Genomic DNA, 53,205 nt, shown 5'->3' with positions numbered 1-53,205 from the left:
ACGAGTTCGCCGAACTCGACGGCCTCTCCCGGTCCGAGAGCTCCACGCTGAAGGCCTTCCTCTCTCGCGCAGTCGACCGCTATCGACCACACTACGGCAAGGTCACCCAGGATGTGCCGCGCCGCTCCGTGTTCGCGGGCACCTGCAACGAGGGCAGCTTCCTCCAGGACGGGACCGGGGCGCGCCGCTACTGGCCGCTGACCGTGACCGGCGAGGTCGACGTGGAGGCCATCAGCCGCGACCGCGACCAGCTCTGGGCCGAGGCCGACGCGGCCTTCAAGGCCGGCGAGGCCTGGTCGCTCCCGCCGGAGCTGTGGGGCGAGGCTGCAGAGCGCCAAGCCGATGAGACGGCGGCGGACCCCTGGGCAGACGAGATCCTGGCGTTCCTCGAACACAGGCAGGACGTGCTGGAGGGCGAGGAGGCGCCGAGCCCCCACCGGGTGCTGACGCGCGAGCTGCTGGGGCACCTCGTGGTCAACGTCTCGCAGAGGAACCGGAACCACGAGAGGCGGCTTCGCTCGGTCATGGAGTCCCTAGGATGGGAGCACTCGAAGTCCGTCAGGGTCCGGATCGACGGGGCAGACGTCATCAAGGCGGGCTACAAAAAGGTCGGCACGTAGACCTTGTAGACCTCGTAGACCAAAAAGACCTAGGTTCATAAAAGCCCTGGGAGCGTGACCACTGTGCGCAGCACCCACCCTAGGTCACTGATACCAGACTTAATAGAAATAAGGTCTACAAGGTCTACAAGGTCTACATCGGAGCCCAAGGCACTGGAAACGCTCGCCTTTCCACGTAGACCTTCTGGGACCGTCAAGGTCTACGAGGTCTACGTACCGGCAGAGGACTGGGAGATCCCGACGGGTACCAAGTCAGAGGCCACGTTGGGCATTGAGCTCGAGGGTTCGAACCGCTTTGCCGGGACGCCATTCTGTTGACCGAAGAGGCACGCACGCCTCGACCGGAAAACGCAACATGTCATCTCTCCTCCCAAGGCTGAAGGCCGACCCCGCCCCCAAGTCGCAGTACGCCTCGCCCGTCCAGATCCCCGCAGACCTCAACGAGCGCTTCCTCCGCCTGCTGTCGGTCAGCGGCCAGGTGAACTGGTCGGCCCAGCAGCTCGGCGTCTCGAAGGGCACGATGTACGCGAGGCGCAACCGGGACGCCCGGTTCGCACGCGACTGGGACCTGGCCGTCAAGCAGGCGACCGAGGACAGGGCCGCGGCGATCCTGGCGGGCGTCGACGACCACATCGTCAGCCACCTGAGGACCCAGCTGGTCCCGCTCCTGGACGCCGAGGGCAACCCGGTCGTCGACGAGGACTTCGAGCCGGTGTACGTGTCCACCCTGTCGTTCAGGGACCTGGCCTCCATGCGCAGGGCCGTCGCCTCTGCCGCCCCGGGCGTCCAGGTGAACCTGCAGCAGAACTTCGCCGGCGACACCGTGCCCCGGCTGAGCGCCGACCCGGTCGACGTGGACGCGCTGATCGCGGAGATCGACGCCGATGACTGAGCCGACGGGCCGGGTGCTGGTCCTGGAACGCGACGGCACCGCCACCGTGCCCCTGTCGCCCGACGAGCTCGCCCTGTACGACGGGCCGACGCGCAGCAGGTGCGCCCTGTTCCGGGTGCAGACGGTGTCGGCGGCCGACCTAGAGGCGGAGCTGGCCGGGATCGCCGACGTGCTTCCCTGGCTGCGCGACGTCGACCGCGAGCGTGCCGTGCGTGACCTGCACGCCCAGGGTGCGCCGAGGACGCTCCTGGACCACGTGGCGCGCACGCCGGTCGCCGCCTTCGGGCCGACGAACTGGATCACGGTCGAGGTCGTCAGGGGACGCTGGGAGACCGACATGCCCTTCCGGTCCGACCGGCTCTGCGCCGGAGGCGGGATGGTGTTCGACGCCGCCCTGCCCATCGGGATGGGGCCGGAGGACGTGAGGGCCACAGCGGCCGCTGTGCCGAGGGGAGACCCGAGGCGACGGGAACGCCTGGCGGTGCTGCTCGGCCAGCACGACGACGGGCTGTCCGCCGACTGACGGTCTGTCGCCCTGCCCCGCCTAACCCCCTGATACGGCTGGGGAAGCGTCCTCCGGGGGCGTGCCCTGGCCATCCGCCAGGCCATCGATGCCACGATGATAACCGACAAGCCCGTCTCCACGGTCGACAACGAGCGACCCAGGCCCTCCACGGTCGATGCCGTCCGAGAGGCCGCGGCCGACTGCGCCTTCGACCCCAGGGGGACGCCCCGCTCCAACCAGGCGAGGCTCCTGTTCAGCCTCTACAACTGCGTCGGCCTGCCGTTCCCCTACGGCTGGCGTGAGGCCTGCGTTGCCGTCTTGGCCGCGAGGTCCGTGCCGGCGACCATCCTCCAGCTGGACCAGCTGCACACGGCCATGATCAGCGACGCCGCGGCCGACTTCGAGGGCTGGCCGGGGATCGACCGCCAGCTCGTCGCCGACCTGCTCGACAGGCTGGACCACGTCAGGGCACCCGCTGCCTGGTCGAGGCGCTGAGCCTCTGCGCCATCGTTTCCGCTCCGGGGGTCCGCTTCCCGGCCGACCGGCGTCAACGTCCGACCGACGCGCCCGCATGCACGCACGACAGAGGAGGAGACGACATGGCGGACACAGACAAGCTGAGGCGGAACCTGGCCGCGGCCGAGGCCGAGCTGGCCGAGGTGCAGTCGGCAATCGCGGCGGCCCTGGCCGACGACGCCGACGCCCGGCACCTGCAGGCACGCAGGGACAAGCTGGAGGCGAAGGTGCGCGACCTCGCGCCGGCGATCACGCTGGCGGAGGCCCGACAGGCCGACCTGGCCCAGCGCGCACGCGCCGAGGAGGCCGCGAGGCTGACCGGCGAGGCCCTGGAGGCCGACCGTGCCATGCTGGCTGCGGCCGACGGCGTCGACGCCGCCCTCGCCGCCCTGGGCGAGGCCTACTCCGTGTACTCGCTGGCCATGCTGGACGCGAAGCGCGCCCGGCAGCGCGCCGGCTCCGACCTCAACGCCGTGGTCCGGGCCACCGAGCACTCGCTCCGCTGGGCGATGGCGTCCGGCGCCCGCCACTTCATGGAGGCGATGGGCGCCGCCCGCGTCCCCGTCCACCGCGAGACCCCGTTCGGCGCCTCAGTGCGCCGCGTGCTCCCCAAGCTGAAGGATACCGACCGATGACCCCCACCGAACGACTGGCCGAGCTCGAGACTCTCTCGAAGGCCGCAGGCGCCGCGCCCCCGCAGAGACGCTGGCGAAGTGCAACGCCCTGCTGGAGGAGCGCGTCCAGGAGCGCATCGCCAAGGGCGAGGCCGAGCTGGCCGCACGAGACTTCGTGCTCAGCGCCCGCGACCCGATCGGCTCCCGGCTCTACGCGCTCTCCTGCGACCTCGCAGAGACGGTCGCCCACAACCGCGACGCCCTGCGCGACACGAACTGAGAAAGGCCCGCCCGGGGTTTCGGATGTTTACCCGGGCAGGTCAGGCGCCGTCCGTTCGTTCCTTAGCGGACGGCGCCAACACCCATCGGCGATGACCGACGCCGACCGGCGACGGGCCGGGGCCGCCGGACAGGACCGCTCCGCCGGTCCGGCGGCCAATCCGTTCAGCTACGTCCCTCGTCCTGCATCTTCCGTACCCTGACGGCCTCGGCGTGCAGCATGGCGCGGTAGTACATGAAGCGTTGGTCGTAGACCTGGTTCAGGACGTCCAGGTATGCCGGGTCCACGCCCGGGAAGGTCCGCACCCTGCTGGGGTTGTCGAGGTAGGCCTCCACGAAGGCGACCGGGTCCTCGATCACGCCCTTCTGCATCAGCGTCGACCACAGGTGCTGGGTCGTCGTGACCAGCACGTTGATGAGGGCGAGGTGGTTGATCCGGTCCTCCTCCAGTGAAGCGATCCGGCGCTGCAGGTCGAGCATTTCGATGGCCAACGCTTTCTCCATTTCATTGGCAGCAGAAGATTTACCGTCTGGCTACTCAACGCTGAGGCCTTCTTACCGGCCTACTATCCAAGTCGGCGCTTAGCTTCAAAACCGAAGAAAGGTGTTCTGTTTTCATTTGGTTTGTTTGCTTAACTTTGATCTTGGATCGGGACTATGCTTTCGAACGCTGGTCGAACAAACATAAACGATACAGGGAGCTCCGAGGAAAGACGATCTCTACTCTCGTGGTACACTTGGGCCCTCACGTCTAAACACTCTTCTTCAAACTCAGCGAATCTGCCGGAGATTTCGAAACTCGAGTAAAGGGTGTTTGTTACTTGGTGTACCTTGCTTTCTATATGGTTGGAGGTGAGCTGATAGCCAGTATAGCCAAAGCCAAAGATGACCGCGATACTGAAAAGAAACGCTCGCAGAGAGAATTTTCTGCTGCTCGGGGAGAGCAAAGACACGACTGATGCCAATATAAGAACGGCTGTAAGTGATTTCGCAACGCCAAAGTAGACAAACCCCACATGCTCTACTTCGTTGAGTGGGTAGTTCAAGGACTCCTGAGAGTAAGCAATCAGCCTACTGACTTGAAAGAGGCTAAAATCTTCTGACATTGCGCAGGACAACTTGGCCACGCGATTTATGTCCGACCACTGAAAAAATGCCCACTCATTCGAGTAAACCAACGTGAACGGAATCAAGTTCCCGAACGTTGTAAAGAACGGCGGCCAGACCAAAAACAGGAATAGCAAGAACGTAAGCCGATATACGGGATGGAGTTCTTCCATTTTGGAATCGCCAAAAGCGACTCGATTGACCAATTGAAATGATGAATCGATTAAATTGCCTACCTTAAGGTGACTTGAGGCGACAATCACCGAAAGCAACACTATCCCCGCTGAAGAGTAGAGTGCCTCTGCCAGGCCTCCGATGTCTGAAACCGACGGCATTTTCTCCTCCCACAACGAGAAAAGCCTACAGAGATATTCCTTGGCTTGCAACCTTTGCGTCTAAATGGAGCAGGCGCAGTCCTTATCGTTAGTCAACTACGTTGAACCAAAAAGGCGGGCACCCATAAACTCGTGGAGGTCCGTGGTGCGGTACTTCACCAGCCGCCCCAGCTTCACGTAGGGCGGACCCTCCCCGTCGACGCGCCAGCGCTCCAGCGTAACCGTCGCGATGCCGGTCAGCTCGCTCGCCTGCCGGGTGTCCAGGTAACGGGGCTGCGCCGCCTGCTCCGCAAGCAGCCGCTCGATGCGCTCAAGTCTCTCGATCACGTCGTCCATGCACGGAGGGTAATGCCGTGCCGGGCCGTCGTAACCCGCTGAACCGGAACCGAGGGTCAGCCCCGGTAGGACAGCAGCCGCCCCGCCACGGTCTCTACCGCCTCCCGCATGTGGCCGGTGAGGTGGGCCCTGGTCACGTAGCCGAACGTGACGTCGGTACTGGCGTGGTTCAGCAGCAGCTTCAGCGTGGCGTGGTCGACGCCCGCCTCCATCGCGTGGGTGCTGTAGTTGTGACGGAGGGCGTGCGGGTTGAACGGGAACGTCTTCGTGCGCTTGACGTCCCTCAGCGGCTTCGACAGGTCGCGCGGCGAGGGCAGTACGAACTCCGCCCCGAGCTCGCGCAGCTCCTCCAACTCGGACAGCAGGTGGGAGCAGAGCGGCAGGCGGAAGGGCCGCCCGCCCTTCGGGTGCGGGACGAACAGCACCCCATCCTCTATGTGCTCCCACCGCATCCGCTTCACGTCACCGCAGCGGAGGCCGGTCAGCAGCAGCGTGAGCCAGGCCCTCCGCATGATCGGGCAGTCGACCGAGTCCAGCCGCCTCCACAGCTCCGGCATGTCCGATGGCGGGACCGCGTCGTCCCTCCTCTGCTCCCTGTTGAACCTGACCGCCCTGGTGACGGGGTTCGGCGGCAGGTCGTGGGTGCGGGCGGCGTCGTTGTGCAGGGCGCGAAGCGTCCGCATGGCCCCGTTGGCACGGTAGGGCCCGCACTCCCTCGTGACCCTCTCGTGGAGGGCCCGCAGCTCCTCCCTGTCCAGCTCGTCCATCGGCACCCTCCTCAGCGGGCGCAGCGGTCCCTCGACGCTCTTGCGGTAGAACTCCTTGGTGCGCTCGGTCAGGTCGTCGCGCAGCAGGTAACGCTCGAGCGCCTCCTGCACGTTCGGCACGGAGGTCACGGGCCTCCTTGGGTCCTCGCCACGCTTTAGCGCCAGCCGGAGCTCTGCCGAGCGCGTCCTGGCCTCCCTGAGCGTGACCTCGTCGGCCCTTCCGACGTTGACGGTGACGTAGCCTCCCCCACGCCTGTTGATCCGGCCGACGTGGCGGTACGAGCCGCCCGTCGAACCGATCACGAGCCTGAGGCCCTTCGCCTCAGCGTCGTAGAACTGCTGGCCCGGCTCGGCCTCCCTCAGCCACCTGGTGACCGACGCCTGCGTGAACTTCTCTGCCATCTCTCCAGACCCTATCTCAGGCCATGCGGCAGAAACGGCCCCGCACGGCTCCAGACGGTAAGATGGCGATAAAACAAGGGCTTGCGAACCGCTAAAGCGGCTCGGCAAGGCATCATATAGTCCGTATACGGCACTTAGGAATCTGTCGCTCTATCCTGCTGAGCTACGGGACCAGCCGATGCCTCCTCTATCCGAAAATGCGGGCGCGTTGAAGCGGAAAAGCGCGGGTCACGCATGCTCCAGCGCCTGTTTCAGGTCTGCCAGAAGGTCATCCGGGGCCTCGATCCCCACGGAAAAGCGGATGAGGCCGTCGGTAAAGCCGATCCGGGCGCGCACATCGGCAGGCACCGCCGAATGCGTGGTCGAGCCGGGATGGCACATCAGGCTCTCCGTGCCGCCCAGGCTCACCGCCAGCTTGATCAGCTTCAGATTGTCCAGAAGCCGGAAGGCCGCCGCCTTGCCGCCCTTCACATCGAAGGAAAAGGTCGCCCCGGCGGCCTCGCACTGCTCATCGAACACCCGCTTCTGGGGGTCGCCCGCCTCCAGGAAGCCCGGATACATCACCTGGGAGACCTTCGCATGACCCTTCAGATATTCGGCGCAAATCCGGGCATTGGTGAAGGCCCGCTCCATCCGCAGCTGCACCGTCTCCAGAGACCGCGTCAGCAGCCAGCAGGTATGGGCGTCCAGCATCGTGCCAAGATAGTTCCGCATACGGCGGATCTTCGTCAGCATCTCCTCATTGCCGACAATCCCGCCGGCGATGAGATCGGAATGCCCGCCGACATATTTCGTCAGCGAATAGAGCGCGAGATCGGCCCCATGCTTCAGCGGCTTGTGCCCGATCGGCCCCATCATGGTATTGTCGCACATCAGGATCGGGCGGCGGCCGGTCTCCGCTTGGAGGATATCCGCCACGCGGGCGCAGGCGGCAATGTCCACAAGCGCATTGGTGGGGTTGGCCGGAGACTCGGTGAAGATCACCGAGACCGGGCCATGGCGGCCTGCAGCCTCCCGCGCCGCCGCCAGGATCTGCTCCTGCGTCGACCAGGCATCAAACTCTGCCGATTGCACGCCCCAGCCCGGCATGAAACTCCGCACAAAGACTTCCGAAGCGCCGTAAAGCGGGCTGGAATGCAGGATCGTGGTTCCCGGCTCAGCGCAGGCAAACAGCGCCGTGGTGATGGCCGACATGCCGGAGGAAAAGGACAGCGCCGCCTCCCCGCCATCATAGAGGGTCAGCCGGTCCTCCAGCACTTCCATATTGGGGTTGTTGAAGCGGGTGTAGATGAGATCGGCCTCCTCCGGATCCCCCTCTTCCCAGCGCCCGGCGAGCCGGCGGAACAGCGCCTCCCCATCCCGGGCGGATTTGAAGGCGAAGGTCGAGGTCATGAAGATCGGCGGCTTGATCGAACCTTCAGACATGAAGGGATCATAGCCAAACCCCATCACCAGCGATTCCGGGCTCAGCGTATGGCCCGCGATTTCCCGCTTGCGATAGGACTTCAGGGGTTTTGACATGGGGGTCCTCCCGTATACTTATCGTAAGGGAAAGCTTACCGGCCAAAAGACTGCCTTAGCAAGGCGAAGTCACTTGCCTCCCGCCTGCCTGCCGGGTGATAGTTGCGCGATGGACGAGGCAGGGCGCCGGGCGCCGATCCGCAAATTCGTGATCTTCGCCGCCGCGCTGATCGTGGCGGCTTGCGGCCGCGCGCCGTCTGATCCCCTCGAAGGTCTGGCGGTGGGCGAGCGAGGCCGGGTCGTGCGGGTAATCGATGGCGACGCGCTGGTGCTGTCGACCGGGCAGAGCGTCCGCCTCATCGGCATCGAGGCGCCCGCCGGACCCAGCCGGGGCCGCGAGGGCGAGGCAGGCTTTGAAGAGTCCAAACGGGCTCTGGAAGACATGGCCCTCGGCCGGGAAGTAGAGCTGCGCTATGGCGGCCTCACGCGCGACCGGTATGACCGCGCGCTCGCCCATGTCGTCACGACAGATACGCTGGGCCCGAAATACTGGCTGAATGCGGAAATGGTGAAGCGCGGCGCTGCGCGGGTGCGGGTCTATCCGGATACGGCGGCCGCAAATGATCTGCTCCTGCCCCTGGAGGTGGCCGCGCGCGAGGAGAAAGCCGGACTCTGGAAAGGGCGCCTCTGGGCCATCACTGAGGCAGACGCCTTGCCCGATACATTCCAGGGCTTCCAGGTGGTGGAAGCGGTCACCAGCGGCATGCAGGGCTCAGACTTCCGGGGGGTGTCCTGCGACGTGCTGCTGGAACGCTCCCTGCTGGTGCTGGAGATCGAGAGCGCCGCCGCCGCGCTCTGCCAGATGGACCCGGACACGCGGATCCGCGCCAGGGGCTATGTGCGCAATCTCCGTATGGAGATCACTCATCCGCTGAATGTGGAGATATTGGAGGCGCCCTGACGGGTCAGGCGTCGGGAACGAGGCCTGCGGTTTCCGGGTCGCCCGCGATCTCTTCCAGCGCGCGCTTGAGTTTCAGAAGGGCAGCATGCTCGATCTGCCGCACGCGCTCCTTGGAAACGCCGATCTCCTCGCCCAGCGCCTCCAGCGTCATGGGCTCATCGGAGAGACGCCGGCGGGTGATGATATGGGTCTCGCGCGGGGTCAGCGTCTTCATGGCCGCCTCGATCCAGCCATGCCGGCGTTCCGTGTCGCGGCTGCGCATGACGGCCTCTTCCGGGGGCAGACTTTCATCGGCGATCATGTCCTGCCATTCGGCGTCCCCGTCCATCGTCAGCGGCGCATTGAGAGAGCGGTCCGATCCCGAAAGCCGGGCGGACATTGTCTCCACATCCCGAAGCGGCACGCCCAGATGAGTGGCCACCCATTGCCGGTTCTCGGCGGTCATCGTCCCGTCGCCCAGATCGGAGATACGTGCCCGCAACCGGCGCAGATTGAAGAACAGGGACTTCTGCGCAGAGGTCGTCCCGGTGCGGACGATGGACCAGTTGCGCAGCACATAGTCCTGAATGGAAGACCGGATCCACCAGCTGGCATAGGTGGAGAAGCGCACCTCGCGCTCGGGCTCAAACCGGGCGGCTGCCTGCATCAGGCCAACATTGCCTTCCGACACAAGGTCCGCCATCGGCAGGCCGTAATGGCGGAACTTCGCGGCCATGGAGATGACGAGGCGCATATAGGCCGTGGTCAGCTCATGCAGCGCGGCCTCATCCTCCCCTTCCCGCCAGCGCCGAGCGAGCGACGCCTCATGCGCCGGATCAAGCAGCGGCGCCTTCATCGCCGTCTTCACGAACTGACGATCCGCCGGGTTCGTCGCTGAATATGCATTTGGCACGGGAAACCTCCTGCAGGCCGGATATGCCTCTGTCGGTAACCTTTACGTCCCGATGTACCCGCTGGATCACGCGGGCGCCTTGATTTTCGCCCACTCCGCCCAAGCAGGCGCGCCGCCACCTCCGCTTGACGGCAAAACCCTGCCGGGCATAGGGTGCCGAAAGGAACAATACCGGAACACGCCCCGCCATGGCTGACGCCTCCAATGAAGAGCTGCCCCTCCGCCGCGCCGCCGAAATCTGCCGGGGCACGCTTCGGCTGATGGCGCAGCTGGGCTATTACGGTGTCACCGAGATGACGCTGGCAAATAATCGCCGGGCCGATATCGCTGCCGTGGGCCCGGCAGGGGACATCTGGATGATCGAGATCAAGTCCAGCGTCCAGGACTTCAAATCCGACACCAAATGGCGGGAATATATGGAGTATTGCGACCGGCTGACCTTCGCCGTCGGCGCAGACTTCCCGCAGGAGCTGATCCCTCCGGAAGCCGGCCTGATCATTGCCGATGCCTTCTATGGCGCGGTGATCCGGGAGGCTCCGGAAACGCGCCTTGTCGCGGCCCGGCGCAAGGCGGTCACCCTGCGATTTGCCCGTCTGGCCGCCGCCCGGCTCACCAATGCCGCTGATACAGGCTGGACGCCGGGCGAGGACACGCTTACCTCGCCCCTGTCATGAGCCTTGCCTATCCCGTTGCCCGGTCCCTCGAAGATGCCCTGAAGCCCGGCGCGCCCACCGCGCGCAGCCGCCGGGAGGCCATGGCGCTAGCCAGGGGGCTCGCGCTGGAGGGGCTGGAGACCAGCTGGCTGCACCTGCCCGAGGCCGAAGCCGACGCGCTCTTTAAGGCCATCGGCGCCGACGGGCCGGCTGGCCACCTGCAGCGCTATGAAGATACCTCAGGCCACGCTGTTATTGCGGTCAATTGGTGGAAACTGGTGGACCCCAATGATGTCCGCCCCCCGGAAAAGCGGGCTTTCGAGCCGCCTTCCCCTCCCCCTCAGCCCCCCGAGGAGGACCACACGGACGACCTCTATTTCCGCCGCGGCCGCACCAAAACCCGCCGCAAAAAACCGGCCGATCCCAACCAGCTCGACCTCTTCAGCAAGAACCTCAAAGGCTGAAGGGTCAGGCCGCCTCAGGCACCGGCCCGCGATACACCGAGCGCGGGCGCACCAGTCTGCCGTCACCGATCTGCTCGCGGGCGTGCGCCGTCCAGCCCAGCACCCGCCCACAGGCAAAAACCGCCGTGAAAGCCTCTCTCGGAAGGCCAAGAGCTTCCAACAGCAGAGCCGTATAGAACTCCACATTCGTCTCCAGCCGCCGATGGGGATACTTCGCAGCTAGCCGGCCAAGGATGGCCCGTTCGATATGTTCGGCAAAGGCGATCCGGCCGGTTGTGCCCGGCAGGCGCGCCACAGCTGCCTTGAGCGCATCGGCGCGCGGATCGCGCACCCGGTAAACCCGGTGTCCAAATCCCATGAGGCGGTCTCCCCGGCCAAGGGCGCCCTCGATCCAGCGCTCCGCATTGGCGGGCGCCCCGATAGCATCAATCATGTCCAGCACCGGGCCCGGCGCGCCGCCATGAAGGGGACCCTTGAGCGCCGAGACACCGGCCACCGCTGCGGACACGAGCCCGGCCCGCGTCGATGCGACGACCCTGGCCGCAAAGGTTGATGCATTCAGGCCATGGTCGCAAACTGTTACCAGATAGGCGTCCAGCGCACGGGCCTCTGCCTGACCGGCAGGGATCCCCGTCAGCATCCGGAGGAAATCAGAAGACTGGGAAGCATTCCTGTCTGGCGCAACCGGTGCCTCCCCCCTGCCCCGGCGAACCGCCGCAGCGGTCAATACCGGCCCGGCCGCTGCCAGCCGGATGGCGGCCTCAAGGCTTTCATCATCCGGCAGCAATGCCCAGCCCGCCCGCAGGAATGAGATCACATCCAGGCCGCCCGGAAGGTCTGCGACTAGGGCAAAGACCTCTTCGCGGGCAGCGCCGATCCGGGCGCCAAGCGCTCTGACGTCCGGCAGTCCTTCGAAAAATCCTTGCCACAGGAGATGCGCCGCATCTTCAAACGCCATGGAAGCCGCCAGCATCTCCACCGGCCAGCCGCGAATGATAAGGCGTCCATTCTGTCCGTCCACATCCGACAGGATCGTCTCGGCGGCGACAACATTCTCAAGCCCGGAATCCATAAGAAACCTCCATTCAAACCTGGTGCGTATTTCGATCCGGGCATTGGCACCGTCAATCTTGATCAATATAATCAACATATGATCTGGATTGGGCGCGCCGAAGCTCTGAGCCTTCTGGGGGTAAAGCCCCAGACACTCTATGCCTATGTCAGCCGGGGATTGATCGCTTCAAGGCCGGATACGGATGATCCGCGCGCCAGCCTCTATTCTGCCGCCGATATAGAAACACTTCTGAAGCGCCGCCGCAGCGGGCGGGGGCGCGACGCGATTGCCCGCGCGGCCATCTCTTGGGGCGAGCCTGTGATGGAAACCGCCATCACCACCGTGCGCGCTGGAAAGCTGATCTATCGCGGCCGTGACGCTGTGCGGCTTGCCGCAGAGGCCACGCTTGAGGAAACCGCCGCAATCTTGTGGGACGCCGGGCCACTGCCCGTCCAGCGCGCTGCAGAAGTGCGCCCGCCCGGCATGAGCGGCAAGGCACGGGCACTGACCTTCCTGGCAGAGCGCGCCGCCAGAGATCCCCCAAGTTTCGGACGCGGGCCCGCCGCGCTTGCCGCCGAGGGCGCAGGATTGCTGTCGGGTTTCTGCGGTGCGGTCACCGGCGCAGGCGGACGCGGCTTCTTCCATCAGCGCCTCGCCCGCCACTGGAATCTCTCGCCAGGCGGAACAGACCTTCTGCGCCGCGCGCTGGTGCTTGTGGCCGATCACGAGCTTAATCCGTCAACCTTCGCCGCGCGGGTGGCCGCCTCTACCGGCGCGCCGCTGGCTGCCTGCGCGCTGGCCGGCTGCGCCACGCTGACCGGCCCCCTGCATGGGGAAGCTTCAGCCCGCGCCCTTGCCTATCTGCGCAGCGCGCTCGAAACCGGGCCGGATACGGCGCTCACGGATCTTTCGGCACGCGGACAGCACATCCCGGCCATTGGGCATCCCCTCTATCCGGAGGGAGACCCGCGCGCAGCAGCGCTGCTGAAATGGATGAAACCCGATGCGGGACTGCGCCGCGCCATCCGCGCCGCCGAAACGGCCGGCGGCGACGGGGCCAATATCGACATGGCACTTGCCGGGTTGACCGTTCAGCTGAACCTGCCGGAGGACGCGCCCTTCCTGATATTCGCCAGCGGGCGCATGGCGGGGTGGATCGCGCATGCCATGGAGCAGCGCGCCAGCCATCGCATCATCCGCCCACGGGCAAATTATACAGGCAGTTGGATCAGATCCGCTCTTTGATCGCGGCGACAGCGGCCTCTGCCGTGATGCCGAAATGCTGGTAGAGCTTCTGATAGGGCGCGCTGGCGCCGAAGCTGTCCATGCCGACAAAGCCGCCCTCGGCGCCGATCCAGCGGTCCCAGCCGAAACGGACACCTGCCTCAATGGCGACCCTTGGCAGCCCCTTGCCGAGCGTTTCCTGCTGATACGCAGCGTCCTGCTGGCCAAACAGCTCCATCGACGGCATCGAGACGACGCGCACGGCGATCCCCTCTTCCGCCAGCAGGGCCTGGGCCTTCAGCGCAATCTCGACCTCCGAGCCCGTCGCGATCAGCACGCCGCGCTCCTTGCCCTTGCCAGCAGGCGAAAGCACATAGCCGCCCTTGGCAGAGAGGTTCTCGTCCGTATGGGTCTTGCGGGCAGGCGCCACATTCTGGCGGGTGAGCGCCATGGTGGACGGTCCGTCATTGCGCTGCAGCGCCAGTTCCCAGCACTCGGCCGTCTCCACGCCGTCTGCCGGGCGGAACACGACCATGTTCGGCATCCCGCGCAGCGAGGCAACATGTTCCACCGGCTGGTGCGTCGGGCCATCTTCGCCAAGACCGATAGAATCATGCGTCATCACATGGATGACGCGCGTGCCCATCAGCGCGCCAAGCCGGATGGCGGCGCGGCTGTAATCGGCGAACACAAGGAATGTGCCCGAATAGGGAATGATGCCGCCATGCAGCGCCATGCCGTTCATGGCCGCTGCCATGGCGTGTTCCCGCACGCCGTAATGGATGTAGCGGCCATCCCAGCTCTTCGGCGTCATCGGCGCAGTGTGGCTGGTCTTGGTATTGTTGGAGCCCGACAGGTCCGCCGAGCCGCCGACCATTTCCGGAACGAGGCCCGTGATCACTTCCAGCGCTTCACCGCTCCATACGCGCGTCGCCTTGGAGGCGCCGCCTTCGGCCACGGCCTTCTTGTGCTTGATCACGGCCTTGCCGAGATTTTTCGGCAGGCGGCCGGCCATGGCGGCATTGAACTCACCCTTGTGCGGGCTGGTTGCCAGGCGCTTCTTCCAGGCAGCATGCTCTGCCTGCGAACGCTCCCCGGCTTTCGCCCAGGCTTTCTCGATGGCGTCTGGCACTTCAAACGGCGCATGCGGCCAGTTCAGAGACTTGCGGATGCCTTCGATTTCCTCGGCGCCATAGGGGCCGCCATGGGCCTTGCCCGTGCCAGCCAGTTTCGGCGCGCCGAAACCGATGACGGTTTTGACGGCCAGGAAAACCGGCTTCTTCTGCTTGGTCGCCCATTTCAGGGCGGCCTCGACATCTTTCTCGTCATGCCCGTCAACGCGGCGGCTCACCCAGCCGGAGGCTTCAAAGCGCGCACACTGGTCGGTCGAGTCGGAAAGATCGGTCGAGCCATCGATGGTGACGGCATTGTCGTCGAACAATACGATGAGCTTGTTCAGCTTCATGTGCCCGGCCAGCGTGATCGCTTCCTGGCTGACGCCTTCCATCAGGCAGCCGTCCCCGGCGATCACCCAGGTGCGGTGGTCCACCAGATCATTGCCAAAGCGGGCGTTCAGGTGGCGTTCGGCAATCGCCATGCCGACAGCCGTGGCGATGCCCTGCCCCAGCGGGCCGGTGGTCGTCTCAACGCCGGGTGTGACGAAATTCTCCGGATGGCCCGGCGTATTGGCGCCCAGCTGGCGGAAATTGCGGATGTCATCGCGGCTGACCGAGGCATAGCCCGTCAGGTGAAGCAGCGAATAGATCAGCATCGAACCGTGACCGGCCGAGAGCACAAACCGGTCGCGGTCGGCCCAATTGGGGTCTTTCGGATCAAACTTCAGGAATTTGCGAAAGAGGACAGTGGCAGCGTCCGCCATCCCCAGAGGCAGGCCGACATGGCCCGACTTGGCGGCTTCAACGGCGTCCATGGACAGGGCTCGCACGGCATTTGCCATGTCGCGATTGGTGACAGCCATTCTGCTGATCTCCCGAAGTTTTGAGTTCGAGGCTGCTAGGCCAGACTTGCTGGCCTCCGTCAAGGCGCTTGGCGGCGCAAACCAATGCAGATACTTCATAATCTCATGAATGACATGGACTCGGCAGCCACGCGCCTGGATGCGGCCCTGAAGCGCCTTGAAGTGGCGCTCGAGGCCCATTTGACCCGTGCCGGCGATCCAGCCGCCCTGAAAGCCGAAATCGCGGCCCTGGTTGAAGACCGCGCCCGGCTGGCCGACGAACTCGATTCTGCGCTGGCGCGGGAGCGGGAACTCCAGACGCTCGCCGATGAGGCGAGTGACGCGCTTGGCGCCGCGATCCTTGAGGTGCGCGCCGCCCTCAGCCCTGCGGAAGAAGAGGCGGATAATGGCCAAGGCTGACATCCGCATCCGGGGCCGCAGCTTCTCCATCGCCTGCACACCCGGCCAGGAAATGCGGGTTCAGCGCCTTGCCGAACAGCTGGACGTCCGGCTGGCAGGCATTTCCTCAGCGGTGGGCGATATTGGCGATGACCGGCTGTTGCTGATCGCGGCCCTTGCCCTGCTGGATGAGCTCGATGCGGCCCGCCAGACGCCGCCGTCTGCAGCCGCCGACGCGCGCGCCGCAGGCCTGATTACGGCCGTCGCCGCCAGGGTCGAGGCGCTCGCCGCCCGGCTTGAGAGCGGCGGGCAGCCATGAGCCGGGTTGCCGCGACCCGATGCAGCAGGGCGCCCCCGCCCATAGCGGACTAGTATCCCGCCCAACAAGGATGAAAGGCGACATGCCATGCAACAATTCCTGACCATCGGCTTCTATGCCGCCCTGATCGCCGTCGCGGTGGTCCTCGTCATCGGTGTCGCCAATCTGGCGCGCCGGGATGGCAATCAGGTCAGCCGCTCCAACAAGCTGATGCGGATGCGCGTCATCTTTCAGGCAATTGCGATTGCCTTCCTGGTTCTCATCGGTATCGCTGCCGGGGCCATCAAGTTCGGCGGTTGAATGAGAGGGGCCAGACCGTGGTTCGCATCGACAAGATTTACACGCGCACCGGTGACAAGGGCGAAACCAGCCTCTCCACAGGCGAGCCGGTTGCGAAATGGCACCCCCGCGTGGCCGCCTATGGCACGGTCGATGAGCTGAACGCCGCGCTTGGCGTTGCCGCGCTGGAAGCAGACGGTGAGATGCTTGTCCAGCTGCGCCGCATACAGAACGATCTCTTCGACCTCGGCGCAGACCTTGCCACACCTGACCGGGGACGCGTTCTGGAATGGACACCGCTGCGCATCATCGCCACCCAGGTCACCCGGCTTGAGGAAGAGATCGACGCCATGAACGCCTCGATCCCGCCGCTTGACAGTTTCATCCTGCCGGGCGGCTCGCGCCTTGCGGCGCAGCTGCATGTCGCGCGCACCCTCTGCCGCCGCGCCGAACGCGCGATAGCCGAGCTTGCCAGCATGGAGAACGAGCCGGTGACCCCCGAAGCGCTCGCCTTCATCAACCGCCTGTCGGACTGGCTGTTCGTCGCCGGGCGCGCCGCCAACAATGATGGCGCCGATGACGTCAAATGGGTGCCCGGCGCCAACCGCTAGGCGTCAGCCCCGCTGCGCGTCGCGCACCTCAGCCATCAGCGCAAAGAGTTCCATCACCGGCGTGACCTTGCCATCGCCGCGATACTCCCTGTAAAGACTGTCTACATTCACGGCAATCCGCTCAGCGTCGCCCCAGCTGGCATAGTCGCCGAGCGCGATATCGAGCGCCGCTTCGCGCACGCTGAGCCCGGCATCGAAACGCCTGCGCGCCTGGCGGTCCACATAGCCAAGATACTCCGCCACGCGGCGCACACCCGCCTTGTCCGTGACCGGACCATGCCCCGGCACGATCACATCAACATCCATGGCAATGATCTCGTTGCAGGCGCGGATCCAGTTTGCCACAGGCCCCGCCCACATCAGGGGCGTGCCATTGATGAAGAGAATGTCCCCGGTGAAAACTGCCCGGTCTCCGGGCACATGCACCAGCACATCCCCGCCCGTATGCGCCGGGCCCACCTCGATCAGGCGCACCGCCTTGTCGCCCACCTTCAGCTCCATCGCGCCGGAGAAGGTCTGCGTGGGCCCACGCTCATCGACATTCTCGAAATCGAACGGCGCGAATATGTCGGCGAAATACGCGCCGGCGGGCCCAAGCTGCGCGCCCATCTTCTTGAACTGCGCCAGCATGGCAGGCGGCACTTCGGCCATCTCCCTGGCGCTGGCCTCGCTGGCGATGATCTCCGCCTGCGGACAGCAGCCATTGCCGTGGCAATGATCTCCGTTCGCATGGGTATTGACGATCGTTCCGATCTTCTCGGCGCCGATACCGGTGGCGTTCGCCATCGCGTCCAGCATCTCCCGGGTCAGCGCCATGTCGAACAGCGTGTCGACCAGAAGCGAGGCCTCGCCATCCCGGATCAGCCCGGCATTCGACCAGCCCCAGCCGCCGTCCGGCTGCAACCAGGCGTACAGCCCGTTTCCGATATCCTTGAGGCCCTTGGTATATTCCCAGCGCGCCGCCATTGCATTTCCTCCCGGTCTTGTTTGCCCGGAGCAGACCATGGTGGCCGCGCCCCGGCAAGCGCCGGATCAGAAACGCTCCAGCAGCCGGCGGAGATATTCGCGTTCTTCCTCGTCCTCCGCCTCGCCATAGCGGCGGCGGAGCTCGTCGAGGATATCCTTGGCGCGCTGGCGTTCGGACTCTGACGGAATTTCAACGCCTTGCCCGTCATTGCCCGCCCCGGTCAGCGGGCGGCCGAGCGGATCATTGGAGCTTTGCCCCTGCTCGCCCAGCCGGTTGGCGCGCATCTGGTCGATCTGGTTTGCCATTTCCCGCGACAGTTCAGACAGCATCTGCGTCGCGCGCTCCTGATCCATGATCGCGCGGCCTTCATTCCCGCCCTGCAGCGCGCGTTCCGCCCGCCGCTGCGCTTCCAGGATCGCCCGCAGAGCCTCTTCATTGACGCCCGCCCCGCCTTCACCGGGCTCACCGCCGGGGCCGCCGCGCCGCGCCAGCTCCTCAACCAGACGGCCCAGTTCAGCCTGGCGCTCGGCCAGCGTGCCGCCACGGCCTGATCCCGGCTCGCCATTGCCCTGACGCTCACCCTCACCCTGCTCGCCCGACTGCTGACCCTCACCGGTCTCCTGGCCCTCCATGCCGCTAGGCTGGTTTCCGGTCTGGCCCGACTGTTCACCGCGCTGCTGGGCAAGCGTGTCATCATTGAGCTGACGTTGCTCGCGAAGGATTTCAGACAGGCGCCGCATGGCATCGGTCATTTCCTGTTCTTCCGGCGGCAGGTCACTATCCTGCCCATCGGCCTGCTGCCCCGGCATCCCGCCGCCCTCGCCCTGGCCGCGCTGGAATTCGAGATTTTCAAGCAGGTTGGTGATGTCGGAGAGAAGCTGGCGCGCCTGGTCGGCAGCGCCGGTTTCGGTCAGGTCCTGCAGCGCATTCAGCATGTCCTCGAAGTCCTGCCCCCCGAGGGAGCCCCCGCCCGCCTGCGCCTGACCGTCCTGTTGCTGCTCCGGCCCGTCCAGCCCGCCGGCCATCGCCTCGGCCATCTTCGCAGCCAGATATTCGTTTGCCGCGTCACGGAAAGCTTCCATCAGCCTGCGGATTTCTTCTTCCGAAGCGCCCTCGCGCAGGGCACGCTCAAGCGCCGCGCGGGCAGCCTCCAGACGCGCCCGTGCATCGGCGACACTGCCATGCTCAAGCTTCAGCGCGATGGCCCAGAGCAGCGGCTCCACGGCGTCCGCTTCGGCCTTTGTGCCGGCCGTTTGCAGCGTCGCGAGCGCCATGCGCAGGCCCATGAACGCGCCGAGGTCATTGATGAACATCTCGCCGCGATAGGTCACCGAATCCAGCATCAGGGCCGCCTGCCGCACGCCCTCGGGGGCGGCGTCCAGCCGGCCGGTCGCCGCCGTATTGATGGCGCCGTCTGAGATCGCCTGATCATTCTTCGGCAACTCCGCATAAGGACGCGGCTCCCGCAGCACGGTCACGCGCGCCTCCTGCGCCGCCTGTGCCAGCGGATCAAGGAACAGCTTCTCCGGCAGGATAAACGGCAGGGATTCGCTGAAGCCCTCCTGCCCTGCCCCGTCGCGGGCCACCAGGCGCACATCCACCGGCAGGCCGGCCCAGCGGTGGCGCGTGAGATCCAGCTGCGCGGTCGCCGAAAGCTCTCTCGCGCCCGGCGCGCCCGGCAGGGGCACGGGCACACGATCCTCCGCCTCCGGAGCAGCCGGGTGCGGCACGCGCAGGCGGATCGCCAGCTCCACAGCGGTCACGCCATAATCATCGCCTGCTTTCCATTTGAACTCGACCTGATCCCTCTGGCCGGGCGCAGGCGGGCTGTCGAAAGCGATCAGCGGCACTTCATCTGGCAGCACAACAAAATTCCACCGCGCCCGCTCGCCCCACCAGTTGACGGTCAGCCGCGTGTCCCCCTCAATCCGCGCGCGCGCTTCGAAGGCGCCTTCCGGGGTCTGGGCAAAGCGCAGTGTCTTGCGCTTGTCGCCGCGCAGGATGAGCTTCGGCGCAGACGGCGCCTGCGTGCGCAGGGTGATTTCAGAGCCAACCGGCACCCGCACATCCTTCATGCCCGCCTGCAGGAAAATCGGGGCGCGGCCGGTATGTTCGGGCGGGGTGACCCATGCCTCCACCACCATCTTGTCGGCGCCCGCCAGCGCGCCAAGATCCGGGCTCAGCGCCCGCGAGATCCGCCCCGGCGCCGCCGGTCCCGCAACCAGCGCCAGCGCAATCACGGCCACGGGCACGATATAGCGTAGCCGGTAGGGATCGAGCGCGGCCCATTCAGCCGTCAGGCGCGGCAGGCGAAGGTTTCCGATTTCCGCCACCAGCCGCGCCCGGTGCGCGCGCCAGAGGCTGGCTGGCCCCGCCGAGGCGTCCGCCGGCCGGTCGGTCAGCGAGGAGACGGGCCGCAGCTCCGACTGGCCATCCAGCGCGCGGATCACCTCGGCCTCTGCTGGCCGCCGATACCGCCGCCAGGAGATCCAGCAAAGGCCAATCCCGGCAAGGATCAGAACCGGCAGGATGGCCGCCGCCAGGAAGCTGCTCAGCCGGTCAAACCCGCCCGCCAGCGCGATCGCCAGAAAAGCGGCAACAAAGACAAAGGCTGGCCACCAGGCGCGGCCCAGCGCCAGAAGCGTCAGCCGGCGGCGGGTAGCCGCAAGCTTCTTCCCCAGCGTGTTCAGGCCTTCGCCTTGATCCAATCGGGCACCTCTTCCAGCATCGTCATCTCGTCGAAATCCGGCCGCCGGCGCACCACGCTATAGTGATCGCCATGGACCAGGACTTCCGGAACCAATGGACGGGCATTGTAGGCCGAAGAGAGCACAGCGCCATAGGCGCCTGCAGACATGAAGGCCAGCCGGTCGCCAGGCTCAACCTTCGGCAGGCTGCGGCCGGTGGCAAACTTGTCGGTCGACTCGCAGATCGGCCCCACCACATCATAGGTCTTTTCCGCCGTCCCCGGTGCAGGTTCGGCCAGAGGGCGGATGTCATGATGCGCGCCGTAGAGCGCTGGCCGGATCAGGTCATTCATGCCCGCATCGACGATCAGGAACGTCCGGTCCGGCGCCTGCTTTTCATAAAGCGCCGTCGTCAGCAGCACGCCGGCATTCCCGGCAATCACCCGGCCCGGCTCAAGGATCACTTCAAAGCCATGGCCCGCCGTCACATCCGCAATCATCGCCGCATAGGCAGACGGCGCAGCGGGCGCGTCGGTCTCGCGGTAGGGAATGCCAAGCCCGCCGCCCACATCGATGCGGGCGATGTCATGCCCCTGCTCCCGCAGACGCAGGGCAAGGCCAACCACCTTTTCAAACGCTGCCCGCATCGGGCCAAGCTCACCGATCTGGCTGCCGATATGCACGTCAACCCCGACCACCTGGATGCCCGGCAGCTTGCCCGCCTCGGCATAAAGCGCTTCGGCCTCGCCCCAGGGCACGCCGAACTTGTCGCCGGATTTCCCGGTCGAAATGTTTGGATGCCCGCCAGCGGCCACATCCGGGTTCACGCGCAGCGCAATCGGGGCTGTGCGCCCCAGACCACTCGCCACCGTCGACAGGAGGCGAAGTTCGCCCGCGCTTTCGACGTTGAACTGGTGGATGCCCGCCTCCAGCGCCAGCTTCATCTCGGCGGCTGTCTTGCCGACACCGGAAAAGACGATGCGCGAAGCCGGAATACCCGCCTTCATGGCCCGCTGCATCTCGCCGCCGCTGACCACATCAGCCCCGCAGCCTTCGGCCGCCAGCGTCGCCAGAACCGCAAGATTGCCATTGGCCTTCACCGAATAGGCAATCAGCACCTTCTGGCCGCTGAATGCCTCGGCGATCACCCGCGCATGGCGCTCCAGCGTAGCATTTGAATAGACATAAACCGGTGTGCCCACCTCGTCCGCAATGCGGCCAAGATCGACGCCCTCACACTGGAGGCGACCTCCGGCATAATTGAAATGATGCATGTAGGCTCCAGGTCAGGAGATGTCGCCAAGTCCGCCTTCGTCGACATCCCCGGCAGGCTTGTTCTCGGGAACTTCCCCGCCCCATTCATTCACGCGGGGCTCGTCCGAAGCCGGGGGCGGCGGCAGGTCAATCACCGGCAGCTCTTCGGCAACCGGTTCAGGCTCGGGGGCGGCAGGCGCCGTCTGGCAGGCTGCCAGAACCGCGCTGCCAATCGCCGCCAGCAGAAGCGCTCTGGTCTTCATCAATTGCTCCCCGGTCCGCCAAGGAGTTCATCCTCTTCAGGGGCCTGCTGCTGCGAAGGGCGGTCAGGCAGTTTCGGCAGGTCGCGCGCTTCGCCGTCCGGCAGCGTAGCGGGGTCAACATCGGTTGACGGATTTCCAATCAGCGGGCCCGGACGCTGAAGCGGCCCCTGCAGGCCGCAGGCCGACAGGCTGGTCGTGAAAAGGGTGATCGCCGCGAGAGCAAGAATACGTTTCATGGGGACTACTCCACTCGAAGTCTCTGTTTCCACTGTGCCACCTGTTCGGCCACGCGAACAGGGCTTGTGGCGCCATATGAGATACGCGAAGCAGCTGACGCTTCCACGCTGAGCACGCTGAACACTTCCTCTGTGATGGCACCGTGCACGGCCTGCATCTCCTTCAGCGGCAAGTCGGCAATATCGATGCCCTCTGCCTCTGCCCGCGCCACAATTCGGCCGGTGACATGGTGCGCATCCCGGAATGGCATCCCCAGCTCGCGCACCAGCCAGTCGGCCAGATCGGTCGCCGTAGAAAAGCCCTTCGCCGCAGCCGCCCGCATCACATCGGGTTTGAAACTGATGGTCTCGATCATGCCGGTCATTGCCCGGACGCACAGATTGAACGTGTCGAAGGCGTCAAAAGTGAGGCGTTTGTCGTCCTGCAGATCCTTCGCATAAGCCAGCGGCAGCGCCTTGATGGCGCCCTGCAGGGCTGCATACTGGCCAGTGATCAGCGAGGCCTTCGCCCGGATCAGTTCGGCCGCATCGGGGTTGCGCTTCTGCGGCATGATCGAGGAGCCCGTCGACCATTGGTCGCTGAGGCGTGCAAACCCGAATTGCGGGCTCGTCCAGAGCACAATCTCCTCGGCAAGGCGTGAGAGATGCGTTGCTGCAATCGACAGGCTCGCGAGCGCCTCCAGCGCGAAATCGCGCGCCGAAACGGCATCCAGCGAGTTGGCCATCGGCCGGGCGAAGCCCAGCGCCTCGGCCGTCATGTCCCGGTCGATCGGGAACCCTGTCCCGGCCAGCGCCGCCGCCCCCAGCGGGCACTCATTGAGGCGCACCGCGCAGTCGTGCAGGCGGGACCGGTCCCGCTCCAGCATCTCGACATAGGCCAGAAGATGGTGGCCAAGCGTGACTGGCTGCGCGGTCTGCAGATGGGTGAAGCCCGGCATCACCGTGGCCGTGTGCTCATCGGCGCGGCGCACCAGCGCCGCCTGAAGCCCCGCCACCAGCTGCCCGGTCTCATCCAGCGCACGCCGCGTCCAGAGCCGGAAATCGGTGATCACCTGATCATTGCGGGAGCGCGCCGTATGCAGCCGGCCGGCCGGCTCGCCGATCAGCTCCTTGAGGCGCGCCTCGACATTCATGTGAATGTCTTCCAACTCGCGGCGGAAGGGGAAAGTCCCGGCCCGCATTTCCTCCAGCACCTGGTCAAGCCCAGCCTGGATTGCCTCATTGTCGGCCACGCTCAGGATGCCCATTTCGGCCAGCATGTCGGCATGGGCACGGCTGCCCGCGACATCCTCTTCCGCCATCCGCCGGTCGATATCCAGCGAGGCGTTGATCTCTTCCATGATGGCCGAAGGTGTCGCGGCAAATCGCCCGCCCCACATCATCTGGCCTTTATCATCCGCCATTGCCATATCCTCGTATTTGTATCTGACGCCAGTGAAGGGCCCATCCCATGACCCGCTACGCCTATATCGGCCTCTTCTTGGTCGCCCTTGCAGCGATTGTCTACGTGCTGATGAGCGCTGCGACAGGAAAGCCCGATGGAAATCCCTATCAGGCCTTCGCCACCGGCGAGATGGCCAAGCTGGATTTCGGCAGCGCAGGCCAGCCGATTCCCGCCGGCACCTTCACCGATACCGATGGTAGCCAGCAGACGCTCGAAATCTTCAAGGGCAAGACCATTCTGGTCAATTACTGGGCCACCTGGTGCCCGCCCTGCGAGAAGGAGATGCCCGCCCTCGGCGCGCTGCAGACCGCCCGGGCCAGTGACACGTTCGAAGTCGTCGCTCTCAGCGTCGATTCCCCCGAAGATGCCGACTATGCCAAGCGCCGCCTCACAGAGCTTGGCGCGGCCAATATCGCCTTCCGCCACGCCCCGATGGACAATGGCGATGTCATCTATGGCGCCGGCGTGCGCGGCTTTCCGACAACCATCCTCTACAGCCCTGACGGGATCGAGATTGCCCGCCTGGCAGGCGATGCCGACTGGGCGTCCGCCGAAGCGGTGCAGTTCATAGATGCCGCCATCAAGCGCTCGGCCCGCTAGGGCAACACCGCCAGCGCCATCTTCACCCGCGCAAACTGTTCGGACATCCGCATCTCCGGCGGCGGCGTGCGCCCGGCAAGCGGCCCGGCTGCGGGCCACATCAGCACCAGAATGTCGAGTTCCAGCCGCAGATCGCCATACACCGTCTCGTCCAGCGGCGAGATCAGATCGCGCGCGGCCACCGCATAGCCATAGGCGGCCTGATAGGCATCCAGATCGATGATTTCGCCATATCTGACCCCGGCCTCATAGGCCTCTGCGGAAAGCCGCATCAGAAAGGTCACGGTCTCCTTCGGCGCAACGCCGGACCCCTCGATCACACCGGAAAGATTGGACTCCGCCCCGGCAAACAGCGGCGCAATCTCCTCGTCTGGCAGGACGAGATCCAGCGCCCCCCGGATCGCCTCAATCCGCGCCGGCTCAAACCCCAGCGCCTGCAGCGCCCCGGCATCAAGCGCCGTCATCTGCTGCCGGATATCGCCGAGCTGCGCCTTTGCGGCGTCCCGCTCCCCTGCCCGGAACACCATGTCGGCGGCAATCACGCGCCCCGCCAGGAACGCGGCCTGCTGCGGTGGCGACCAGCTTGTGGCTTCATCGGAATTCACCGCCTTGCGCGCGGCGGGCGTGGCCGCCATCGGATCGAAAGGCGCTGGCCCACCCTGAGGCGGCGCCTCGTCACAGGCCACCACCATCAGCGCGAGCCCGGCCCCTGCCGTCAGCTTGAGCAAACCTTGAATCATCCAGGGCCTCGTCCTTGCCATCAGCTGCGAGGCTAATCGCGGGCCCGGTCTTTACAAGTGCCTTGAGAAAAGTTCACGGAGCCGCGCCGCTGCCCTGCCCGCCGCACCAGTCGGGCTTGGGCGCGCCGCCATCATAATCCCAGGCGCGATGGGTTCCGCTGGCGACCAGAAGACCGGCCAGGTCTTGCCCGTCCAGAGAGAGGGTCACGACATTGCGCCCATACCTGTCGCGCCCCATGATGCGGCTGACGGTGACCACCCGCCCGCGCGTCAGCTCCACAGCCACCGCCTTGGCGTCATACCCCAGCTCGCGCTCCGCCTCGCACCTGGCCCCGCCGCGCTGTTTCATCGAACCTGTCTCGGGCGCGTCCACGCCGTGCAGACGGAACTTCGTGCCGTCCGACAGACGCCCGGAATCCCCGTCCGACCAGTAGACCGTTCCTCCCAGCTCCGTCGCCGCCTGCGCGTTCTCAGACGCAAACCTCGCGCCGAACAGCGCGATCAGGACGAACACCAACGTTCCGACAATCGGCACAATACGTGTGCGGACAAACATAGCTCAGCCTCCGGAATACCCGAAGCAGAGCCTGCCGACAGGATGTTAACCGGACGTTTAGAAACCTATCCGGAAAGCAAGGATCTCTAACAAAAACGGTTAATTTGGTAACCAGAATTACCGGCTGGGCACAGGCGCGTCGCCCGAATAGTCGTAGAAGCCCTTGCCGGACTTCTTGCCGAGCCAGCCGGCTTCCACGAACTTCACCAGCAGCGGGCACGGGCGATACTTGGTATCGGCAAGGCCGTCATGCAGCACCTGCATGATCGACAGGCAGGTATCGAGGCCGATAAAGTCGGCCAGCTGCAGCGGCCCCATCGGATGGTTTGCGCCGAGCTTCATGGCGGTGTCGATGGACGCCACCGAGCCGACGCCCTCATAGAGCGTGTAGACCGCCTCATTGATCATCGGCATCAGGATACGGTTCACGATAAAGGCCGGATAGTCCTCGGCATTGGTCGTCGTCTTGCCGATGGACTTCGTGTAGCCGATCACGGTGTCATAGGTGGCCTGCTCCGTGTTCAGGCCACGGATTACCTCGACCAGCTTCATCAGCGGCACGGGGTTCATGAAATGCAGGCCGATAAACCGGTCCGGGCGATCCGTCACGGAAGCAAGACGTGTAATCGAGATCGACGAGGTATTGGTCGCCAGCAGGGCATGGGCAGGCACGACCTCGCACAGCGCACGGAAGATCTGTTCCTTCACTTCGCGCTTCTCGGTGGCCGCTTCGATAATCAGGTCGGAGGCTTCATGCGCCTTCACGGAGGCGGATGGGCGAATGCGTTTCAGCGCCGCCTGCATCTGGTCGAGGGTGATCATCTCGCGCGCCACCTGGCGGGACATATTGCGCTCGATGGTCTCCATCCCGGCTTTCAGGGCCGTTTCGGAAACATCGCTGAGCACGACATCATATCCTGCAAGCGCGCTGACATGGGCAATCCCGTTGCCCATCTGGCCTGCGCCGATCACGCCGACTGTCCGAATCTCTGTCATATCCTGCTGCATCCTGGTTTTGATTTTTGCGAATGGTTATACCCCATTGTGCAGTGCGTCAAAGTCTGCGCTCAGACTTGGCACCCCCCGCAAATTCTACAGGGTCAGCCCTCAGCCGGCGAAACGGGCGGAACGCTGGCCTCCCCTTTCCCCTCCGCCGGCATTTTGATGCGGCCCTGCCCGAGGTAGACCAATGGGCCTATCAACATAAACAGGAAGCCCGCTGCCGGCCCTGCCGGGGTCAGCCAGGCCACAGCCCCGGTAAGAACCGCCACGCCCGCCTGGCAGCCATAATGCCAGAGCGACTGCCGCGTTATCGCCTTCTCCAGCTCTGAAAGCCCCAGCTGCGGCGCGCGCGACAGCGCATGCGAATACATCAGGCTGATAATGAAGAAGATCAGGCCATATCCGAAAGCGAAATAGGCCATGATGAGGCCCGCCTCGCGATACCCTATTCCTGACGCTTGAAGCGCCCCCCAGTCACCCGCCAGGCCGAGCAGGAAGCCGAAGAGGCTGTCGAAGACAAACCGCAGGGGATAGGCGACAAACAGAACCAGAAGAAGCAAAACGCAATTGAGGAAGATGATCCTGCCATCGGCCACCCCATACCGCCGGAAAAAGGTGAAATGGGCATTCCAGATCAGCACGAGCAACGCGAAACCCGCAGCAACGGGCACGATCGTGAGCAGATGCGCCGAAACCTCGGAGAAGGTCGTCGGCCGGGTGGCGGTCGATACCAGCATCCCAAAGGCCAGCGCAAACACGATATCCGACAGGTTTTCGATCCGGGTGACCGGGCCGCCGCGCCAGCGAAACCTCGGATCATGGTCCAGATCCTTCCCGACAAGTTCCCGGATCATCAGCCGCCCTCCAAGATTACCCGGAGAGTGAGGCAGAACTCTGGAACGATCAATGGCCGCAGGCCTCAAAAGAAACGCCCCGAACCAGAGGCTCGGGGCGCAATCTGTCAACGGACGCTGCGTCTGAAGGTCAGAGCGCGTTCGTCAGTTCCGGAACGATGGTGAAGAGATCGCCCACGAGGCCATAATCGGCCACCTGGAAGATCGGGGCTTCTTCATCCTTGTTGATCGCCACGATGATCTTGGAATCCTTCATGCCGGCAAGGTGCTGGATGGCGCCCGAGATGCCGATGGCGATGTAGAGTTCCGGGGCAACGATCTTGCCGGTCTGGCCAACCTGATAGTCGTTCGGGGCGTAGCCCGCGTCCACGGCAGCGCGCGAGGCACCGACAGCCGCGCCGAGCTTGTCGGCGAGCGGGAAGATGACTTCCTGGAACTTCTCGGACGAGCCGAGCGCCCGGCCGCCCGAGACGACGCGCTTGGCGCCGGCGAGTTCGGGACGGTCCGATTTCACCATCTCTTCGGAGACGAATTCCGATTTGAACGGGCCGGCAGGGGCCGCCACATCTTCCACCGAAGCCGAGCCGCCCATTTCAGCCGCGCCAAAAGCCGTGCCGCGAACGGTGATGACTTTCTTGGCGTCAGACGATTTGACGGTCTGGATCGCGTTACCGGCATAGATCGGACGCACAAAGGTCGAGGCGTCCTCGATGCCGATGATCTCGGAAAGCTGCATCACGTCGAGCTTGGCAGCGATGCGCGGGGCAATGTTCTTGCCCGTGGTGGTCGCGGCCAGGAACACGGCGTCATAGCCCGCCATCAGCGGCACAACGAGGGCTTCCATGGCTTCGGCGGTCTGCTTGCGCAGGCTTTCGCCTTCAGCTTTCAGCACCTTGCGGACGCCGGAAATCTTGGCCGCTTCCGGCGCAACCGTGCCGGCATTTTCACCGGCAACCAGCACGTCGACATCGCCGCCGAACTTGAGCGCGGCGGTCACAACCTTGTGGGTCGCATCCGACAGGGCGCCGTGATGATGTTCTGCAATTACGAGGACGGCCATTACACAGCTCCCGCAGTCTTGAGTTTCGAAACCAGCGTTGCGACGTCTTCAACCTTGATACCGGCGCTGCGCACCGGCGGTTCGGACACTTTCACAACCGTGAGGCGCGGCGAGATGTCGACGCCGTAGGCATCGGGGGTCTTCTCGTCGATCGGCTTCTTCTTTGCCTTCATGATGTTCGGCAGGGAGGCGTAGCGCGGCTCGTTGAGGCGCAGGTCAACCGTGACAACCGCCGGCAGCGCCAGTTTCACCGTCTGCAGGCCGCCATCGACTTCGCGGGTCACTTTCAGCGCGGCGCCGTCTTTCTCGACCTTGAACGCGAAGGTGCCCTGCGGCCAATCGAGCAGCGCGGCCAGCATCTGGCCGGTCTGGTTGGAATCGTCATCGATCGCCTGCTTGCCGACCAGAACGAGGTCCGGGCTCTCTTCGCCAACAACCTTGGCCAGCAGCTTGGCAACGGCCAGCGGCTCAACCGTGGCGTCGGTCTTGATCAGGATGCCGCGATCAGCGCCCATGGCGAGGGCGGTGCGGATCGTTTCCTGCGCCTGTTGCGGCCCGATGGAGACAACCACGATCTCGGTGGCAACGCCCGCTTCTTTCAGGCGGACAGCCTCCTCGACGGAGATTTCGTCGAAGGGGTTCATGGACATCTTGACGTTGGCGAGATCGACCCCGGTCTGGTCCGGCTTGACGCGGACCTTCACGTTATAATCAATCACGCGCTTGACGGGCACGAGGACCTTCATGCGGGCGCTCCCAGGTTGGCTACGGTTCTTGGCACTTTAAAGTGCGCTGTCCCTACATATAGGCCGCCCCGCGCGCAAGGCTTGACGCTTACGTCAGGGTCAAATTGGCGCGGCCAATCCCACGGTCCCTACTCCGGCGCTTCCCCGTTTGCGCCCAGCACTTCGCCCGCCAGATAGAGCGAGCCGCAGATCAGCACGCGGTCTGCCCCGCTTGCCCCGGCCGCGCGCAGGGCGTCTTCAAGGCTGGTGCAGGCCGTCACCTTCAGCCCGGCCCGTGAGGCCGCCTGCGCCAGTTCCGCCGGGGGTGAGGCCTGATGCCCCGGCGCGTTCGGGCAGGTGAACACGTCCACGCCCAGCGGCCCGAACGGCACAAAAAACCCCGCCGAATCCTTGCTCGCCAGCATCGCCGTGACCAGCGCGGTCTTGCCCCCCATGCCGGAGAGATAGGCCGCAATCGCCCGCGCCGCATGCGGATTGTGCCCGCCGTCCAGCCACACCGGCAGCCCGCCCGCCAGCGCCGTCACCGGCCCATCCTTCAACCGCTGCATCCGCGCCGGCCACACCGCCTTGCGCGCGCCCTCAAAGATCGCCGCCTGGCTGATCCGCGTGGAATTGCCGAAAAGCTGCATCGCCATCGCCGCCAGCGCGGCATTTGCCCGCTGGTGCGGCCCGCTCAGCGCAATGTCCTCGGGCATCGCGTCAATGAAATAGGGCTGCACCCGGTAAAGCGGCGCGCCCACTTCTGCGGCGCGCGCCGCAATCACCGCGTCGGCCACCTCCTGCTGGATCGCCGTCAGCGCCGGGCGGCCCGCCTTGATGATACCTGCCTTCTCCGCCGCAATCCCGGCAAGGTCTGTTCCCAGGAACTGCGCATGATCATAGTCCACCGGCGTGATCACCGAGAGCGCCGGCGCAGTGACGACATTCGTCGCGTCGAACTTGCCACCGAGTCCCACTTCCAGGATCAGCAGATCCGCCGGCACCTCCGAAAAGGCCAGCAGCGCGGCGGCGGTAGTGGCTTCAAAATGCGTGATCTGCCCGCCTTCGATGGCCTCGAACGTCCGGTCCAGCCAGCCGATCAGTGCCTCATCCTCAACCAGCTTGCCCGCCAACCGGATGCGTTCATTAAAGCGCACCAGATGCGGCGAGGTGAACACATGCACGCTTAGGCCAGCGGCTTCGGCCATCGCGCGCATGAAGGCGCAGGTAGACCCCTTCCCGTTCGTGCCCGCCACATGGATCACCGGCGGCAGGCGGTCCTGCGGACGGCCCAGCCGCTCGAGCGCACGTTCAATGCGCCCGAGCGAAAGCTCGATGGTTTCGGGATAGAGGCCTTCAAACCGCTTCAGCGCGGCATCAACGGCCGGTGAATTGCCGCTCAATCAGGCTTGACCTTCGGCTCGGGAGGCTTCGGGGCGTGCGTCTTGGGCGGCGTCAGCTGCAGGGCGGAGCGATCATCCCGGCGGCGCGACACCGGCAGCAGATGGCCCAGCACGCGCGCCACGGTCGCCTTCAGCTTCCGCCGGTCGACGACAATATCCACCTGGCCTTTTTCCCGAAGGAATTCAGACCGCTGGAAGCCCTTGGGCAGGCTCTCGCGGATCGTCTGCTCGATCACGCGCGGCCCGGAAAACGCAATCATCGCGCCCGGCTCGGCAATATGCACGTCGCCCAGCATCGCATAGGAGGCCGAAACCCCGCCCGAAGTCGGGTCCGTCAGGATCACCACATAGGGCAGCTTCGCATCGGCCAGGTCATTGATCGCCAGCGTCGTGCGCGGCATCTGCATCAGGCTGAGCGTGCCCTCCTGCATCCGCGCGCCGCCCGAAGCGGTGCACACGACAAAGGCAGACTTGCGCGCCAGGGCAAGCTGCGCGGCGGTAATGAACGCCTCGCCCGCCGCCATGCCGAGCGATCCGCCCATAAAGTCAAAGTCCTGCACCAGCACGACCGCAGGAACCCCGCCGATCTTGCCATAGGCGGCCACCATGCAGTCTTCCTGCAGCAGCGGCGCCCCGCCCTCTTCGGTTTCCTTGATGTCCCGGTTCTGAACCTTGGCCCGGGCCGCTTTCAGGCGGGCCGGATAAGGCTTGTCATCCTTGAATTTCAGCGGGTCGAGCGGCACCTGCGGCAGCGAGATCGGCTCCCAGCGCTCATCATCGAACAGGATGCGGAAGCGCATGCGTGGCGAGATGCGCAGATGCGCGCCCGCCGGCGTCACATACCAGCTCTGCTCAAGATCGCTGCGATAGATCAGCTCGCCCGAAGCGGGACATTTAACCCACAGATCGTCCGGCGTGTCCTTCTTGGACATCATCGTCTTGAGGCCGGGCGGCGTTACCTTGTTGATCCAGTTCATCTGAAGAAGTCTCCCGATTTCCCGGCGGTATCAGCCTTTGGCCACGCCCGCGAGCGCGCGGCGCAGTTCTCCGGCAAGCTCGCCCATTGCGGGGGCTGCCGTCTCAAACTTTCCAGTTTCATGCGCATCCTGCGCCTTTTCCACAAAAGCCGAACCAACCACCACCCCGTCGGCGATCTTAGCCATTTCTGCGGCCTGCGCACCATTTTTTACACCGAAACCGACACAAACCGGTAGGCCCGACACCCGGCGCACCATGGCCACCTTCCCTGCAATCGCTGCAGGATCAGCGCTTCCAGCCCCGGTCACGCCGGTCACGGCCACAAAGTAAATGAACCCTGAAGCCCCGTCGGCCACCTTCGCGGCGCGGGCCTCATCGGTCGTCGGCGTCGCCAGACGGATCACGGACAGGCCAAGAGGCCTGTAGATTTCCCGAAGGCCCGCATCCTCTTCCGGTGGCAGGTCCACGATGATCGTGCCGTCGATGCCCACTTCGGCGGCCGCCTTCGCGAAGGCCTCATAACCCATCGAATGGATGGGGTTGGCATAGCCCATAAGGATCAGCGGCGTTGTCTGATCGTCCTTCCGGAAACGCGCGGCCAGCGCCAGCACATCGGTCAGCTTCGTGCCATTGGCGAGGGCACGCAGCCCTGCCCTCTGGATCGCGGGGCCATCCGCCATCGGATCAGTGAACGGCGCGCCCAGCTCGATGATGTCGGCGCCATTGTCGCGCAGCGCGCAGAGCGCCTTGAAGCTCTCCTCAAGGCTCGGATCGCCTGCCATCAGATATGTGACAAGCGCAGCGCGGCTTTCGCCCTTCGCCCGTGCGAAGGCGGCTTCAATTCTTTCCCGGCCCATGGTCAGCTTTCCGTATTCTCAAGCGCCCACGCTTCGTAGGCGGAACTTACATGCGTCAGCGGCATCGCCACGATCGCGGGCACATCATAGGGGTGCAACCGCTGGACCATGGCATCGATCTTGGCCCAGTTGGCTTCCGGCGCCTTGAGCCAGAGGATGAACTCGAACGACTGTTCGATCACGCCCTTCCAGCGATAGGAGGAAGTCACCGGCCCCTCAAGATTTGCGCAGGCCGCCAGACGCGCCTCGAGTGCCGCATCGGCAATATCCTCCGCCACGCGGCGGGAAGGACAGGTAATCCGGACAAGGAGCAGCTTGCTCATACATCAACCCCCAGCGCCTTCGCCACAGAGAACACATCCTTGTCGCCGCGCCCGCACATATTGAGAATCAGCAGGCCGTCCTTGCCCAGCTCTTTCGCAACTTCGCCCACACGGGCAATCGCGTGCGAGGGCTCCAGCGCCGGAATGATGCCCTCCAGCCGCGTGCAGAGCTGGAACGCGTCGAGCGCCTCCTGATCCGTACACGACAGATACTCCGCCCGGCCCATATCCCGCAGGAAGGCATGCTCCGGGCCAATGCCGGGATAGTCGAGCCCGGCAGAAATGGAATGGGCGTCGATGATCTGGCCGTCATCGGTCTGCAAGAGATAAGTCCGGTTGCCATGCAGGATGCCCGGCTTGCCGCCATTGAGGGCGGCGGCGTGCTCGCCCGTCTCGATGCCATGGCCGGCCGCTTCCACGCCGATCAGGCGCACGCCCTCATCCTCGATGAAGGGATGGAAGAGGCCAATCGCGTTCGACCCGCCCCCGATACACGCCATCACGGCGTCGGGCAGGCGCCCTTCCCGCTCCAGGATCTGCGCGCGCGCTTCCTTGCCGATGATCGACTGAAAATCGCGCACCATCTCCGGATAGGGGTGCGGGCCCGCCGCCGTGCCGATGCAGTAGAAGGTATCCTCCACATTCGTCACCCAGTCGCGCAGGGCTTCGTTCATGGCGTCCTTGAGGGTGCCCGTGCCGGAGGAAACCGGAACGATCTGCGCGCCCAGAAGGCGCATGCGGAACACGTTCGGCTTCTGGCGCTCTACGTCCGTCTCGCCCATGAAGACCACGCAGTCGAGCCCGAAGCGCGCGCAGATGGTCGCCGTCGCCACGCCGTGCTGTCCGGCGCCCGTCTCGGCAATGATCCGCTTCTTGCCCATCCGCCGGGCCAGCAGCACCTGCCCCAGGCAGTTGTTGATCTTGTGCGCGCCGGTATGGTTCAGCTCATCGCGTTTGAAATAGATCTTCGCCCCGCCGAAATGCTCGGTCAGGCGCTCAGCGAAGTAGAGCGGCGACGGGCGGCCCACATAATGCGCCCACAGGTCATCCATCTCTGCCTTGAAGGCCGGGTCTTGCTTGGCCGCGCGGTATTCGCGCTCCAGGTCGAGGATCAGCGGCATCAGCGTCTCGGCCACATACCGCCCGCCGAATTCACCAAACCGGCCATTCGCGTCCGGCCATTGATCCCAGGTATTACGCAGGTCCATCACTCTATCCTTTGATCCCCGCTGCGCGATGGGACGCGCTCAGGGCTGTTCCGGTAGTCCCTTCGCCGCGCGGATGAACGCGCGGACGAGTTCCCTGTCCTTTAGCCCCCGGATACGTTCAACACCAGAGGACACATCAACACCCGGCGCCCCGGTCTGGCGAATGGCCTCGGCAACGTTGTCAGGCCTCAATCCGCCCGCCAGCAGCCAGGGCCTCGGCGCGGTCCAGTTCTTCAGGATAGACCAGTCGAACACCTGTCCATGGCCGCCGCCGAAAGCGGCCCCATCGGGTGCCTTGGCGTCCACCAGCAGTCCGTCGATGTCCGGAAATGTCCGGATTTGTCCAAGATCTGACCGCTCGCGGACCCCGAATGCCTTCCAGATGTCGCGTCCTGTCAGGCTTCTGACCTGTTTTACCCGCTCAGGCGTTTCCTGCCCGTGCAATTGCAATATCGGGAAGCCCAGCCTGGAAATCTGCATCACCAGCGCGTCATCGGGATCGGCCATCAACGCCACCGGCACCGCCTTCCCCAGCCGCAGCATCAGCGTCGCCGCCGCCTCCGGCGTCACATAGCGCGGGCTCTCCGGCACAAAGTTGAACCCGATCCAGTCCGCTCCCTCACGGGCCGCGAACGCCACCATATCCGGGTCCCGAAGCCCGCAGATCTTCACCGTCACCATGACAGCCCCGTTACGCCAGCCAGAGGCCCGCGTCCACGGCCTCTCCCCCGCCCCGGCCTTACTTATGCCCGAGATATGTCAGGGCGCGCTGCATCTCGCCATCCGGCGGCAAAGGCCTGCCATGGCTACCCCCTAGGCTTTTCCCGGCTGGTCTTGTCCCCCGAAGGCCAGATCCCATGGCCGCATCCCCGGCCCAGAATGACAGGAGCTCTCCCCCATGCTGACACGCCGTCTCAGCGCCCGTATCGCCGCCGCCACAATGGCCGCCCTCATCGCCGTCAGTGCCCTTGCCCATGCCCAGCCGCCGCAGCCCCCCGAAGGCCCCCGCTACATCCGCTCAGAGACGGTCAACGTCCGCGGCGGCCCCGGCACCGGAAACTCCGTCATCGAAGTCCTGCTGCTCGGCGCCGAAGTCCAGATCTACGCCATCACGGGCGACTGGGCGCGTATCTCCCCGCCCGGCAAGCCTGAAAAATGGGTCTACGCCCCCCTGCTCCAGACCGAAAAGCCCCAGCCAAAGCCTCAGAAAGGCAAGGCGCCTAAGGACAAGGCCCAGGCCGGTCCAAACTCCCCGTCCAAACTCAAACAGGATGAAACGGCCCGGGATAAATCCTCCAAACCCCACTGAAGGCCCGCAGCAGAAGGGGCAGGCCGCATCCGCGCGCCTGCCTCCAACTGCGCCACGATCCCAATATCCCCAAGGGCTGGACCCGGCTGCAACGCCGGTTCAGAACACAGCTGAAAACAGGCCCAAGACGGGCCGGAACAGCACCGGGGGACCATCGATCATGCAGCACAGGATGCAGGAAGGACCGCTTCTGGACGCGCGCGGCCATCTGGCCGAATGCGGCTGGGCCACCAGCGAAGTGCGCCGCTATGACCGCGCCGCGATCGGCGCCAGCCGCCTGCGCATCAAGGAGTGGGACTATTACTGCATCCTCACGCCCGATTACGGCATTGCCCTGACCGTTGCGGACAACGGCTATCTCGGTTTCCTCGGCGTTTCCTGGATGGACCTGAAAGCGGGCACTGCCGTCAATGAGGCCGGTGTGATCCCCTGGCCCATGGGCCGGATGCGCCTGCCTGCCAGCGCAGACACCGGCGACATCGCCCAGGCCACGGCCTCGGTAAAACTCGCCTTCCGGCATGAGCCGGGCGGCCGGCGGCTGAGCGTGGATGCCCCGAATTTCCGCGGCGGCTCGGGCCTGAAAGGGGAGCTCTGGCTGGACCAGCCACCGATGGACCGGATGGTGATCGCAACGCCTTTTCCCAAGACGCCCAAGGCCTTCTACTACAACCAGAAGATCAACTGCCTGCCCGCCACCGGCGCCATCACCCTCGGCAGCCAGACATACCCTTTCGAACCGGAAGCCGCCTTTGGCGTCCTCGACTGGGGCCGCGGCGTGTGGACCTATAGCAATACATGGTACTGGGGCTCAGCCTCCGGCAAGGCAGGCGGGCGCAGGGTCGGCTTCAATATCGGCTACGGCTTCGGCGACACCTCGGCCGCTTCGGAGAACATGCTGTTCGTGGACGGAGTGGCCCACAAGCTGGACCAGGTGACCTTTCACATGCCGCAAGGCGCGCCGGACTCTGCGCCCTGGACCTTCACCAGCAATGATGGCCGCTTCACGATGACCTTTCAGCCCATCGTCAACCGCCACCACACCACCGATCTCGGCGTCTTCAAGACCGCCCAGGATCAGGTGTTCGGCCTGTTCACCGGCGAAGCCATCCTCGACGATGGGTCTGTCCTGCGGATCGAAGCCCTCCCCGGCTTTGCCGAAGAAGTGCGCAATCGCTGGTAAGCGCGCCAGCCGGATGAGGCGCATTGAGAGCCGATCAGGCGCGGAAGATACCCCGGAGCCTCGCCACGCGCGCCGCTGCGCCAGCGCGATAGTCTTCCGCCTCGATGGCCGTATGCGGCTCGGGATAGGCGGAGTGTGCCCAGAAGATCGCGCGATCGAGAAGAGTTGGGCCCGAAGGATTCCGCTGCAGCGCCGCTTCATACGCATCGGCCAGCGCATTGGCGCCATAGATGTCACTGTCGATCCGCCGAACCGCCGCCTCGGCCTCCTCAAACCGCAAATCCAGAATCAGGCGAACAGTCTCCTCCGCCATCTCCGCCAGGCGCTGCCGTATCCAGTCTACAGGATCAGGCAGAACCGCCCTTTCCGAAATCACGGGCACGGCCGATCCGGCAAACAGGGGCACGGTGGGCACAGGCCGCCTGCCGATATCCAGCGACAGCATCGCGCCCTCCAGAAACGGCGCATAGTCATTCCAGAGATCATCGGGGACACAGAGCGTGCCGTACCAGACCTGCCCGTCGCTTTCGAAGGCATAACCGGTCTGGCGGTCCGCCCCTTCCATCCCCGCCGAAAGTCCCGGCCACACATATGCCTCGCCCCTGGCAAGCACCTGATGCGGCGGCCCGCCCCCTGCCCGCCGCAGGATCTCGGAAAGATCCGCCGCGCCTGCCAGTTCGATCATCCGGATACGCAGCGTTGCCGGCGCCACTGCCGTCAGCGCCGCCACGCAGGCTTCCGGCGCCTCATCATCCGCAAAGAGGCCAGGCGGCACTTCCAGCGAGAGGCGGCCAAACCAGCGCCGGGGATAGGTCATGGCAGAAACCGGAAAGCCAGATACGCCGCCGCCAGCGCAATCGGGCCAACCAGCATGAACACAACCGGCCCTGCCCCCTTCTCCAGAATGAGGAACGCCTTGTCCGGATGCCGGTCATCGACATAGGCCAGCACTTTTGCCCCAACCAGATAGGGCGCAATCACCTCGGCGGCCTCCGCCTGCGACGCATAGCTCGTCCCGATGATATTGGGGCGCAGCATCTCGCTCTCATAGGTTTTTCCGTTCACCACATAGCGGAACCGCACATTCGGCGACCAGCTGGTGGTGGACGTGTTCCGGGTGAGGCTGCGATCTGTATCCCTGGATTCCGACCGGGTCACATCCGACCGGATGATCTCCACCTGAATGGGACGCGCGTTTGCGGCGATCCGCTTCTGGATGAAATACTGGGTAACGCCGACATAAACCAGCATCACGCCCAAGCCGCCAAACATCAGCACAAATATCCAGCGCATGAACGTCCCCCACATGGCTTGGGCTCTACGTGCCGCATTCCGGATTTCTTGAAAAGAGGCCACGCCTCTACCGGGGATTGTCCGTCGCAATATTTCCCGGAAACAAGGCGGGCTGGCGGAGAGACAGGGATTCGAACCCTGGAGACGGTCGCCCGTCTACACACTTTCCAGGCGTGCGCCTTCGACCACTCGGCCACCTCTCCATTCCGGCCCGAAAGACGGAAGCGAGCGAGATAACGGATGACCCGCCGCCCCGCAAGCGTGTGATTGCCAGAAAACGCATCAATCCCCATATCCGGGTCCAGAGAAGGAACCTGGCCCATGCTCTTCATGAAGAAAAACCTCGACCTGCCGACTGCCGAAACCGCCCTCAAAGGCCGCGCCGTGGCCATTCCCACAGCGGAGACGCATTTCGTGTTCGGCCGCCCGCTGAAGGCTGCGCCGCCCGAAGGCTTTGAAACGGCTGTCTTTGGGCTGGGCTGTTTCTGGGGGGCCGAGCGCATTTTCTGGCAAACCCCCGGCGTCTGGCTGACCCGCGTGGGCTATGCTGGCGGCATCACCCCCAACCCCACCTATGAAGAAGTCTGCTCGGGCCGCACCGGCCATACCGAGATCGTGGAAGTGCAGTTTGACCCCAAAGAGGTCAGCTTTGCCGCCCTCGTCAAACTCTTCCTCGAAAGCCATGTGCCCACCCAGGGCATGCGCCAGGGCAATGACATCGGCACCCAGTACCGCTCGGCAATCTACTTCCTTTCCCCGCAGCAGGAAGCCACCGCCAGGGCCATGATCGCCGAGTATGAAAAGGCCCTCGCCGCTTCGGGCCACCGGGAAAAGGTCACCAGCGAGGTCAAACCGCTCGATACGGTCTATCTGGCTGAAGACTATCACCAGCAATATCTGGCGAAGAACCCCAACGGTTATTGCGGCATTGGCGGCACGGGCGTCAGCTGCCCCCTGCCCCAGAGCGCCTGACGGGCGCTTGAGCGCGTAAGATCAGGAGCCGAAATTCAGCGAGAACCGCTTGCGCGATTCGATCATCGACTGCGCCTTGAACAGGGCGTCAGAAGCGGACTGGGCGCGCAGGATCATCGGGTCGGCCCGCAGGCCCTCAACCGCCTGAGACAGCTGGGCAATCGCCTCCCGCACGACATTCTGGTCGAACTGCTTCTCAGCCCGCACGATCAGGGCCCGGCCAAGCTCCAGCCGGGCCTGGATCACCCGGCCCGTATCTGCCGCCTCGCTGGCGGCTTCCAGATGCCTGCGGCGCATGATGATCACCTTGTCGAGGGCGGTCACATCGCCAAGTTCCTCGGCCACACGCACGCCGGAGGCGCAGAAATCGGCTTCGATTTCGGCCCGCAGCGTTGAAGAGATGGGCGGTTCCCCAGCCAGGAGGGCATCCAGATCAATGGCAAGCTGGCGGATCTTCTCGGCCCGGAAGGCCTGCGGATCGCTGAGGGCTGGCTGCAATTGCTTGGCAATCAGATAGGCCGCCGCCCGGGCCAGATCATCGTTGCGAGCCTTGCGGCTGCCCGGCAGGGCAATGGTAAAGAGGCGCGCTTCAGCCGGAGAGAGCCCGCCCCCGCGGCTGAGGCCGTGCAGTTCCAGCCCCCGCTCACCATTCCCCGCGCGGCTGGCCCAGAGGAACATGTCAGCGTCGGCGGTGGCCATGCGCTTGCGGGCGCGGGCAACCGACCGGCTTTCAAGCCCGCCCTTGATCGGACCCATCGCCACCATGCTGAACGGGGCGCCAAAGCTGAACGTCGGCAGGTATTGTGACAACGCCGCCTGCAGCCAGCTCCCGGCGGCGCGGTCCTTGGCCGGGGGGGCAATCAGAATGCGGAAACCCGGCGCCTTGCTGAGACGCGCCGCGCGCGCCTTGCCTTCATTGGAGAGCGTGTTGAGGGCGCGGCCTGCCAGCCGCAACAGCCAGACCAGCGCCAGCACAGCCGTCACCACAGCCATGGCCGCGCCGAACAGCATCAGCCAGTCGGCGCCGGGCACATGCGTCATGAGCCAGTTTTCTGCAGATTTCGCCCACGCTGAGATCGACATCAGAGTTTACCTCATCTGGTTCAAGGCGATACGTTTCCCGCCAGTTTCTTGCAACAGGGAAACACCGCTACAAGCTGCCGATGCCCGACTATATCACGCGTTTTGCGCCCTCGCCCACTGGCCGCCTTCATCTTGGGCATGCCGTGTCGGCTTTCAATGTCTGGGCTGCCGCAGCCGAGGCAGGCGGCAAGGTTTACCTCAGAATTGAGGACATCGACCAGACCCGCTGCCGGCCCGAATATGAAGCAGGAATCCTGGAAGACCTTTCCTGGCTGGGCCTCTCCTGGGACGGGCCGGTAAGGCGCCAATCGGATCATTTTGCCGAATACCGTACCGCTCTGGACGCACTTCAGGCCCGCGGCCTCATCTATCGCTGCTTCCGCACCCGGCGCGAAATTGCCGCCAGCCTGCCCGCCGGGGCAGACCCGGACGAGGCGGGATTTGTCAGCCGCCCGCTTTCGCCACTGGAGGAGGCCCAGCGCCTTGCCCATAACGCGGCCTTCGCCTGGCGCCTGTCTCTGGAGGCGGCGCGCAAAGTCCTGGGCCCGCGCTCGGAGAGCCTTTCCTATCTGGAACAGACCGCCGGGGGCATCCGGCGCGTGCCCGCCGACCCGTCCCGCTTCGGAGATGTCGTGCTCGCCCGCAAGGATACCCCCGCCAGTTACCACCTCGCCTGCTGCCATGATGATGCCCTGCAGGGCATCAGCCATGTCGTGCGCGGGGAAGACCTGCGCGCGGTCACGGCCGTTCACGCCCTGCTTCAGGCCCTCATGGGCTGGCCCCAGCCCGTCTACCGCTTCCACCCGCTGCTTCTGGGCCCGGACGGCAAGAAGCTTTCCAAGCGCAATGCTGACAAAAGTCTGGCCGAGTACCGCGCAGAGGGGATGACGCCAGAAGATATTCGGGCCATGACAGCGCCCGCATGACACAGACACCCCTGGCCGCTGCGCCCGCTCCCGTTTCCCTGCCCCCCGCGCGCAGCTGGCTTGGCCCGCTGATGGTGCTCGGCGGCGGCGTTGCCATCGGCTTTGCGCCCATCGGCCTGCGCATCGGCATTCAGGAGTTCGGCAACGAGCTTGGCCCCCAGGCCATTGCGATGTGGCGCTACATCTTCGCCACGCCGATCCTTTTCGGCCTCGTGCTGCTGATCCACCGCCGCCTGCCCCGGCCTCCCAACAAATTCATCATTCTGGCCGGCACCTTTTTCGCCATCGACATCGCCCTCTGGCACTGGGCCCTGACGATGACGAGCGTTTCCAACGCCACCTTCATCGTCAATCTCGGCAATGTCGGCGTCGGCGTGGTCGCCTGGCTGTTCCTGAAAGAACGCCCCGGCATGCCCTGGTTTTTTGCCGCCAGCCTGGCCATCGCCGGGGCCGCGGCCCTGTCGCTGGGCGGTACGGCGCTGCATACCGGGGGCCTGAAGGGGGATCTTTTTGCGCTCGGCGCGGCCTGTTTCGTCGCCGGCTACATGATGTTCTCCAAGCTTGGCCGCCGCAATCTCAGCGGCATCGAAGCAATCTTCTGGCTCAGCGTGGTGGAATCGGTGGTTGCTTTCATCATTGTGAACCTGGCGGGCGAACGGGTGCTGCCGGTCACCGCAAACGGCTTCATCGTGCCGCTGGTCCTTGCCCTCGTGGCGCATGTCATGGGCCAGGGCCTGATCATCTCAGGCCTCGGATCGACCAATACCGCTGTGGCCGGCATCCTTGTGCTGGCTCAGCCGGTCGTCGCGGCAACCATCGCCTGGCGTCTGTTCGATGAACCGCTGACAGTGCTGCAGGCCGCAGGCGCAGCCACCATCCTGGTCGCCGTCTGGCTGGCGCAGCGCGAAAGAACGCCGCGCCCGGCATAACATCTCGCAACTGTCACATGTTTGGGCTAAGCGCGGGGGATGTGATCACCGCCTGAAGGAGCCGCTCATGCGCCTCGCCGTTGTTGCCCTCGTCTCCACGCTCGCCCTCGCAGCGGCCTGCGCCGCCGCCGTTGCCACCAGCGGCGCGCCCTCCACCCGCGTCTCTTCCGGAAACACGCCGATCCTGCCCATCCAGGCAGATGATGGCTATTACAAATCCGCCGCCGCCGCCGTCGACGCCCGCATTGCCGAGCGGGGCATCAAGCCCGCCAAGAACGTCATCCTCTTCATCGGCGATGGCATGGGCATTTCCACGATCACCGCCTCGCGTATCTATGCCGGCCAGTCTGCCGGTGTGGACGGGGAGAGCTTCCGCCTCGCCATGGAAACCCTGCCCTGGTCGGCGCTCTCCAAGACCTACAGCGACAATTTCCAGATATCGGACTCCGCCGGCACCGCCGTCGCCATGGTCAGCGGCATCAAGACCCTCTCCGGCGTACTCGGCGTCAACAGCAAAGCGAGCTATGGCAACTGCGCCAGCGTTGAGGGCAACACCGCCGAAACCCTGTTCGAACTGGCCGCCCGCAGCGGCCTCGCGACCGGCCTCGTCTCCACCGCGCGCATCACGCACGCAACGCCGGCGTCTGCCTATGCAAAGACCCCCCACCGCAACTGGGAAGCCGACACCGACATGCGCGGCGCCTCATCGGACACCTGCAAGGACATCGCCCGTCAGCTGATCGAATGGCCGGAAGGCGATTTCGACATCATCCTCGGCGGCGGCCGCGAGAAGTTTCTGCCCGCAGGCACACCGGACCCGGAATATGCTGACAAGACCGGCGAGCGCTCGGACAATCGCAACCTGATCACGGAATGGACTGCAAAGTCGCCTGACCATAAATTCGTCTTCGACAAGGCAGGCTTCGACGCCGCCGATTTCACGACGCCTGCAAAAGTTCTTGGCCTGTTTGAGCCCGGCCACATGCAATATGAACTCGACCGGGAAAATGATCCCGCTGGGGAGCCCCATATCGCCGAAATGACGCGCGCCGCCATTACGCGCCTTTCTCAGAACCCGGAAGGATATGTCCTGATGGTCGAAGGCGGCCGCATCGACCATGCCCATCATGGCGGCAACGCCATCCGGGCCCTGGAGGACACGATGGCCTTCGACCTTGCGGTTGCTACAGCGCTTGAAATGACTGACCGGGAAGATACCCTGATCATCGTCACCGCCGACCATTCCCACACCCTGTCGATTGCCGGTTATGCCCAGCGCGGCAATCCGATCCTCGGCCTCTCAGCCTCCGGCATCGGCGGTGAAGGCGGATCGATGGGCACCGACGGTCTTCCGTACACAACGCTTGGCTATGCCAATGGCCCCGGCGCCTGTGTCGAGACCGGCAAGGACGCGGACGGCAAGCCCGCCTATGAGTGCAAGCGTCAGGACCTGACCGGCGTGGATACGCTCGCCGCCGACTTCCGTCAGCCCGCCCTCGTACCGCTCTATTCGGAAACCCATGGCGGGGAAGACGTTGCCGCCTTCGCCTCCGGCCCCGGCGCAAATCTCGTCTCCGGCGTGATCGAGCAGAACGAGCTCTTCCACATCATGGGCCGCGCCATCGGCCTTATCCCGGCGCCGGACGCTGACTGAACCCGGCACGCAGCAGGCAACCGGACCAAGCAGAAAGCAGAAATCACATGCCGGCACGCGGGACTCTTGCCATTCTGTTTGTGCCCATTCTGCTGCTTCTCTCCTGCGCGGCCAATGAGGGCGGCGCGCTGCCCGCGCCCGGGCTCGGCGCAATCAGCCGCGATTACGTGAACCCGGCGGATAACCGGCCCATCCCAACTGCGCTGTTTGGCGCCGAGGTGGGACACCAAAAGCCTCTTGCCATACTGGCCCATGGCTACGGAAATCTGGGTACAGACTATTCATTCCTCGCCGGCGAATTGGTCAGGCTGGGATATCTAGTCGCCGCGCCGCAATATGATCTGCCAGGCGATCCTCCCCTTCCCAGCGATGGAAACATCGCGGAAGGCCGGATGCCTGCCTGGGAGCGGGGAGCCTCAGGAACCCTGCACGTGATGGAGGCGTTGCGGCAGGAGGGCCTGGCAAGCGACGCGCCTATCCTGCTGGTGGGTCATTCCAATGGCGGAGATATCGCCATGCTTCTGGCCGCCCGCCATCCGGATGCCGCCGGCGCCGTATTGACCCTCGACAATCGGCGTATGGCTCTGCCCCGGACAGCTTCGCCGCGCATCTGTTCCCTCCGGTCCTCGGATTTCCCTGCCGATCCCGGCGTGCTGCCCGATCCGGCAGAACAGGCAGAGTTCAACATGCTGATCCGCAAGGCAGACAATCTCCGTCATGACGAAATGTGGGACGGCGCAACCGGCGCGCAGAAGGCCGCAATGATTGATATGCTGCGCGCCTGTCTCGATCGTTGATCAGCGCACCCCGTCACCGGCCAGCCGGGCGCAGCGCGCCGCTGGCCAGCACGGGCACCAGATAAGCCACGGCCAGCGCCGTATTCGGCACGATGTTCAGCGCGAAGCCGGTGACCGCCGACAAGGCCCCGTCGATCACATACCAAGCGGCCAGCGCCAGTGTCAGGCCGCGCCAGGCCGGCGCCCCTGCGGCATGGATCGCCGGCAATAGCAGCAGCATCGTCAGTCCCCAGCCGATCGTCACGGCGCCCATCAGGGCGATCGAAAAGCGCATGCCGGGCGCGTCAAGGTTCAGCGTGCCAGGGGCAAGGCCGCCCAGAAGTGTGTAGAGGGCGGTCACCGCGCCATCGGTCGCAGGCAACCCGCCCGCAGCGAGCACCACGCCGAAGAGGATAACCCCGCCACACCAGACCACCATCCAGTTCTTCCAAAGACCGCTCATTGTCTGCTCCCTGATGAGATATCGGATGGCGGCAGATTGCGACGGCCAGCGTAGGCGCGGCAATTACCTTGCAGGTCATGGACGCCGTTTCCCGGCAATGGCATCTAACGCGGATGCCGGACCGCGCCCCAACACCCCTGCCCGATGCCGCAAGCTTTGCGGGGCAACTGCGCCGTTTCCGCGCCGCGCGGCGGCTCAGCCAGCTCGACCTTGCGCTCGCGTGCGACATCTCTGCCCGCCATCTTTCCTTCCTGGAAACCGGCCGCGCCAATCCCAGCCGCGAGATGGTGCTGCAGCTGGCCGAAGGCCTGCTCCTGCCGCTGAGCGCGCAGAATAGCCTGCTTCAGGCCGCCGGCTATGCCGCTGTCTATCCGGCTTCCCCGCTCACCTCCGAAGCGCTTGGCCCGTTCCGGCAGATCCTCTCCGAAATGATGGCCCGGCATGCGCCCTGGCCCTCGCTGCTGTGTGACCGGCACTGGAATGTGCTGGAGGCTAGCCCGGTTGCGGCTGCCCTGCTGGCCGGGCTTCAGGCCGGGGAAAGCGCGGGCGAAACCAATCTCATCCGCCTGCTCACCAGTGAGGCCGCCGCCAGCGGCGTGATCGTCAACCTCGCCGAGATGATCGCCGAGATGCAAAGCCGCATCCAGATGGAAGCCCTCGAAGCGGCCGATGATCCGGTGCTCGCCGGGCTGGCCGCGCGCCTTCAGGCCGCCGCGCTCCGCCATCCCGTGGTCCATAGCCCGCCCCTGCGCAGCCCCCTCGTGCCGCTCACCCTGGCGTCGCCCGATGGTGAGATGCGCTTCCTCTCGACCATCGCCTATTTCGGCACGAGTGAAGACGTCACCATCCGGGACCTTCGCCTGGAGCTGCTCTTTCCCGCCGATGACGCCACCCGCAACGCCGTGACCGCACTTGCCGCCAGCCTTCCCGACTGATCCCCTTCCCCTCGCGTCACGCTGGCCAAAACCGCCGCCTTGCGCGACACTTGTTGCAAACAAGAAGACCGGGAGGAAAACCAGACCATGAAAGCTGCCGTGATGCGGGCGCCCAAGGCGCCGCTGTCGATCGAAGACGTGACCATCTCAAAGCCGGGTCCGCGCGAAGTGCTCGTACGCCTGAAGGCCATTGGCGTCTGCCATTCGGACGTTCATTTCTGGGACGGCGCCTTCCCGTCCGAACTGCCGGTGATCCTCGGCCATGAAAGCGCCGGCGTGGTCGAGCAGGTCGGCTCGATGGTCACCGCCGTCAAACCCGGCGATCATGTGATCTCGATCCTCTCGCCTTTCTGCGGTACCTGCGAGTATTGCCTCACGGGGCATATGTCCGTCTGCCACACGGTGAACCGGGAGCTGTTCCAGCGCAGCGTCACCGAACATCCGCGCCTCTCCATCGGCGGGGAAAAGGTCGGCCAGTTCCTCAACCTTTCCTCCTTTGCCGAGCAGATCCTGGTGCATGAGAACACCCTCTGCGCCATCGACAAGGATATGCCGATGGACCGCGCCTGCCTGATCGGCTGCGGCGTCATTACCGGCGTCGGCTCGGTGTTCCATTCCGCCCAGGTCGAGCCCGGCTCGACCGTCGCCGTCATCGGCTGCGGCGGGGTGGGCCTTGCCGCGATCAATGGCGCCGCCATCGCCGGGGCCAGCCGCATCATCGCGGTCGACCTTTCCGACCAGAAGCTGCAGCTCGCCACCCGCTTCGGCGCAACGGACGTGATCAACCCCTCGAAGGTGAACGCCATCGAGGCGGTGAAGGAGCTGACCAAGGGCGGCGTCCACTATTCCTTCGAATGCGTCGGCGCCAAGCAGACCGCCGAGATGGCCTACCACATGCTCCGCCCGCGCGGCGTGGCCACCGTGATCGGCATGATCCCGCCGGGCGTGAATATCGAGATCCCCGGCATCGAACTGCTGGTCACCGAGAAGCGCCTGCAGGGCGCCGTGATGGGATCAAACCGTTTCCGGATCGATTTCCCGCGCCTGATCGATCTCTACAAGCAGGGCAGGCTCCACCTCGACGATCTGATCTCGGACCGGATCGGCCTTGAGGGCATCACCGGAGCGATGCAGAACCTCCTGGACAACAAGGGCAGCGTGGCCCGCCAGGTGGTCGTGCTCAACTGATCCGTATACTCATGGCGCCGCTGCCTGGCCGGGCGGCGGCGCCGGAGACGCTCTGCGCAGGCACAATCGCCCAAACGCACCTCTGCACATCTGCCAGATTGCTGCGCCGCCCTTCCCCCGCTACAGAGGGCGCTCCCCTGTCAAACGGAGCGCCGCATGGCCACCCCTTCGCTCGCCAAACCGAAACGATCCTTCGTTCAGCGTTTGCTGCGGCGTATCATCTACAAGAATTACGGGCGCAACCTGCTCTACCAGCTCCAGCTGCGCGCCCTGCACGAAGCGGCCGATTACGTGCAGGCCAACATGCCCGAAGCGATGATCTTCGAGAGCCATGCTGCCTATATCGCTTTCCTGGTTGAAAAGGCGCCGGCCGAAGGCCTGATGATGGAGTTCGGTGTTGCCGGCGGCAACTCGATCCGCCAGATCGCCAGCCGTACCGCGAAAACCGTGAACGGCTTCGACAGTTTCGAAGGCCTGCCGGAAGACTGGTCGGGCCATCTGGAACGCCGGGGCGCCTTCACCCAGAAGCAACGCCTTCCGCAGGTGCCCGCGAATGTGAAGCTGCATGTCGGCTGGTTTGATGCCACCCTGCCCGGCTTCCTGGCCGCAAACCCCGGACCCATCAGCCTGCTGCATATCGACTGCGATCTCTATGGCGGCACGAAATACATTCTGGACACCGCCGGCGACCGGTTGAAGCCTGGCTCCATCGTGATGTTTGACGAATATTTCAACTATCCGAGCTGGCGCCATCATGAATACAAGGCATGGCAGGAATTCGTCAGTAGCCGGAACGTGAAGTATACCTACATCGCCTTCACTGCGATGGATGGCTGCGTGGCTGTGCGGATCGATTCTATCGGCTAAAGGTCTTTACCCACAGCATCGGCAATCGAGGAGAACCCGTCTTCGGCCAGGCAATGGGAGAGTTCCCGCGCCACACGGGCCGCAATACCGGGGCCGTCATACACCATCAGGGAATAAAGCTGCACCGCTGACGCGCCCGCGCGGATCTTGGCATAGGCGTCTCGGCCCGTCGCAATACCGCCGGCGCCGATCAGATCGAACGCGCCTTCCAGCTTGCGGGCAAACTGCAGCAGAACTTCCGTAGACGGCTGAAGCAGGGGCGCGCCGGAAAGGCCGCCCGCTTCGGACTTGTCTTCGCTGCGCAGGCTGGGGGGCCGGGCCAGGGTGGTGTTGGAGATGATCAGGCCCGAGAGCCAACTCCCCTCCGCAGTCAGCACGCTGCAGATATCCGCGATGGCTTCAGCATCCAGATCTGGTGCTACCTTCAGTAAGACAGGCAGATCCTTCCGGTCAGCCGCGCCGCATCGGGTCAGAAGCTGGGTCAGCGACGCCCGGTCCTGCAGGCCGCGCAGACCCGGCGTGTTGGGCGAGGAAATGTTGATGGTGATATAGTCGGCATACGGCGCAACCGCCTCAATACCGGTCACATAGTCGCCGATCCGGTCTTCACTGTCCTTGTTGGCGCCGACATTGGCACCAATCGGCACGGCATGCGAATATTTCTCCAGCCGGCGGACGAAATAGTCGAGGCCGAAATTGTTGAAACCCATCCGGTTGATCACGGCGCGGTCTTCTGTAAGGCGGAAAAGACGCGGCTTCGGATTTCCCGGCTGGGGCTTTGGTGTCACTGTTCCGCATTCGACAAAGCCGAATCCGAACTTCGCCATTGCCTCGGGAACTTCGCAATTCTTGTCAAAGCCCGCCGCCAGCCCCACCGGCGAACAAAGCCGCAGGCCGGACTTGGGCAGCTCAACCCTTGTTGAGACCGGCAACTGCGGCGCATGCAGGGGAACGCCCGCGCCATATGTCAGCATCCGGAGGGTCAGCGTGTGCGCCGTTTCCGGCGGCAACAGGCGCGCAAGGCGTGCACCGGTTGATGCAATCATTCAGATGTCCTCCGGCAGAATCGGGACGCCGTCCGTACCCGGCTCAAGCCACCAGGCCGCCTGCGCACGCGCAATTTCGAGGGGCTCATAAAGATGCGGAAAGAGATCGCCGCCCCGGCTCGGCTCCCAGCGCAGCGGTGGCAACGCGGCGCTATCAAACTTCAGCAGCCGGACCCGCCCCTTCCCCGCAAAATGCCGCGCGGCCGTTTCCGGCAGCTGGGCGCGCGTGGAGAGATGCACATAGCCATCGGCAATATCGAGCGCGGTGACGGTATGGCCCGCTGCTTCGGCCGCGCGCCATTCTTCTTCCGTCAGCAATTTATAGACCGGGACATTCTGCATGATGTCTGCTTTTGCAGGCTTTCCGCCGGCAGGCAACCGCCCCTTCAGGCGCCCTGCCCCACAGAAGAATCAGCTGTGCGGGCCAGCATCCAATGCCCGTCTGCGCCCTTGCACGCGGAGAAGCGGCCGCGTTCCTGGCCAGGAAGGCTGTAGGCAACATCGCGGCACATGACCGACACATTTACCACCGGCTGCTCGCCGTAGCCGCGCGTGACGGGCGCTGCGTCGCTAGCCGAGTAACCAATGGTGCGCAGGTTTGCGGCGCCGGTTTCCACCAGCTGCGTGCGCTCGAATGTGATCTTGATCTGGCGTCCATCCGGCGTCGCCATCTGATGGGCGGTTCCATCGGGGCTGACGGCCACGAGACGCACAAACTCCGCCTGAAGGCCGGACATGGCCTCCACACTGACCGGCTGGCTGGTTGTCAGCGCCACGCGTTCGGCGATGAACACGTCCGCGCTGCGCCGCGCGTCGGCAGGGCCGGCAATGAAGGGCCGGACTTCCGGGGCACGCGCCGTAAGGATGGCAGGCGCCGGCCGGGTAACAGGCGCCGGTTCCGGCGTCGCCAGCGGCTGGATGCTGGCGCGATCCGGTTTCAGCGAGGCCGGCCGGGGCGGCGTCACCGGTTTGACAACCGCTGGCGCAGGCGGGGCCACGACAGCGGCGGCCAGCGTGATCGCCGGGTCTTCGGCTTTGCGCGCGGCGAGCCTCCGGGCCTCAATATCCGCCAGGCGCTTGGCTTCCAGATCGGCCAGGCGGCGGGCTTCTGCAGCATCGGCGGCCCGTTTGGCGTCCAGCGCCGCCAGACGGCGCGCTTCTTCTTCCGCCGCCCGCTTGGCCGCCAGATCGGCAAGGCGCTGTTGTTCGGCCTGCGCGGCGGCGCGCTGGGCTTCCAGATCGGCAAGGCGTTTGGCTTCCGCTTCGGCAGCGATGCGGCGGGATTCGATGTCGGCAAGGCGCTTGGCCTCTGCGGCGGCGGCGCGCTCGGCTTCAAGCTCGGCAATACGGCGCTGCTCGGCCAGGGCGGCGGCGGCCCGGTCCGCTTCCAGCTTTGCCAGGCGGTCTGCCTCAGCCCTGGCGGCGGCATCTGCCTCGGCCTTCGCGGCGAGGCGGGCGGCCTCTTCATTGGCGATCCGCTCGGCCTCTTCGCGCGCCATACGCTGGCGTTCGGCATCAATCGCGGCGTCACGGGCAGCCAACGCGTCTGCTTCAACCTGCGCCGCGGCGGCCAGACGGCCCGCTTCGGCGTCCGCAATCGCTGCCGACGCAAGACGCTGGGCCTCTTCCTGCTGGCGGCGGGCGGCGTCGCGCTCGGAGGCTTCGAATGCGTCGACCCGCTGTTTCAGGTAATCGGCCACGCCGCGATAATCGAACCAGGGCTGGGGCTCGGCCCCGATCGGGGTCGCCGCTTCCTGCACCGCAACGGCAGAGACGGACGCAGGCAATACGGCCGGGCCAGCATCAGCGGCAGAGCGGCGGGCGGCGTCTTCGCCCTCATCCGGCAGCGCGCCGGGCTTGGCTTTCAGTGAATGGTCGATCGCCAGCAGCGACAGGCCGGCCAGACCGAGCATGGCGAGACCGGCAAAGGCGAGCTGCGAATATTCGCTGAGCCGGCTGAGGCCGGTCGCGCGCTCTTCCTTCTCTTCGGCGACGGGCTCGGCCGTCTCTTCAACCGGCGGCACAATCACCAGCGGTGGGCGGCGGATTTCCTCGCGCGGGCGCACAGGTTCCGGCCGCGCGGGCGGGGCCCAGGCTTCCGGGCGCCCAGCGGGCGGAACACGGCGCGGTTCTGGCCGGGTCTGCAGTGCCGGGGCGGCGGGGGCGATTGCTGCCACCGGGCGCGGGCGGCGCGGCGCAAGGGCGGCCAGGTCAACCGCCTCGCCATCCCTGGGCTCATAGCCCGCCAGGATCGCCAGCGTGGACTGCGGGCGGCGGCCATCGCGCGCGCGCAGGCGGGCACGGAAAGGCGCGTCAGCGGCCTCGGTCGGTTTCAGCGGCTCCTGCAGCATCAGCCCATTCTCCTGAGGGCGAAAGGTTAACAACCGCCCTATCCAGCGTTTACTATAACCAACCTATGCGGCGGAAACCATAAAATTCCCTGTAAGCCGCCGCCTTGTCAGCGAGGGTGCGGGACTTTAAGGCAACAGTTTCCCGCTTGCGCCCCAGAAAGACGACGTAAATCCCATGTCCAAAGCTGCTTCTGCCCCGAAAAAGGTTGTTCTTGCCTATTCCGGCGGCCTCGACACTTCGATCATCCTGAAATGGCTGCAGGTTGAGTTCGGCTGCGAGGTTGTCACCTTCACCGCCGATCTCGGCCAGGGCGAGGAGCTGGAACCGGCGCGCAAGAAGGCGCTGGCCGCCGGGGTGAAGCCCGAGAACATCTTCATCGAGGATGTGCGCGAGGAATTCGTGCGCGATTTCGTCTTCCCGATGTTCCGGGCGAACGCCGTCTATGAAGGCGTCTACCTGCTCGGCACCTCGATTGCCCGGCCGCTGATCGCCAAGCGCCAGATCGAGATTGCCGATATGGTCGGCGCCGATGCCGTCTGCCATGGCGCCACCGGCAAGGGCAATGATCAGGTCCGCTTCGAGCTTGGCTATTATGGCCTGAACCCCGACATCAAGGTGATCGCGCCCTGGCGCGACTGGGCGTTCAAGAGCCGCACCGACCTTCTGAAATTCGCCGAAGAGCACGGCATCGAGATCGCCAAGGACAAGCGCGGCGAGGCCCCCTTCTCGGTGGACGCGAACCTGCTCCACTCCTCCTCGGAGGGCAAGGTTCTGGAAGACCCGTCACAGCCTGCGCCGGAATTCGTCCATATGCGGACGATCAGCCCAGAAGAGGCGCCCGACCAGGCCGAAGTGATCACCATCGGCTTTGAGAAGGGCGATGCCGTCTCGATCAATGGCGAGGCGCTTTCCCCGGCAACGCTGCTGACCAAGCTCAACGAATACGGCAAGAAGCATGGCATTGGCCGGCTCGACCTTCTGGAGAACCGCTTCGTCGGCATGAAATCGCGCGGCATTTACGAGACGCCGGGCGGCACGATCCTGCTGGTGGCCCATCGCGGCATCGAGCAGGCAACGCTCGACCGCGGCGCGGCCCACCTGAAAGACGAGCTGATGCCGCGTTATGCCGAGCTCATCTATAATGGTTTCTGGTGGAGCCCGGAGCGCGAGATGCTGCAGGCCGCCATCGACCATTCGCAGCGCTTCGTGACCGGCGAGGTGACGATCAAGCTCTACAAGGGAAACGCCTATCTGATCGGCCGTTCGAGCCCCTATTCTCTGTACTCGGAGAAGATCGTGACCTTCGAGGACGATCACGGCGCCTACGACCAGAAAGACGCCGCCGGCTTCATCAAGCTGAACGCCCTGCGCCTGCGCCTGCTGGCCGGACGGGACCGGAAGTTCGGGAAGAACTGATCGCGGTTCTCTACCTGCCCTCTCACTCCTTAGTCACCCTCGATGCGCGCGAGCGCATCTGAGGGCCCATCTCCTTAGCTCTCACGCTTGCACTTGCTTCACCGGCGGGAGCTGGGCCCTCAGATGGCCTTTGGCCATCGAGGGTGACGAAGCGGAGAGCGCAAGAATCGCAAAAAGCGCAACGCCCTTATCCTCCCCTGTTCCCTTCGACAGGCTCAGGATGAGGCGGGGGAGGTGGATTGCGCGCAGCGCAAGACGGAGGGGGGGCCTAAGTGCTGTTGATCCCGGCCCAGTCCTGCGGCCGCGCTTCTTCGTCCAGGCGGAGGAGCAGCGCATCGGTCCAGGGTGGCAGGCGGCGGATGATGTGGCCGGGGACGGGGAGATCCTTGAGGACACGGCCCTTCCGCCTGCGGAGCAAGCGGGCGAGGCGCAGGGCGTGTTTTTCCGGATGGTTGAGCACCAGCGCGAGACGGCGCGCGGCCTCCATCATCAGCGCCCATTGGACGAAGGGAGTGTCGGCGCCGTCTGATTTTGAGACGCGGCGGGCGGGGCGCACCTCTTCGATGAGCGGAAAAAGGGCTTCGCGGCGCGCCTTGTTTGTCCTTGGAGTTTCGTTGGAGGTTTTCGGGGAAACGCCAACGGCGCGTTCGGGGAGGACAACCTCAGCGGCGAGCACATGGATGTAGCGGCGCACCAGGGCGGTGGCGGCGATGAGCTGGGCGCGGGCCTCGGCGGCAATCTTTGCGAACTGTTCCGGCACCGCCTCGCGCAGCAGGGTCCGCAGCGCGCCGAGCAGGGCGGCGATGCGGGTCCAGAGTTCCGGGCGGGGCGCGGTGATGTCCATGCGCGGAGGATGGGGGCGCGGGGAAGTGGGGCGGATAAGGGGGGGCGCAGGGGGTGTCATCCCGGACAGCGCGCCGCGCTGATCCGGGACCTTCTGGAGGCTGGCGCAAGAGCGGAGAGAAGGTCCCGGCTCTGCAGCCGCTACGCGGCTTTGGCCGGGATGACACGG

The 53,205-nt window shown here is 65.1% G+C and carries 59 protein-coding genes and 1 tRNA gene (1 of these 60 only partly in view); 25 read left to right on the top strand and 35 right to left on the bottom strand.

Going from position 1 to position 53,205, the window contains the following annotated elements:
- The 5 genes from C0456_RS13915 to C0456_RS13895 form a co-directional block, all read left to right on the top strand.
- Positions 1-620, top strand: the 3' end of a protein-coding gene (locus tag C0456_RS13915; RefSeq protein ID WP_291053237.1) for a VapE domain-containing protein. The gene continues 1,537 nt to the left of window position 1, outside the view; 620 of the gene's 2,157 nt are visible here — the last part of the coding sequence; its start codon lies beyond the left edge, outside the window; the stop codon is at positions 618-620.
- 355 nt (positions 621-975) lie between these two features.
- Entirely contained in the window at positions 976-1,512 is a 537-nt protein-coding gene (locus C0456_RS13910) for a hypothetical protein (RefSeq protein ID WP_291053234.1), read from the top strand.
- A complete protein-coding gene (locus C0456_RS13905; protein WP_291053232.1) occupies positions 1,505-2,035 on the top strand; it encodes a hypothetical protein in 531 nt (176 codons plus the stop codon). Before C0456_RS13910 ends, C0456_RS13905 begins: the two co-directional genes overlap by 8 nt.
- 96 nt (positions 2,036-2,131) lie before the next feature.
- Positions 2,132-2,512 carry a hypothetical protein gene (locus tag C0456_RS13900; protein WP_291053230.1) on the top strand — a complete coding sequence of 127 codons (381 nt, stop codon included), beginning with the start codon at positions 2,132-2,134 and terminating at the stop codon, positions 2,510-2,512.
- A 104-nt stretch (positions 2,513-2,616) separates the two neighbouring features.
- On the top strand, positions 2,617-3,168 hold the full coding sequence (locus C0456_RS13895) for a hypothetical protein (RefSeq protein ID WP_291053228.1): 552 nt from the start codon (positions 2,617-2,619) through the stop codon (positions 3,166-3,168).
- 423 nt (positions 3,169-3,591) lie between these two features.
- On the opposite strand, the gene C0456_RS13890 is transcribed toward C0456_RS13895, so the two are convergent.
- From C0456_RS13890 to C0456_RS13870, 5 genes are all read right to left on the bottom strand, one after another.
- On the bottom strand, positions 3,592-3,918 hold the full coding sequence (locus C0456_RS13890; protein ID WP_291053225.1) for a hypothetical protein: 327 nt from the start codon (positions 3,916-3,918) through the stop codon (positions 3,592-3,594).
- Positions 3,919-4,058: 140 nt separating this feature from the next.
- On the bottom strand, positions 4,059-4,868 hold the full coding sequence (locus C0456_RS13885) for a hypothetical protein (protein WP_291053222.1): 810 nt from the start codon (positions 4,866-4,868) through the stop codon (positions 4,059-4,061).
- 96 nt (positions 4,869-4,964) lie between these two features.
- On the bottom strand, positions 4,965-5,204 hold the full coding sequence (locus tag C0456_RS13880; protein ID WP_291053220.1) for a helix-turn-helix domain-containing protein: 240 nt from the start codon (positions 5,202-5,204) through the stop codon (positions 4,965-4,967).
- Positions 5,205-5,260: 56 nt separating this feature from the next.
- Positions 5,261-6,373, bottom strand: coding sequence for a tyrosine-type recombinase/integrase (locus C0456_RS13875; RefSeq protein WP_291053217.1), 1,113 nt, complete (start codon positions 6,371-6,373; stop codon positions 5,261-5,263).
- Between the two features lie 228 nt (positions 6,374-6,601).
- The gene (locus C0456_RS13870) at positions 6,602-7,894 is read right to left on the bottom strand and encodes a cystathionine gamma-synthase family protein (RefSeq protein WP_291053214.1); all 1,293 of its coding nucleotides are present in this window, start codon (positions 7,892-7,894) and stop codon (positions 6,602-6,604) included.
- Between the two features lie 109 nt (positions 7,895-8,003).
- Between C0456_RS13870 and C0456_RS13865 the strand changes: the two genes are divergently transcribed.
- Positions 8,004-8,795: a thermonuclease family protein gene (locus C0456_RS13865; RefSeq protein ID WP_291053211.1), complete on the top strand. Its 792-nt coding sequence runs from the start codon at positions 8,004-8,006 to the stop codon at positions 8,793-8,795.
- 4 nt (positions 8,796-8,799) lie between these two features.
- On the opposite strand, the gene C0456_RS13860 is transcribed toward C0456_RS13865, so the two are convergent.
- Positions 8,800-9,687 carry an RNA polymerase factor sigma-32 gene (locus C0456_RS13860; RefSeq protein ID WP_291053209.1) on the bottom strand — a complete coding sequence of 296 codons (888 nt, stop codon included), beginning with the start codon at positions 9,685-9,687 and terminating at the stop codon, positions 8,800-8,802.
- 188 nt (positions 9,688-9,875) lie between these two features.
- Between C0456_RS13860 and C0456_RS13855 the strand changes: the two genes are divergently transcribed.
- Both C0456_RS13855 and C0456_RS13850 read left to right on the top strand, forming a co-directional pair.
- The gene (locus C0456_RS13855; protein WP_291053207.1) at positions 9,876-10,361 is read left to right on the top strand and encodes an MmcB family DNA repair protein; all 486 of its coding nucleotides are present in this window, start codon (positions 9,876-9,878) and stop codon (positions 10,359-10,361) included.
- Positions 10,358-10,804 (top strand): hypothetical protein, encoded by a 447-nt coding sequence (locus tag C0456_RS13850; protein ID WP_291053204.1) that lies wholly within the window; start codon positions 10,358-10,360, stop codon positions 10,802-10,804. The genes C0456_RS13855 and C0456_RS13850 overlap by 4 nt, the downstream gene beginning before the upstream one ends.
- 4 nt (positions 10,805-10,808) lie before the next feature.
- On the opposite strand, the gene C0456_RS13845 is transcribed toward C0456_RS13850, so the two are convergent.
- Positions 10,809-11,876, bottom strand: coding sequence for a citrate synthase/methylcitrate synthase (locus C0456_RS13845; protein WP_291053202.1), 1,068 nt, complete (start codon positions 11,874-11,876; stop codon positions 10,809-10,811).
- Positions 11,877-11,954: 78 nt separating this feature from the next.
- On the opposite strand from C0456_RS13845, the gene C0456_RS13840 reads away from it, so the two are divergent.
- Complete coding sequence (locus C0456_RS13840; RefSeq protein ID WP_291053200.1) at positions 11,955-13,103, top strand: citrate/2-methylcitrate synthase; 1,149 nt, start codon at positions 11,955-11,957, stop codon at positions 13,101-13,103.
- Here C0456_RS13840 and tkt read toward each other — a convergent pair.
- Positions 13,087-15,159, bottom strand: a complete 2,073-nt coding sequence (tkt, locus tag C0456_RS13835) for a transketolase (protein WP_367179278.1) — start codon at positions 15,157-15,159, stop codon at positions 13,087-13,089. The genes C0456_RS13840 and tkt overlap by 17 nt on opposite strands.
- 6 nt (positions 15,160-15,165) lie before the next feature.
- Between tkt and C0456_RS13830 the strand changes: the two genes are divergently transcribed.
- The 4 genes from C0456_RS13830 to C0456_RS13815 all read left to right on the top strand — a co-directional run bounded on the left by C0456_RS13830 (position 15,166) and on the right by C0456_RS13815 (position 16,647).
- Entirely contained in the window at positions 15,166-15,459 is a 294-nt protein-coding gene (locus tag C0456_RS13830; RefSeq protein WP_291053197.1) for a DUF4164 family protein, read from the top strand.
- Positions 15,446-15,757: a cell division protein ZapA gene (locus tag C0456_RS13825; protein ID WP_291053194.1), complete on the top strand. Its 312-nt coding sequence runs from the start codon at positions 15,446-15,448 to the stop codon at positions 15,755-15,757. Before C0456_RS13830 ends, C0456_RS13825 begins: the two co-directional genes overlap by 14 nt.
- Positions 15,758-15,844: 87 nt before the next feature.
- Positions 15,845-16,057: a twin transmembrane helix small protein gene (locus C0456_RS13820; RefSeq protein WP_035601000.1), complete on the top strand. Its 213-nt coding sequence runs from the start codon at positions 15,845-15,847 to the stop codon at positions 16,055-16,057.
- Between the two features lie 17 nt (positions 16,058-16,074).
- On the top strand, positions 16,075-16,647 hold the full coding sequence (locus C0456_RS13815; RefSeq protein WP_291053192.1) for a cob(I)yrinic acid a,c-diamide adenosyltransferase: 573 nt from the start codon (positions 16,075-16,077) through the stop codon (positions 16,645-16,647).
- Positions 16,648-16,650: 3 nt separating this feature from the next.
- On the opposite strand, the gene C0456_RS13810 is transcribed toward C0456_RS13815, so the two are convergent.
- The 6 genes from C0456_RS13810 to argH all read right to left on the bottom strand — a co-directional run bounded on the left by C0456_RS13810 (position 16,651) and on the right by argH (position 23,457).
- Entirely contained in the window at positions 16,651-17,613 is a 963-nt protein-coding gene (locus C0456_RS13810; RefSeq protein ID WP_291053190.1) for an MBL fold metallo-hydrolase, read from the bottom strand.
- Between the two features lie 66 nt (positions 17,614-17,679).
- A complete protein-coding gene (locus C0456_RS13805; RefSeq protein ID WP_291053187.1) occupies positions 17,680-20,322 on the bottom strand; it encodes a DUF4175 family protein in 2,643 nt (880 codons plus the stop codon).
- On the bottom strand, positions 20,301-21,575 hold the full coding sequence (lysA, locus tag C0456_RS13800; protein ID WP_291053184.1) for a diaminopimelate decarboxylase: 1,275 nt from the start codon (positions 21,573-21,575) through the stop codon (positions 20,301-20,303). Before lysA ends, C0456_RS13805 begins: the two co-directional genes overlap by 22 nt.
- Positions 21,576-21,587: 12 nt before the next feature.
- The gene (locus C0456_RS13795) at positions 21,588-21,818 is read right to left on the bottom strand and encodes a hypothetical protein (protein WP_291053182.1); all 231 of its coding nucleotides are present in this window, start codon (positions 21,816-21,818) and stop codon (positions 21,588-21,590) included.
- Entirely contained in the window at positions 21,818-22,054 is a 237-nt protein-coding gene (locus C0456_RS13790) for a lipoprotein (RefSeq protein WP_291053179.1), read from the bottom strand. Before C0456_RS13790 ends, C0456_RS13795 begins: the two co-directional genes overlap by 1 nt.
- 5 nt (positions 22,055-22,059) lie before the next feature.
- Positions 22,060-23,457, bottom strand: coding sequence for an argininosuccinate lyase (gene argH / locus C0456_RS13785; RefSeq protein WP_291053176.1), 1,398 nt, complete (start codon positions 23,455-23,457; stop codon positions 22,060-22,062).
- A 47-nt stretch (positions 23,458-23,504) separates the two neighbouring features.
- Between argH and C0456_RS13780 the strand changes: the two genes are divergently transcribed.
- Complete coding sequence (locus C0456_RS13780; protein ID WP_291053173.1) at positions 23,505-24,098, top strand: TlpA disulfide reductase family protein; 594 nt, start codon at positions 23,505-23,507, stop codon at positions 24,096-24,098.
- On the opposite strand, the gene C0456_RS13775 is transcribed toward C0456_RS13780, so the two are convergent.
- The 12 genes from C0456_RS13775 to C0456_RS13720 all read right to left on the bottom strand — a co-directional run bounded on the left by C0456_RS13775 (position 24,095) and on the right by C0456_RS13720 (position 34,485).
- The gene (locus tag C0456_RS13775; RefSeq protein ID WP_291053171.1) at positions 24,095-24,838 is read right to left on the bottom strand and encodes a hypothetical protein; all 744 of its coding nucleotides are present in this window, start codon (positions 24,836-24,838) and stop codon (positions 24,095-24,097) included. The genes C0456_RS13780 and C0456_RS13775 overlap by 4 nt on opposite strands.
- A gap of 73 nt (positions 24,839-24,911) precedes the next feature.
- The gene (locus C0456_RS13770; protein ID WP_291053169.1) at positions 24,912-25,394 is read right to left on the bottom strand and encodes a thermonuclease family protein; all 483 of its coding nucleotides are present in this window, start codon (positions 25,392-25,394) and stop codon (positions 24,912-24,914) included.
- Between the two features lie 117 nt (positions 25,395-25,511).
- Complete coding sequence (locus C0456_RS13765; protein WP_291053166.1) at positions 25,512-26,390, bottom strand: 3-hydroxybutyryl-CoA dehydrogenase; 879 nt, start codon at positions 26,388-26,390, stop codon at positions 25,512-25,514.
- Between the two features lie 104 nt (positions 26,391-26,494).
- Entirely contained in the window at positions 26,495-27,250 is a 756-nt protein-coding gene (locus tag C0456_RS13760; RefSeq protein ID WP_291053163.1) for a TMEM175 family protein, read from the bottom strand.
- A 130-nt stretch (positions 27,251-27,380) separates the two neighbouring features.
- On the bottom strand, positions 27,381-28,310 hold the full coding sequence (locus C0456_RS13755) for an electron transfer flavoprotein subunit alpha/FixB family protein (protein ID WP_291053161.1): 930 nt from the start codon (positions 28,308-28,310) through the stop codon (positions 27,381-27,383).
- Complete coding sequence (locus tag C0456_RS13750) at positions 28,310-29,056, bottom strand: electron transfer flavoprotein subunit beta/FixA family protein (protein WP_291053158.1); 747 nt, start codon at positions 29,054-29,056, stop codon at positions 28,310-28,312. The genes C0456_RS13755 and C0456_RS13750 overlap by 1 nt, the downstream gene beginning before the upstream one ends.
- A gap of 128 nt (positions 29,057-29,184) precedes the next feature.
- Positions 29,185-30,438 carry a folylpolyglutamate synthase/dihydrofolate synthase family protein gene (locus C0456_RS13745; RefSeq protein WP_291053156.1) on the bottom strand — a complete coding sequence of 418 codons (1,254 nt, stop codon included), beginning with the start codon at positions 30,436-30,438 and terminating at the stop codon, positions 29,185-29,187.
- Positions 30,435-31,415: an acetyl-CoA carboxylase carboxyltransferase subunit beta gene (locus C0456_RS13740; protein WP_291053154.1), complete on the bottom strand. Its 981-nt coding sequence runs from the start codon at positions 31,413-31,415 to the stop codon at positions 30,435-30,437. The genes C0456_RS13745 and C0456_RS13740 overlap by 4 nt, the downstream gene beginning before the upstream one ends.
- A 30-nt stretch (positions 31,416-31,445) precedes the next feature.
- The gene (trpA, locus tag C0456_RS13735; RefSeq protein WP_291053151.1) at positions 31,446-32,273 is read right to left on the bottom strand and encodes a tryptophan synthase subunit alpha; all 828 of its coding nucleotides are present in this window, start codon (positions 32,271-32,273) and stop codon (positions 31,446-31,448) included.
- A 2-nt stretch (positions 32,274-32,275) separates the two neighbouring features.
- A complete protein-coding gene (cutA, locus tag C0456_RS13730; RefSeq protein WP_291053149.1) occupies positions 32,276-32,596 on the bottom strand; it encodes a divalent-cation tolerance protein CutA in 321 nt (106 codons plus the stop codon).
- Positions 32,593-33,804, bottom strand: coding sequence for a tryptophan synthase subunit beta (gene trpB / locus C0456_RS13725; protein WP_291053146.1), 1,212 nt, complete (start codon positions 33,802-33,804; stop codon positions 32,593-32,595). The genes cutA and trpB overlap by 4 nt, the downstream gene beginning before the upstream one ends.
- 39 nt (positions 33,805-33,843) lie before the next feature.
- The gene (locus C0456_RS13720) at positions 33,844-34,485 is read right to left on the bottom strand and encodes a phosphoribosylanthranilate isomerase (RefSeq protein ID WP_291053144.1); all 642 of its coding nucleotides are present in this window, start codon (positions 34,483-34,485) and stop codon (positions 33,844-33,846) included.
- A gap of 217 nt (positions 34,486-34,702) precedes the next feature.
- Here C0456_RS13720 and C0456_RS13715 point away from each other — a divergent pair, with 217 nt between their 5' ends.
- Positions 34,703-35,113: an SH3 domain-containing protein gene (locus tag C0456_RS13715; RefSeq protein WP_291053142.1), complete on the top strand. Its 411-nt coding sequence runs from the start codon at positions 34,703-34,705 to the stop codon at positions 35,111-35,113.
- A gap of 160 nt (positions 35,114-35,273) precedes the next feature.
- Entirely contained in the window at positions 35,274-36,293 is a 1,020-nt protein-coding gene (locus C0456_RS13710) for a DUF2804 domain-containing protein (RefSeq protein WP_291053139.1), read from the top strand.
- Positions 36,294-36,327: 34 nt separating this feature from the next.
- Here the strand turns inward: C0456_RS13710 and C0456_RS13705 are convergent, their stop codons facing one another.
- From C0456_RS13705 to C0456_RS13695, 3 genes are all read right to left on the bottom strand, one after another.
- Positions 36,328-37,110, bottom strand: coding sequence for a hypothetical protein (locus C0456_RS13705; RefSeq protein WP_291053136.1), 783 nt, complete (start codon positions 37,108-37,110; stop codon positions 36,328-36,330).
- Complete coding sequence (locus C0456_RS13700; RefSeq protein WP_291053133.1) at positions 37,107-37,586, bottom strand: DUF3592 domain-containing protein; 480 nt, start codon at positions 37,584-37,586, stop codon at positions 37,107-37,109. Before C0456_RS13700 ends, C0456_RS13705 begins: the two co-directional genes overlap by 4 nt.
- A gap of 113 nt (positions 37,587-37,699) precedes the next feature.
- Positions 37,700-37,789, bottom strand: a tRNA-Ser gene (locus C0456_RS13695).
- Between the two features lie 118 nt (positions 37,790-37,907).
- On the opposite strand from C0456_RS13695, the gene msrA reads away from it, so the two are divergent.
- Entirely contained in the window at positions 37,908-38,558 is a 651-nt protein-coding gene (msrA, locus tag C0456_RS13690) for a peptide-methionine (S)-S-oxide reductase MsrA (protein WP_291053130.1), read from the top strand.
- Between the two features lie 21 nt (positions 38,559-38,579).
- Here msrA and C0456_RS13685 read toward each other — a convergent pair whose 3' ends face one another.
- A complete protein-coding gene (locus tag C0456_RS13685) occupies positions 38,580-39,641 on the bottom strand; it encodes a hypothetical protein (protein ID WP_291053127.1) in 1,062 nt (353 codons plus the stop codon).
- Between the two features lie 80 nt (positions 39,642-39,721).
- Between C0456_RS13685 and gluQRS the strand changes: the two genes are divergently transcribed.
- The 4 genes from gluQRS to C0456_RS13665 all read left to right on the top strand — a co-directional run bounded on the left by gluQRS (position 39,722) and on the right by C0456_RS13665 (position 43,947).
- Positions 39,722-40,567, top strand: a complete 846-nt coding sequence (gene gluQRS, locus C0456_RS13680; protein WP_291053125.1) for a tRNA glutamyl-Q(34) synthetase GluQRS — start codon at positions 39,722-39,724, stop codon at positions 40,565-40,567.
- A complete protein-coding gene (locus tag C0456_RS13675; protein WP_291053123.1) occupies positions 40,564-41,496 on the top strand; it encodes a DMT family transporter in 933 nt (310 codons plus the stop codon). Before gluQRS ends, C0456_RS13675 begins: the two co-directional genes overlap by 4 nt.
- A 67-nt stretch (positions 41,497-41,563) precedes the next feature.
- On the top strand, positions 41,564-43,150 hold the full coding sequence (locus C0456_RS13670; protein WP_291053120.1) for an alkaline phosphatase: 1,587 nt from the start codon (positions 41,564-41,566) through the stop codon (positions 43,148-43,150).
- A 47-nt stretch (positions 43,151-43,197) separates the two neighbouring features.
- Positions 43,198-43,947 (top strand): alpha/beta hydrolase, encoded by a 750-nt coding sequence (locus tag C0456_RS13665; RefSeq protein ID WP_291053117.1) that lies wholly within the window; start codon positions 43,198-43,200, stop codon positions 43,945-43,947.
- Positions 43,948-43,960: 13 nt separating this feature from the next.
- Here C0456_RS13665 and C0456_RS13660 read toward each other — a convergent pair whose 3' ends face one another.
- Positions 43,961-44,389, bottom strand: a complete 429-nt coding sequence (locus C0456_RS13660) for a hypothetical protein (RefSeq protein ID WP_291053114.1) — start codon at positions 44,387-44,389, stop codon at positions 43,961-43,963.
- A 113-nt stretch (positions 44,390-44,502) separates the two neighbouring features.
- On the opposite strand from C0456_RS13660, the gene C0456_RS13655 reads away from it, so the two are divergent.
- The 3 genes from C0456_RS13655 (at position 44,503) to C0456_RS13645 (ending at position 47,379) form a co-directional block, all read left to right on the top strand.
- A complete protein-coding gene (locus C0456_RS13655; RefSeq protein WP_291053112.1) occupies positions 44,503-45,324 on the top strand; it encodes a helix-turn-helix domain-containing protein in 822 nt (273 codons plus the stop codon).
- 87 nt (positions 45,325-45,411) lie between these two features.
- Entirely contained in the window at positions 45,412-46,512 is a 1,101-nt protein-coding gene (locus tag C0456_RS13650) for a Zn-dependent alcohol dehydrogenase (RefSeq protein ID WP_291053109.1), read from the top strand.
- 156 nt (positions 46,513-46,668) lie between these two features.
- Positions 46,669-47,379, top strand: coding sequence for a class I SAM-dependent methyltransferase (locus C0456_RS13645; protein WP_291053106.1), 711 nt, complete (start codon positions 46,669-46,671; stop codon positions 47,377-47,379).
- Here C0456_RS13645 and C0456_RS13640 read toward each other — a convergent pair.
- The 3 genes from C0456_RS13640 to C0456_RS13630 are packed head-to-tail and all read right to left on the bottom strand — an operon-like array spanning position 47,376 to position 50,776.
- Positions 47,376-48,425 carry a quinone-dependent dihydroorotate dehydrogenase gene (locus tag C0456_RS13640; protein ID WP_291053104.1) on the bottom strand — a complete coding sequence of 350 codons (1,050 nt, stop codon included), beginning with the start codon at positions 48,423-48,425 and terminating at the stop codon, positions 47,376-47,378. The two genes, C0456_RS13645 and C0456_RS13640, sit on opposite strands and share 4 nt — an antisense overlap.
- Positions 48,426-48,767, bottom strand: a complete 342-nt coding sequence (locus C0456_RS13635) for a DUF952 domain-containing protein (RefSeq protein ID WP_291053101.1) — start codon at positions 48,765-48,767, stop codon at positions 48,426-48,428.
- A 44-nt stretch (positions 48,768-48,811) separates the two neighbouring features.
- Positions 48,812-50,776, bottom strand: coding sequence for a hypothetical protein (locus tag C0456_RS13630; RefSeq protein WP_291053098.1), 1,965 nt, complete (start codon positions 50,774-50,776; stop codon positions 48,812-48,814).
- A 175-nt stretch (positions 50,777-50,951) separates the two neighbouring features.
- Between C0456_RS13630 and C0456_RS13625 the strand changes: the two genes are divergently transcribed.
- Positions 50,952-52,193: an argininosuccinate synthase gene (locus C0456_RS13625; RefSeq protein ID WP_291053097.1), complete on the top strand. Its 1,242-nt coding sequence runs from the start codon at positions 50,952-50,954 to the stop codon at positions 52,191-52,193.
- A gap of 268 nt (positions 52,194-52,461) precedes the next feature.
- Here the strand turns inward: C0456_RS13625 and C0456_RS13620 are convergent, their stop codons facing one another.
- The gene (locus C0456_RS13620; protein WP_291053094.1) at positions 52,462-53,037 is read right to left on the bottom strand and encodes a hypothetical protein; all 576 of its coding nucleotides are present in this window, start codon (positions 53,035-53,037) and stop codon (positions 52,462-52,464) included.
- Positions 53,038-53,205 lie beyond the last annotated feature (168 nt).

Origin of the sequence: Hyphomonas sp., from assembly GCF_013823385.1 — a bacterium.
Classification (GTDB): domain Bacteria; phylum Pseudomonadota; class Alphaproteobacteria; order Caulobacterales; family Hyphomonadaceae; genus Hyphomonas.
The sequence above is the reverse complement of the archived record's forward strand: the minus strand, read 5'-3'. Positions and strand labels throughout refer to the sequence as shown.

What these genes read in the sequence shown, in the direction of transcription:
- C0456_RS13665 (WP_291053117.1), top strand. Translation starts at nt 43,198, where the DNA reads ATGCCGGCACGCGGGACTCTTGCCATTCTGTTTGTGCCCATTCTGCTG.
- C0456_RS13885 (WP_291053222.1), bottom strand. Translation starts at nt 4,868, where the DNA reads ATGCCGTCGGTTTCAGACATCGGAGGCCTGGCAGAGGCACTCTACTCT.
- trpB (WP_291053146.1), bottom strand. Translation starts at nt 33,804, where the DNA reads ATGGACCTGCGTAATACCTGGGATCAATGGCCGGACGCGAATGGCCGG.
- C0456_RS13895 (WP_291053228.1), top strand. Translation starts at nt 2,617, where the DNA reads ATGGCGGACACAGACAAGCTGAGGCGGAACCTGGCCGCGGCCGAGGCC.
- C0456_RS13825 (WP_291053194.1), top strand. Translation starts at nt 15,446, where the DNA reads ATGGCCAAGGCTGACATCCGCATCCGGGGCCGCAGCTTCTCCATCGCC.
- C0456_RS13700 (WP_291053133.1), bottom strand. Translation starts at nt 37,586, where the DNA reads ATGCGCTGGATATTTGTGCTGATGTTTGGCGGCTTGGGCGTGATGCTG.
- C0456_RS13635 (WP_291053101.1), bottom strand. Translation starts at nt 48,767, where the DNA reads ATGCAGAATGTCCCGGTCTATAAATTGCTGACGGAAGAAGAATGGCGC.
- C0456_RS13645 (WP_291053106.1), top strand. Translation starts at nt 46,669, where the DNA reads ATGGCCACCCCTTCGCTCGCCAAACCGAAACGATCCTTCGTTCAGCGT.
- C0456_RS13655 (WP_291053112.1), top strand. Translation starts at nt 44,503, where the DNA reads ATGCCGGACCGCGCCCCAACACCCCTGCCCGATGCCGCAAGCTTTGCG.
- C0456_RS13760 (WP_291053163.1), bottom strand. Translation starts at nt 27,250, where the DNA reads ATGATCCGGGAACTTGTCGGGAAGGATCTGGACCATGATCCGAGGTTT.
- C0456_RS13625 (WP_291053097.1), top strand. Translation starts at nt 50,952, where the DNA reads ATGTCCAAAGCTGCTTCTGCCCCGAAAAAGGTTGTTCTTGCCTATTCC.
- C0456_RS13880 (WP_291053220.1), bottom strand. Translation starts at nt 5,204, where the DNA reads ATGGACGACGTGATCGAGAGACTTGAGCGCATCGAGCGGCTGCTTGCG.
- C0456_RS13675 (WP_291053123.1), top strand. Translation starts at nt 40,564, where the DNA reads ATGACACAGACACCCCTGGCCGCTGCGCCCGCTCCCGTTTCCCTGCCC.
- C0456_RS13755 (WP_291053161.1), bottom strand. Translation starts at nt 28,310, where the DNA reads ATGGCCGTCCTCGTAATTGCAGAACATCATCACGGCGCCCTGTCGGAT.
- C0456_RS13875 (WP_291053217.1), bottom strand. Translation starts at nt 6,373, where the DNA reads ATGGCAGAGAAGTTCACGCAGGCGTCGGTCACCAGGTGGCTGAGGGAG.
- argH (WP_291053176.1), bottom strand. Translation starts at nt 23,457, where the DNA reads ATGGCGGATGATAAAGGCCAGATGATGTGGGGCGGGCGATTTGCCGCG.
- C0456_RS13660 (WP_291053114.1), bottom strand. Translation starts at nt 44,389, where the DNA reads ATGAGCGGTCTTTGGAAGAACTGGATGGTGGTCTGGTGTGGCGGGGTT.
- C0456_RS13765 (WP_291053166.1), bottom strand. Translation starts at nt 26,390, where the DNA reads ATGACAGAGATTCGGACAGTCGGCGTGATCGGCGCAGGCCAGATGGGC.
- C0456_RS13820 (WP_035601000.1), top strand. Translation starts at nt 15,845, where the DNA reads ATGCAACAATTCCTGACCATCGGCTTCTATGCCGCCCTGATCGCCGTC.
- C0456_RS13720 (WP_291053144.1), bottom strand. Translation starts at nt 34,485, where the DNA reads ATGGTGACGGTGAAGATCTGCGGGCTTCGGGACCCGGATATGGTGGCG.
- lysA (WP_291053184.1), bottom strand. Translation starts at nt 21,575, where the DNA reads ATGCATCATTTCAATTATGCCGGAGGTCGCCTCCAGTGTGAGGGCGTC.
- C0456_RS13650 (WP_291053109.1), top strand. Translation starts at nt 45,412, where the DNA reads ATGAAAGCTGCCGTGATGCGGGCGCCCAAGGCGCCGCTGTCGATCGAA.
- C0456_RS13840 (WP_291053200.1), top strand. Translation starts at nt 11,955, where the DNA reads ATGATCTGGATTGGGCGCGCCGAAGCTCTGAGCCTTCTGGGGGTAAAG.
- cutA (WP_291053149.1), bottom strand. Translation starts at nt 32,596, where the DNA reads ATGAGCAAGCTGCTCCTTGTCCGGATTACCTGTCCTTCCCGCCGCGTG.
- C0456_RS13630 (WP_291053098.1), bottom strand. Translation starts at nt 50,776, where the DNA reads ATGCTGCAGGAGCCGCTGAAACCGACCGAGGCCGCTGACGCGCCTTTC.
- C0456_RS13870 (WP_291053214.1), bottom strand. Translation starts at nt 7,894, where the DNA reads ATGTCAAAACCCCTGAAGTCCTATCGCAAGCGGGAAATCGCGGGCCAT.
- C0456_RS13770 (WP_291053169.1), bottom strand. Translation starts at nt 25,394, where the DNA reads ATGTTTGTCCGCACACGTATTGTGCCGATTGTCGGAACGTTGGTGTTC.
- tkt (WP_367179278.1), bottom strand. Translation starts at nt 15,159, where the DNA reads ATGAAGTATCTGCATTGGTTTGCGCCGCCAAGCGCCTTGACGGAGGCC.
- C0456_RS13795 (WP_291053182.1), bottom strand. Translation starts at nt 21,818, where the DNA reads ATGAAGACCAGAGCGCTTCTGCTGGCGGCGATTGGCAGCGCGGTTCTG.
- C0456_RS13740 (WP_291053154.1), bottom strand. Translation starts at nt 31,415, where the DNA reads ATGAACTGGATCAACAAGGTAACGCCGCCCGGCCTCAAGACGATGATG.
- C0456_RS13710 (WP_291053139.1), top strand. Translation starts at nt 35,274, where the DNA reads ATGCAGCACAGGATGCAGGAAGGACCGCTTCTGGACGCGCGCGGCCAT.
- C0456_RS13640 (WP_291053104.1), bottom strand. Translation starts at nt 48,425, where the DNA reads ATGATTGCATCAACCGGTGCACGCCTTGCGCGCCTGTTGCCGCCGGAA.
- C0456_RS13705 (WP_291053136.1), bottom strand. Translation starts at nt 37,110, where the DNA reads ATGACCTATCCCCGGCGCTGGTTTGGCCGCCTCTCGCTGGAAGTGCCG.
- msrA (WP_291053130.1), top strand. Translation starts at nt 37,908, where the DNA reads ATGCTCTTCATGAAGAAAAACCTCGACCTGCCGACTGCCGAAACCGCC.
- trpA (WP_291053151.1), bottom strand. Translation starts at nt 32,273, where the DNA reads ATGGGCCGGGAAAGAATTGAAGCCGCCTTCGCACGGGCGAAGGGCGAA.
- C0456_RS13620 (WP_291053094.1), bottom strand. Translation starts at nt 53,037, where the DNA reads ATGGACATCACCGCGCCCCGCCCGGAACTCTGGACCCGCATCGCCGCC.
- gluQRS (WP_291053125.1), top strand. Translation starts at nt 39,722, where the DNA reads ATGCCCGACTATATCACGCGTTTTGCGCCCTCGCCCACTGGCCGCCTT.
- C0456_RS13685 (WP_291053127.1), bottom strand. Translation starts at nt 39,641, where the DNA reads ATGTCGATCTCAGCGTGGGCGAAATCTGCAGAAAACTGGCTCATGACG.
- C0456_RS13775 (WP_291053171.1), bottom strand. Translation starts at nt 24,838, where the DNA reads ATGATTCAAGGTTTGCTCAAGCTGACGGCAGGGGCCGGGCTCGCGCTG.
- C0456_RS13905 (WP_291053232.1), top strand. Translation starts at nt 1,505, where the DNA reads ATGACTGAGCCGACGGGCCGGGTGCTGGTCCTGGAACGCGACGGCACC.
- C0456_RS13790 (WP_291053179.1), bottom strand. Translation starts at nt 22,054, where the DNA reads ATGAAACGTATTCTTGCTCTCGCGGCGATCACCCTTTTCACGACCAGC.
- C0456_RS13900 (WP_291053230.1), top strand. Translation starts at nt 2,132, where the DNA reads ATGATAACCGACAAGCCCGTCTCCACGGTCGACAACGAGCGACCCAGG.
- C0456_RS13830 (WP_291053197.1), top strand. Translation starts at nt 15,166, where the DNA reads ATGAATGACATGGACTCGGCAGCCACGCGCCTGGATGCGGCCCTGAAG.
- C0456_RS13865 (WP_291053211.1), top strand. Translation starts at nt 8,004, where the DNA reads ATGGACGAGGCAGGGCGCCGGGCGCCGATCCGCAAATTCGTGATCTTC.
- C0456_RS13670 (WP_291053120.1), top strand. Translation starts at nt 41,564, where the DNA reads ATGCGCCTCGCCGTTGTTGCCCTCGTCTCCACGCTCGCCCTCGCAGCG.
- C0456_RS13715 (WP_291053142.1), top strand. Translation starts at nt 34,703, where the DNA reads ATGCTGACACGCCGTCTCAGCGCCCGTATCGCCGCCGCCACAATGGCC.
- C0456_RS13810 (WP_291053190.1), bottom strand. Translation starts at nt 17,613, where the DNA reads ATGGCGGCGCGCTGGGAATATACCAAGGGCCTCAAGGATATCGGAAAC.
- C0456_RS13855 (WP_291053207.1), top strand. Translation starts at nt 9,876, where the DNA reads ATGGCTGACGCCTCCAATGAAGAGCTGCCCCTCCGCCGCGCCGCCGAA.
- C0456_RS13780 (WP_291053173.1), top strand. Translation starts at nt 23,505, where the DNA reads ATGACCCGCTACGCCTATATCGGCCTCTTCTTGGTCGCCCTTGCAGCG.
- C0456_RS13910 (WP_291053234.1), top strand. Translation starts at nt 976, where the DNA reads ATGTCATCTCTCCTCCCAAGGCTGAAGGCCGACCCCGCCCCCAAGTCG.
- C0456_RS13845 (WP_291053202.1), bottom strand. Translation starts at nt 11,876, where the DNA reads ATGGATTCCGGGCTTGAGAATGTTGTCGCCGCCGAGACGATCCTGTCG.
- C0456_RS13850 (WP_291053204.1), top strand. Translation starts at nt 10,358, where the DNA reads ATGAGCCTTGCCTATCCCGTTGCCCGGTCCCTCGAAGATGCCCTGAAG.
- C0456_RS13750 (WP_291053158.1), bottom strand. Translation starts at nt 29,056, where the DNA reads ATGAAGGTCCTCGTGCCCGTCAAGCGCGTGATTGATTATAACGTGAAG.